Below are 55,404 nucleotides of genomic sequence, written 5' to 3'. Positions count from 1 at the left end.
TCGGCATCATGGCGACCTTGGTCTCGAACACCCCCGAGGAGATCATGAACCTCTTGTCGGTGACGACGATCCGCTCCACCCACCACTCCATGACGAAGTAGGCCAGCCTGAGCAGCACGAACAGCGAGGCGTACCAGAGGATGTTCTGGATGATCATGATCCCCGCGCTGTCCGGCAGCAGGTAGGAGATCATCATCGCGCCGGCCAGCAGAGCGCCTGCTTCGAGGAGATCCCAGAGCAGGCTGCTCCAGTGCCTGCGTACCCGGATGACCCGACGCTCCGTGGGGAGCAGGTACTCGTCGGGGTCACGTGGTGCGAACATGCCTGCGACCTCTCGCCGTGGGGGAGGAGTCGGGCGACTCAGAACAATTGTTTCACGAAGGTGATGAGCGCCTCAGCGGCCGTCTGGAGGGTGCCCAGGATGTTGTGCACGAGTTGGGCAGCCTGCTGAGGTTCCGCGATGAGGAAGAACAGGACCAAGCCGACCCCGGCGAAAGTGAGAATCTTCTTCAGATTCACGGTGATCAACTCCCGTTCGCTACCGCACCCGTTTGGCGCCAGTGAAAACCGTTGTACCGCACTCCGCGACACGTCGGGAGATTTGTACCGCACTTGGGTCAGCGTGCTGCACCGCCAACCCGGTGTGACTACGCTCGGTGATCGTGACGACCGAAAGAGGGCTTCGGATCCGCTGCGTTGGCGCGATCGTGCATGACACGAACGGGCGACTGCTGCTCGTGCGTCGCAGCAATCCCCCAGGTGAGGGACTGTGGTCGTTGCCGGGCGGCCGAGTCGAGAGCGGCGAATCCGACGAGACCGCAATTATGCGGGAACTTCTGGAGGAAACAGGACTCTCCGTGACAGTCGGGGCGTTGATCGGCAGCGTCACCCGTCCGGCGCCGCACGGGCTCTACGAGATCCACGACTACGCCTGCCAGGTGCGATCCGGCGTCCTCCGAGCGGGCGACGACGCATCGGACGCCCGCTGGGCCGACGCTGCGATCTTGGCCACACTCCCACTGGTCGAGATGCTCCACGACACCCTCAGGGCGTGGGGTCAGCTGCCCAGGGTTTGATCAACTTCGCCCGATCGGGTGACACGATCACGGCAGCCAGGTCAGCCGCTGGCCGTGCAGCGCGGTCTTGGCCAACGCCCGCGCCGACCGGACCTCGCCGTCCTCGACCCGGACCAGGCCCACCACGCCGAACGCCTGCTCGTCCGGGCCGGGCCGCAGGTCTTCCCGCCCCGGCAGGACGTGCACCAGCCCCGCCGCGTACCCCTCGTGGCTCAACCACCACACCGGGCGGTCCAGCGCGCTCAGCGCCCGGACGAACTCCTCCCCCGGCACGTACGGCAGGACGTTGCTGGTCAGCACCACCAGCGGCAGGTCGGCGGGCACGCGGTCGGCGGCCTTCCCGAGGTCCGCCACCGCATCACCGACGACGAACTCCGGCGGCGACTTCCGCTGCACGGTCGCGGCCACGCCGAACAGCCGCAGCCGCTCCGGCTGGTCCGCCCACACGCACGCTTCGAGCCACGCGTACGTGTCCTCGTCGGTCAGGTCGGCGGGCGCCCGGTCCAACCCCACCTTGGCCGCGACCTTCACCGTCTTGGGGATCTTCGGCAGTTCCGCGCCGGGCGCCGCCTCCAGCGCGCAGTGCAGCCCGAGCGCCGCCTTCGCCGGTCCGGCGACCAGCTGCCCGGCCTGCTCGGTCTGGTAGCGGTAGCCGTACTGGTCCAGCCCCAGCAGCAGACCGGCCGAGCAGCCGACCTCCAGCAGCCCGACCGGTCCCTTGACCTGCGCCAGCGCCGGGTAGAGCAGCGCGGCCCGGCGCACCTCGTTGGTCTGGGTGCTGCGACTGGAGATCAGCGCCCGCATCCGGTCCGCCCGGTCCAGCACGAAGGTGCGGAACAGCGGCCACGTGTTCTCGTCCGCGCCGTAAGTGCCGCCGAGGGACGGGTAGTAGTTCGACAGCGCGTGGTACGGCTCGGCCTGCACCAGCCGGTGCGCCGCCGCCAGGAGCAGGGTCGCGTGCGCGAACCGCTCCGGGGCGGCGGTCAGCAGACCGGCGACCTCCGGATCGTCGGCGGCGTGCGAAGCCAGGTGCTCGTAGAGCGGGGAAACGCCGTGCGCCTCCCGCTGGGCGAACCCGGCCAGTCGTTGCCGCACCAGATCCAGCGAGGTCACGTCACTCCTTGGGTTCGGGCCTGCCCGGCTGCTCGCCGCCGCGTGCGTCGCCGTAGGAGCGCTTGGGCACCATGACCTTCCGGCGGAACACGCAGACGACCGTTCCATCCTGTTTGTACCCGCGGGTCTCGACGTAGACCACGCCGCGGTCGTCCTTGGACTTCGACGGCGTCTTGTCCAGCACCTCGGTCTCACCGTAGATGGTGTCACCGTGGAAGGTCGGCTTGACGTGCTTGAGCGACTCGACCTCCAGGTTCGCGATCGCCTTGCCCGACACGTCCGGCACGGACATGCCCAGCAGCAGCGAGTACACGTAGTTGCCCACGACCACGTTCTTGCCGAAGTCGGTCGTCTCCGCCGCGTAGTGCGCGTCCATGTGCAGCGGGTGGTGGTTCATGGTCAGCAGGCAGAACAGGTGGTCGTCGTACTCGGTGACCGTCTTCCCGGGCCAGTGCTTGTAGACCGCGCCGACCTCGAACTCCTCGTAGTAACGCCCGAACTGCACGCACGCCTCCGTTGGCTGGCTGTTCCCCGTGTGATCGAAGACCCCTTCGACCGGGACGACAGTGTGAGCACCGGGGGAGTACCCTCGGCAACTGGTCTGTGAGCGACTACACCGCCGCGGACGGCTGACCCGAGGAGGTGAGGGCTACCGATGAGTAACGACCCCCATCCTGCGAGTACCTCGCGCGTCCTCATCGGGGAGCCGGCTTTCCACAGCTAGGCCCAGCGGTACCGGTCGGGGACGTGCCGTCGTCGTTCGTCGAGTCGACGCTCCCCACCTGGAGGACCCCTGTGCGCAACCTGCCTTCCCTCGGCGGCCTGAGAGGCCGTGCCCCGGAACGCCCCGCACCGCCCATCCCCATGCCGCTTTCGGCGTACGTGGTCGACTGCGGCGTCTACATCGACGGCGCACGCCTGCCGGGCCGCTGGACGCACACCGACGCGGTCGAGGAAGTGCGCAAGCGCGGCGAGGGGTTCGTCTGGATCGGGCTGCACGAGCCCGACGAGGAGCAGATCCAGGGCGTCGCGGACACGTTCGGGTTGCACGAGCTGGCCGTCGAGGACGCCGTGCACGCCCACCAGCGGCCCAAGCTGGAGCGTTACGACAACACGCTCTTCATGGTGCTCAAGACCGTGCGGTACATCCAGAACGCGTCACCGGACACGGCCAACGAGATCGTCGAGAGCGGCGAGATCATGGTGTTCCTCGGTCGGGACTTCGTGGTGACGGTGCGGCACGGCAACCACTCGGGCCTCGCGGCGGTGCGGCGCGAGCTGGAGGAGGAGACCGAGCGGCTGCGCAGCGGTCCGGCCGCGGTCCTGTACTCGATCGCCGACCACGTGGTCGACAACTACCTCGACGTCACCGACAACATCGAGGACGACATCGACCAGATGGAGGCGCTGGTCTTCCAGCCGCGCAGCCGGGTCAGCGCCGACCAGATCTACCTGATGAAGCGCGAGGTGCTGGAGCTGCGCCGGGCGGTGATGCCGCTGGCCGTGCCGCTGCGCCGGCTCGCGGAGGGCTACACGCCGCTGATCCCGGAGCAGGTGCGCTCGTACTTCCGCGACGTCGACGACCACCTCACCGAGGTGTCCGAGCGCGTGATCAACTTCGACGAGCTGCTGACCACGCTGGTCAACGCGGTGCTGGCGAAGATCACGCTGCAGCAGAACTCGGACATGCGCAAGCTCGCCGCGTGGGTGGCCATCATCTCCGTGCCGACCATGGTGGTCGGCGTGTACGGCATGAACTTCGACCACATGCCCGAGCTGCGCTGGCGCTACGGCTACCCCCTGGTGATCTCGATGATCATCGCCGTCTGCCTCACGCTGTACCGAATATTCCGTCGCAACCGCTGGCTCTGAGTCCCCCTTCCCCTTCCCGCGACGGGATGTTCCGACATGACCAGGATGTTCTCCAACCCCCGCTTCTGGGTGCTCACGTTCCTGCTCGGCTGGCTCACCACGGTGACCCTGCTGATCGCCAACGGCCACTGAGGGCTCGGAGGCGGCGCGACCCGACTCAGTTCCAGGGCTGGGTGTCCCACGAGAACGGGATGCCGTGGCCCACGCCCGTGCCCAGGCGCAGCGAGACACCCGCCGGCCACAGCTTGAGCAGGAGCTGGAACTCGTACTTGTCCGCCATGTGCGTGCGCCGCGGCTCGTAGACGAGCAGGGCGAGCGGCGCCATCCGGGTGGCGCGGGCGGCGGCGTCGGCGAGGATGGCCCGGCCCATGGCCCGGTCGGCCGGTGACGCGTACTGCCAGACCACCGAGTGCCACACGACGGTCAGCACGTCGCGCTCCGGTCGGGCCAGCTGGTCGGCCAGCCACTCCGGGCCGGTCGCCCGCTGGACCGGCACCGGGTCGAGCCGGGCCAGGTCCAGGGCGGTCTGGAGGCGGTCGAAGCGCGCCGGCTGGTCGGCCCACACGAACGACGACAGGTGCAGCCGCCCGTCCTCTGTGGACACGTCCACCGGGCTGACGTCGCAGCCGGCCCGCCGGACCAGGCGCAGGTTGTGGGCGAAGTCGACCGGTGGGCGGCCGGTCCACCTCGGGTCGAGCACGAACGGGCTGTGCCGGTCGCCGTACGTGACGCCGTCCGCCCGGTAGGCGATGCGGTGCGGCCGGAGGTTCAGGCCGCCGGACGCGCCGACCTCCAGCAGCCGGATCGCGAACGTGGCGCGGCGGTCCGCTTCGAGGGCGGCCAGGTGGGTGGCGGTCTGGAGGCCGCCGAACAGCGGTGCGCTGCGGCCCGGCTCGTTCGTCTGCACGACGGTGGACGTGACCAGGGCGTGCAGCTCGTCGGTGTGCTCGTGCAGCACCGGCAGGGCGTCCTCCCACAACGTGTCCAGGTCGGGCCTGCCGCCTGCCGTCGGGTAGTGCTTCGCGAGGGTCGGCGCCCGTCCTTCGAGGACCAGCCGGTGCAGGGCGCCCGCGAACCGGAGACCGGGCACGGTGCCGTGGCGGTCGCACTCGGCGCCCGCCATGACCCGCGCGGTGACGCCCCCGCGCGCCAGGTCTTCCGCGGCCGACACCAGCAGGGAGTGGGTGAGCGGGCTGTGGACGTGGCAGGCGCGGGACGCGTCGAGGAACAACTCGGCGAGCACACCCGTGACGGTAGCCCGATTTCCCTTGTGCGGCAGGAGGAGAAGGGTGGTTTCACCCTTCTCCGGCGAGGTGTCCCACCCGGCGGGAGCGCTTAGGCTCGGTGGATGCCGAAGGTGCTCGCGGTGTCGGACGAGGTCGTCGAGCAGCTGTGGACCGACCGGGTGCGCCGGCACGAGGTGGACCTGATCGTCGCGGCCGGTGACCTGCCGTTCGACTACCTGGAGTTCCTGGCGAGCGCGCTGGACCGGCCGTGCGTGTTCGTGCCGGGCAACCACGACGTCGACCTGACGGGATACGCCAAGGTCCGGGGCCTGTGGACCAAGGCGGGCCTCCCGGCGCGGTGGCCCGGCCCGGTGGGCGGCGTGAACGCGGACGAGCGGGTGGTGGACGTGGCCGGGCTGCGGATCGCGGGGCTCGGTGGATCGATCCGGTACAGCGGCGGGCCGAACCAGTGGACCGAGCGGCAGCAGGCACGGCGGGCGCGGCGGGTGGTGCGGGCCGCGCGGTGGCGGCGGTGGCGCGACGGGCGCGGGGTGGACGTGCTGCTCACCCACTCCCCTCCGCTGGACTGCGGTGACGAGCCCGATCCGCCGCACCGGGGCTTCGCGTGCCTGCACGACGCCGTGCGGCGACTGCGTCCGCCGTTGATGCTGCACGGGCACATCCACCCGCACGGCGCCGTGAAGGAGGACCGGATGCTCGACTCGACCCGGGTGGTGAACGTGGTGGGCTGCAAGGTGCTCGACGTCCCTCCTGGCGACCGCTCTCGCTAGCCCGTACCGGCCCGATCGGAGGAGTGCCGTGCCCCGTGACACCGGGTTCCCCAAGGCGGACGCGGAGAACGACTTCCTGCGCGCCCGCCGTCGGCAGGTGATGTCGCGGCTGGCGACGTGGCTGCGCCGGGAGCCGGACGACGTGAACATCATGCTGCCGTTCCACGAGGTGGTGGAGGCGCTGGGGATGCTCAGCGAGCGGCGGCTGGGGTTGCGGACGATCAGGCTGGACTCGATCGTCGGCAGCGTGGACCGGACCCGTGACTTCGACCGCCGGTTCCGGCCGACGTCGGCGCGCGTGCGGGAGCGGTGGCAGCGGCTGGCGCTGGCCCAGCGGCGGGGTGAGGCGGTGCCCCCGATCGAGGTGTACCGGGTCGGTGACCTGCACTTCGTCCACGACGGGCACCACCGGGTGTCGGTCGCGCACGCGTTGGGGCTGGACGTCATCGACGCGTACGTGACGGAGGTCGTCACGCGGATACCGGCGCACGGCATCCGGCACCGGGGCGACCTGATCGTGAAGGACTACCGGCGGCTGTTCCTGGAACGGGTGCCGCTGGGCGGGGAGGCGCGGGCGGCGGTCGTGCTGTCGGACCCGTGGGAGTACGCGGAGCTGGGCGAGAACGTGGAGGCGTGGGGGTTCCGGCTGATGCAGGACGAGGGCGCGTTCCTGGACCGGGCGGCGGTGGCCAAGCGGTGGTACGAGGAGGAGTACGTGCCGGTGGTGGCGATGCTGCGGCAGGCGGAGCTGGTCGGCGACCGGACGGAGACCGAGGCGTACATGTGGGTCGCGGCCGAGCGCTACCGCCTGATCCGCACGCACCGGTGGGATCAGGACGTCATCACGACGCTCCGCTCGCGCCGCTAGCGCTGGCGTTCCAGCTTGGGCAGTGGGCGGGCCTGGTCCATCACCCGGTCCGTGTAGGTGTCCAGCAGCCGTGTGGCCACCTGCTGGCCGTAGCCGAGGATGACGGCCCAGAGGAGCAGGGCGGCCTGGGAGGCCACGCCGATGAGGCCGGTCGTCACCCCGGCGCCGAGGGCGAGGATGCCGACCACCGCCAGCGCCGCACCCAGCTGCACCTTGATCAGGGCCTGGTAGCCGACCATCACGTACGGGGAGAGGCTGGGGCGTCGCCGCAGGAGCAGCACGACCGCCGACAGCACCGCGCCGAACGCCCCGAGCACCTGGACCAGCCACACGTCCGTCCCGGCCGCGCCCTTGCCCGACGGGCACACCGTCGGCAGCTTCTCCGAGCCGACGCACATCGGGATCAGACCGGGTTCGACCAGGCCGACGACGCCCAGGACGGTGTTGACCACGAACAGCACCACCGACGTCGCGATCAGCTTGTTCCGCAGGGCTCGCGAGCCGGCGTGGGCGAAGTCGGACGCGTCGAACGCGGCCCGGAGCGCGTCGACCACGAGTTCGCGTTCGATGGCCAGCGGGTACTCGCCCGGCCGCATCTCCTCCAGCGCGGCCCGTCGCGGGTCGTCGTCGGGCAGGTTCTCCGCCACGCGGGCCTTGAGGCCGGGCAGCCGCCCCAGGAACCCGTTGCCCGCCGCCACCACCGCGATCTCCGCTTCGTGCAGGGACCGCCAAGCGCGCTCGATGTGCCACCCGGACCACCACGACGCGACCGTGCGCCACCGCGACTCGGCGCGCGTGATCATGTCCTCGACCACGGCGGCCTCCTGCTCCGCCACCGCACGCCACTCCTGGCTCTCCTGGTCGAGCGGGTCCGGCGGTCCGAGGGCGGCCAGGTCGGCGCGGACGCGGTCGAGCCGCGACTGCACCACCAGCCGCCAGTCCGTGACACGAGGTGTGCGTCCACCCATGTCCAGCATCGTGACAGGCGGGTCCGACGATCCGGCGATCACCCGAAGGAGTGATCAGCTCCGTTTTGCCCTTCGAGGTCCGGGCAATCAGGTGAAACTCCGCCGGAGCAGGCGTTCCGGCTACCCTCGGGACACGTGGGTGATCACAAGCAGCGCATGCTCGCCGGGCTTCCCTACCGGGACGACGACCCCGAGCTGGTGGCCGAACGCCTCCACTGCCGCCGCCTGCTGGACCGCTTCAACGCCGCGACCGCCGACGAGGACGACGTCCGCGCGGAGGTCCTGCGGGAACTGCTGGGCGGGATCGGCGAGGGCTCCTGGGCCATGCCCCGGTTCGTCTGCGACTACGGGCACCTGATCACCATGGGGTCGAACAGCTTCCTGAACTACGACGCGATCCTGATGGACTGCGCCCCCATCACCATCGGGAACGACGTCTCCATCGGCCCGAGGGCTCAACTGCTCACCGCACTTCACCCGATCGAGGACCACGAGCGGCGCCGGCAGCGCTGGGAGACCGCCGCGCCGATCACCATCGGCGACAACGTGTGGCTGGCCGGCGGCGTCATCGTCTGCGCCGGCGTGACCATCGGCGAGAACACCGTCGTCGGCGCCGGCAGCGTGGTGACCCGGGACCTCCCCCCGCGCGTCCTGGCCGCCGGCAACCCGTGCCGCGTCATCCGGGAGCTGTAGGGGAAGTGCCGGGGCGGGCGGCACTCCCCCACCGGGGTCAGGCCGTCTGGCCGGGTTCCACCAGTTCACGCAGGCGCGGCGGCATGCGCTTCTCCAGGCCGAACGGTTCGAGGTGGGCCTGGAGGACGCCGTCGAACGCGCGCTTCACCGATGCGGTGTCCCACGTGTCGCTCTCCAGGATCGGCTGCTTGAAGTACGGGTGGCCGACCAGGTGCAGCTGCCGCCCGTTGCACCGGACGATCTGGCCCGTGATGCCGTCCGCCGCGTCGCTGAGCAGGAACAGCACCAGCGGCGCGACCTTGCCGGGGGTGCGGTCGGCGGGGATGGCCCGCAGCGAGCGCTCCGACTTCCACACCATCCGGGTGTGCGCGACCGGGCAGACCGCGTTCACCCGGATGTTCTCCCCTTCCAGGTCGAGCGCCCACGACGAGCTGAGCGACGTCACCGCGCCCTTCGTCGCCGCGTACGTGGCGAGTTTGCGCTGGCCGAGAAACGCCCCGGACGAAATGTTCACGATCGAACCGGAACCCTGCTCGCGCATCGCGCGCATCGCCGCCATTCCGGTGTACATGACGCCCAGGAGGTTGACCTCGACGACCCGTCGGATCGATTCCGGTTCGTCCTCCCAGGGCAGGGTCTCGTAGTTCAGCCCGGCGTTGTTGACCAGGCCGTCGACCCGGCCGAACTCCGACAGGCACATTCCCACGATCTTCTCGGCCTCGCTCGGATCGGCCACCGTGTGCGTGCTCGCCACCGCGCGTCCGCCGTACGTCCGGATGTGCTCGGCGACCTGTTCGGCCAGGTCAGCGTCGATGTCGTTGACCACGACCGCCGCTCCCGCCTGCGCGGCGTGCATCGCGTAGGCCTCACCGAGACCTCGCCCCGCCCCGGTGATCACGACTGCTTTGCCGTCAAGAATCCCCATCTCGCGCTCTTCTCTGTGCTCGGCGGATTCCCCTGCCCCGGCTCGTTACGGCCGGAGTCGTTCCCGCCTCCGCCCAGCGTGGGGATCGCCGACGACATCGGCGGGACAATTGCGGCGAGGTGTGCGTTTGCTGCGCTGAATGGCCTATGGAGTTCGTCCGAGCCGATGCGCTCGACTGGTCGGCAACGCCCCGAAACCCCCGTTGAAAGCACGAAGGGCCGTCCCCGACGAGTGTGAACGGCCCTTCGGCAACCCTTTCAGCCCCGATATGTGAGGTTCCGCCCGTTGCCCGGGTCGAACAGCTGCACCTTGTCCGCGTCGAACCAGATGTCGGCCGGTTCGCCCTCCACGGCGGACGACGTCGCGGAGATCCGGGCGACCAGCGACACGCCACCGCCGGGCACGTCGGCCGAGCCCGCGTCGGCGGCCAACTCGGCCAACTCGGCCGAGGTCGCCTGTTCACCGGAAAGGCTGAAGTACGCGAACTTGTCCGAGCCCATCGACTCCAACACGTCCACCTGGTTGGTGAAGGTGACCCCGTTCGAGCGAACTGTGTCGTCCACCAGGCGGGCGTCTTCGAAGTGCTCGGGCCGCAACCCCATGATCACTTCACGGGGAGCTTCGGCACCCTCCAGCAAACTCCGCACCCGGTCGGTGAGCGGGACGTCGCCGAGCGCCGACCGCAGCACGCCGTTCTCCAACGACGCGGGCACGAAGTTCATCGCGGGTGAGCCGATGAACCCGGCGACGAACAGGTTGGCCGGGTTGTCGTAGAGGAACTGCGGCGCGCCGATCTGCTGCACCGCGCCTCCCCGCATCACCACCACCCGGTCGCCCAGCGTCATCGCCTCGGTCTGGTCGTGCGTCACGTACACGGTGGTCGTCCCGAGCTGCTTCTGGAGCCGGGACACCGACGTGCGCATCTGCACGCGCAGCTTCGCGTCCAGGTTGGACAGCGGCTCGTCCATCAGGAACGCCTTGGGGCTGCGCACGATCGCCCGCCCCATCGCCACCCGCTGCCGCTGCCCACCGGACAGGTTGGACGGTTTGCGGTCCAGGTGCTGGGTCAGGTCCAGGATCTCCGCCGCGTCCCGGACCTTCTTCTCCACGGTCGTGTCGTCCACTTTGGCCAACCGCAGCGGGAAGGCCATGTTCTCCTTCACCGTCATGTGCGGGTACAGCGCGTAGGACTGGAACACCATCGCGATGTCGCGGTCCTTGGGCGCGCGCTCGTTGACCCGCTCGCCGCCGATCCGCAGCTCGCCGGCCGTGATGTCCTCCAGGCCCGCGATCATGTTCAGGGTGGTGGACTTCCCGCAGCCGGACGGGCCGACCAGGATGATGAACTCGCCGTCGGCGATCTCGATGTCCACGTCCCGCACGGCCACCGCGCCGTCGGGGTACTGCTTGGTCACGTTGTCCAGAACGATCTCGGCCATTGCTTCACCCCTTGACGGCGCCGGAGGTCAACCCGGCGACGATCCGACGCTGGAAGAACAACACGAAGAGGATGATCGGGATGGTGATCACCACCGCGGCGGCGGCGATCGACCCGGTCGGGTCCTCGAACTGCGAGCTGCCGGTGAAGAACGACAGCGCGACCGGCACCGTGCGGGACGCCTCGGTGGAGGTCAGCGAGATCGCGAACAGGAAGTCGTTCCAGCAGAAGATGAACACCAGGATGGCCGTGGTGAACACGCCCGGCGCGGCCAGCGGCGCGATGACCCGGCGGAACGCCTGACCCGGCGTCGCGCCGTCCATCTTCGCCGCCTTCTCCAGCTCCCAGGGGATCTCGCGGAAGAACGCCGACAGCGTGTAGATCGCCAGCGGCAGCGCGAACGTGATGTAGGGCAGGATCAAGCCGGGCCACGTGTCGAACAGGCCGAGCCCGCGCTCGATCTCGAACAGCGGTGAGACCAGCGAGATCTGCGGGAACATCGCGATCAGCAGCGACACCCCGATGAGCAGGCGCTTGCCGGGGAAGTCGAGCCGGGCGATCGCGTAGGCGGCCATCGTGCCGAACACGACCGCGACGGCGGTGGCGATCAGCGCGATGCCGATCGAGTTCACCAGCGCGCGGACGAACTCCGTGGTGGAGAAGATCGTCTTGTAGTTGTCGAACGTCCACTCGCGCGGGATGAAGTTGCCGTCGCCCAGGGTTTCCTTGGTCTTGAACGACAGCGACACGATCCACAGCACGGGGAACAGCGCGTACACCACGACCAGGACGTTGAGCACGGTCCAGCGCGCCTTGCGGCCCGTGGTCACGGCTCCGCCGATGCCGGCCATCAGCGCCTCCCCCCGCCGTCGCCGCCGGGAGCGGCGGTGCCGAACAGCTTCACGAACACGAACGCGATGATCGCCACCGCGATGAAGATCAGCACCGACATGGTGGAGCCGATGCCGAGGTTCAGGCCTTTGATCAGGTTGTTGTAGGTCAGCATCGACACCGACGACGTGCCCTGCGAGCCCGCGGTGAGCACGAACAGGTTGTCGAAGATGCGGAACGCGTCGAGCGTGCGGAACAGCAGCGCCACCAGGATCGCGGGCTTCATCACCGGCACCATGACCTTGGTGAACCGCTGCCACGCCGTGGCGCCGTCCATCGCGGCGGCCTTGAGCAGGTCGTCCGGCACCAGCGCCAGGCCCGCCATCAGCAGCAGCGCCATGAACGGCGTGGTCTTCCAGATCTCGGCGAGCGTCACCACCATGATCGACGGGATCTTCTCGGTCAGCACCGGGTCGCCGCCCGCGACCGTCTCGGCCAGGTAGCCGGTGCCGGGCGTCCACGCATAGCGCCACGAGAACGCGGCGACGACCGTGACGATGCCGTACGGGATCAGCGTGGACGTGCGCACGATGCCCCGGCCGACCAGCGTGCGGTGCATGATCAGGGCCAGCGCCATGCCCAGCACCAGTTCGACCGCGACGGACACCACCGTGATCAGCACCGTCACCCACATGGCGTTCCACCAGTACGGGTTGGACAGCACGGTGACGTAGTTCTCCAGGCCGACGAACTCGGTGCGGTCCGGGAACTTCAGGTCGTAGCGCTGCAGCGACAGCCAGACGGAGTAGATGATCGGCCAGCCCGCGACCGCCGCCATGATGAGGATCGCGGGCGCGCACAGCAGCAGGCCGAGTCGGCGTTCGGCCTTCTTGCCCTCGCTCAGCGCGGCTTTCGCCTTGGGCGACAGCTTCGAGTCGGCGGCGGTGGCGGTCGGGTCGGCGTCGGCGGGTTCGGCCGGTGGCCTCAGCGCGTGGCTCACGGCAGGACCCCCTTCGAGTCGAGCGCGTCCTGCAGTTCGGTGCGCAGCCGATCCGCCGTGCGTTGCGGGTCGATGTCCGCGGGCGGCGACAGGATCGTCGAGATCACCGTCGAGACGTTCTGGTACGCGGGGGTGCTCGGGCGGGCGCTCGCGCTGCGCAGCGTCTCCAGGATCGCTTCCTTCATCGGGTACGGCTCGGCCATCTCCGGGTCGTCGTAGACCGCTTCGATGGTCGGCGGCACGCCGTCCTTGATGGCGGCGAGCTTCTGGCTCTCCGCGCCGCGCAGGCACATCACCGCGTCGAACGACTGGTCCGGGTGCTCGCTGAACGCGCTGACGGCGAAGTTGATGCCGCCGACGGTGACCTTGGACTCGCTGCCGTCGATCGACGGGTAGGGCGCCCACTTGAGGTTCGGCGCGAGTTCGGGGACCTTCTGCGCGGCGGCGTAGACGTACGGCCAGTTCAACATGAAGGCCGCCTCGCCGCTCTCCATGGCCAGCCGCGCGTCGTCCTCGGCGGCGTTGGAGAACGACGGGTCGACCACGTCCGACGTGGCGAACTTCTTCAGCACCTCCAGGGCCTTGACCGCGCCGTCGTCCACCACGGCCTTGGTGCCGGTCTCGTCGAGGATCCGGCCGCCCGCGGTGTTGACCAGGGTGTTGTAGAGCACGACCAGGCCCTCGTACTGCTTGCCGGTCGCCTCGACCAGGCCAGGCTTGCCCTGTTCCTTGAGCCGCGAGGCCATCTCGATCATCTCGTCCCACGTCTTCGGCGGTGTGGGGACGAGGTCGCCGCGGTACCAGAGGAGCTGGACGTTCGTGTTGTCCGGAGCGCCGTACAGCTTGCCCTCGTAGCGGGCGGTCTCCAGCGGCGTCTCGAGGGTGCCTTCCTCGACCTCGGACTTGGCCGCGCCGGTGAACTCCCTGATCCAGCCGGCCTTGGCCAGCTCCGCGGTCCACGTGACGTCGAGCCCCAGCACGTCCATGCCGGTGTCCTCGGCGGCGAGCCGGCGGACCATCTGCTCGCGCTGGCCGTCCGCCTCGCGCGGCAGCTTGTGGTAGACGATCCGGTAGCCGTCGGCGGACGCGTTGCAGTTGTCGACGATGGTCTGGAAGTTCTCCTGCGGGTACTTGTAGACGTTGATGGTGATCCCGCCGTCACCCGAACCACAGCCCGCCAGCACGGACGTCGCGATCAGCGCGGCGCCCCCTGCGGCGGCCAACCGATGACCCTTGCCCCTCATCGGTCCTGCCTCCTTCCCGACAACGGAGGAGCCAGACCGCAGCGCCCGGCACCTCGTCGTGCCCCACCGGTCGGCCGTTAGGCCATCCGGTGGAACGAACGTAGGCCCGGTGATCAGGTGCCGCAACCACCGGAGCCCGGAAGGGCCTTACCCGATGGTGTCGAAGTTCAAACGTCAGTCTTTCTTGGCGTCCGAGGGTCGCAGGGCGAGCTGGGCGAGCAGGTCACGGCCACGCTCGGCCGAGCGGGGCTGGCACAGCACGTCGTACCGGCCGGCGACGAGCTGGCTGGCGCTCTGGAAGTCCCTCTTGCCGCGCGCCGAGCCGTAGCCGACGGCGGCGAAGATGAGGCCGAAGGCGATGCCGACGACGAGGCCCGCGACGATCGGCCCGAGGCTCGCGTCGGGGCTCGTGTTGAACAGGCTGAGCAGGACGCCGACGAACAGGCCGAACCACGCGCCGGACGCCGCGCCGGTGCCGAGCACGCGGCCCCAGGTGAGCTTGCCGGTGACGCGTTCGACGAGCATGAGGTCGACGCCGACGATCGTGACCTCCTGGACGGGGAAGTCGCCGTCGGCCAGGAAGTCGACCGCGCGCTGCGCTTCCTCGTAGGTGCTGTACGAGCCGATGGGCCAGCCGGTGGGCGGGGTGGGCAGGCGGGGCGGCACCCCGGGTCGGTTCTGGCCGGAGAAGGAACTCGTCACGGTGACCACCTCTTCGCGGTGCTGATCCACCCCATCCTGCCAACAGCGGGCGACCAGCGCGAAACGGGTTCGCGGGAAACTGACGCGAACGTGATGTGGGCGCTTGTCGCAGCACCACGCCGCAACGCTACGCCGTCGCGTCACGGCAGGCGGCGACCCGGCGGTCGAGGGCCACCGGGCAGTCCGGCGACCCGGTGGTCGCGAGCCACCAGGCAGTTCGGCGACCCGGCGGTCGCGAGCCACCGGGCAGTCCGGTGGCCCGGCGGTCGCGAGCCACCGGGCAGTTCCGGCGACCCGCGACGTGCTCCGGTTTCGCGGGTGGGTCAGCCCCGGGACTGGTAGTCGCGCAGGAGACCCCGGCTGATGATGGTCTTCTGGATCTCGCTGGTGCCCTCGCCGATGAGCAGGAACGGCGCCTCGCGCATCAGGCGCTCGATCTCGTACTCCTTCGAGTACCCGTAGCCGCCGTGGATGCGGAACGCCTCCTGCGTCACCTCGGCGCAGTACTCGGACGCGATGAGCTTCGCCATGCCCGCCTCGACGTCGTTGCGCGCGCCGGAGTCCTTCAGCCGTGCCGCGTTGACCATCATCAGGTGGGCGGCCTCGACCTTGGTCGCCATCTCGGCCAGCTTGAACGCGATGGCCTGGTGCTCGACGATCGGCTTGCCGAACGTCTTGCGCTGCTGGGCGTACTCGATGGCCAGCTCGAACGACCGCAACGCGATGCCGCACGCCCGCGCCGCCACGTTCACCCGGCCGACCTCGACACCGTCCATCATGTGCCGGAAGCCGTTCCCGGTAGTGCCGCCCAGCACCTGCTCGGCGGGGATGCGGAAGCCGTCGAACACCATCTCCGTGGTGTCGACGCCCTTGTAGCCCATCTTGTCGATCTTGCCGGGGATGGTGAGGCCGGGTGCGACCTCGCCGTAGCCCTCGGGCTTCTCCACCAGCAACGCGGTCAGGTTCCGGTGCGCCTTCTCCGCGCCCTCGTCGGTCTTCACCAGGACGGCGGTGAGGTTGGACGTGCCGCCGTTGGTCAGCCACATCTTCTGGCCGTTGACGATGAAGTCGTCGCCGTCGCGCGTCGCGCGCGTCCGGATCGCGGCCACGTCGGAGCCCAACTCCGGCTCGGACATGGAGAACGAGCCGCGCACCTCGCCGGTCGCCATCCGCGGCAGGTACGTCCGCTGCTGGTCGGGCGTGCCGTGCTGCTTGAGCATGTGCGCCACGATGAAGTGGGTGTTGATCACCCCGGACACCGACATCCAGCCGCGCGCGATCTGCTCGACCACCAGGGCGTAGGTCAGCAGGGACTCGCCGAGCCCGCCGAACTCCTCGGGGATGGTGAGCCCGAACAGGCCCATCTCCTTCATGCCCTCGACGATGTCGGTCGGGTAGGTGTCGCCGTGCTCGAGCGCCTGGGCGTGCGGGATGATCTCCTTGTCCACGAAGGTGCGAACCGTCGACAGGATCTCCTCCTGGACGTCGGTCAGTCCTGCGGTCCGGGCCAGGCGCGCCATCGCGTTTCCCTTCGTAGCTCTCGGGTTACCGGCGAGTATGGACCGGTTAACGCGCGTTCGCGTCACGAAGGTGCTCATCGCCACCCGCTGAACCGAAACAGCGGGTTAGCCTGTGCGCCCGCATCGACCGCCAGGGGGACCGAGATGTCGCAGCCGTACTACCAGCAGCCCGGCTACTACCCGCCGCCGAGGCGCACCAACAGCCTGGCGATCGCCGCGCTGATCACCGCGGTCCTGTGCGCACCGGTGGGGATCGTGCTCGGCGTCGTGGCGCGCAAGCAGATCCGGCAGACCGGCGAGGACGGCTGGGGCCTGGCGACCGCCGGTCTGGTCGTCGGCGTGGTGTTCACCGTGCTCTGGGTGCTGGCGTTCGTGCTGTGGGTCGTGCTGGCGGTGTGGCTGTACCGGGAGATCGGTGATCTGCCGGTCCCGCGCTGACCTCTCCGGTCAGGAGGCGCGCAGCTCCAGCTCGCCGCCGCAGTGCCGGCACACGTCGGCGAAGACGTGGACGTCGTGCGAGCAGGCGGGGCACGGCCGGAAGCTGCGCTCGATCAGGTCGTCGCGGCGGCGCTGGAACAACCGCCTGCGCGGGGTGCGATGTCTGGACACGCCGACCACCATGCACAGGCGGCCCCCCATGATCGCCAATCCCGACCCCGACTTGTGTGAATGCTCACCGGCGAGGCCACCGTCCGTGACCTCACCGGCACAGCGTGCCACCCTCGACGCCCGCTCCACAATGGACACAAGGCACTACTCGTGACGACGGACCGGAACGGAAGCACGAGACACGAGGCTGCAATTAGCAGCGTGGCCACACATCGTGGCCTCACTCGAAGCTGACGATCATGCGTCCACGCAGCCGCATTGAAGGATCGTCAGCCTTCCAGGCTGCGTCACGTTCGCGCGACTTCAGAACATCGCCGCAGTAGCCGACGAATCCTCGTCTTACGTTGAGAATTACTCACCTTACGCGCCTTTGTTCACGTTTTACGTCTCCTGTTACAGTGCTGGAGGAAGATAGCGAACCAAGGTGGATTTATATGGCAAACGAGCGCACCGCCCCCATCGATCACCCGGACATCCTTACAGCCATGGAGGCTGCACACCGCGAGGCAGCCGCGGTCGGCGGGAGGATCTTTCCCTGCACGGTTTTCAAGCAGGGCGACAGGACCATGGTTTCGACCGCGTTTCCGAACCAGTTCATCAAGAGACAGGTCGTCGCCGACTCTGCCATCAAGGGCAACAGCCCCAGGGACAGCCTGAACCGCCCGTTAATGCCGGACCACGCGAAGTCCATTAAAGAGTACGTCATCACCAATAAGGATGACTACATTTTGCCACCGGTCACCTTGAACGTGGACAAGCACCCATCGTTGCACGTTCAGACCAGTCCAGGGGCGCCGACCCGCCTAGGCTATCTCGTGGTGCACGACGCCACTCGCTTCTTCGTCACCGACGGCCAGCACCGCATCGCCGCGCTCGCCGGCTATCCGTCGGGCCGCTCCATCGCGGCCGGAGCCCTGGATGAAGTACCGGAGCTCCAGAACGATGCGATGGCAGTGCTGATCGTCATCGAAACCGATCGCACACGCATCCAGCAGGACTTCGCCGATGCGGCGCAAACCAAGCAGATTCCGCCTAGCCTGTTGGCCGTCTACAACACGCGCGAGCCGGTCAACAAGGTCCTTGCGGCGATCACTTCCCGGTCCAAGCTGTTCGAGGGCCGTATCGACGAAAGCTCCAAGACGCTCCCGAAGCTCTCACAGCACGTTTTCCTGCTCAACCAGGTTCGCGGCTTCGTCAAGGAGCTTCTATTCGGCGACTACGCGATGAGCGAGGACAGCCTGACCCGGCAGGCAACACAGCGTATCGGCAGTTCCGAGGCTCAGGACGAGTTCGTCCAGGAGGCACTGGCGCTGCTCGAAACCTTGACCGCGAACATGCACCCGTGGTCCACCATCGTCAGCCTGCCGCAGCGCGGTGGAGTTGCAAATCAGATCCCCGATTTCCGTGCCCAGTACGTGAACATGACCGCGACCGGGTTGAACATCATCGGCCGCATGGGGTACGAGATCGGAAAAGAACCGTCCGAGGCCGTACGGCTCGCGCGCTACGTCGATCTCGCGCAGAAGATCGACTGGCGGCGGGACGCCAAGATCTGGGAAAACAACATCATTTCAACGGACAACAAGATTTCGACCCAACGGGGTCCGGTCAACGCAGCCGCCGGCGAGGTCCGGAAGGCGCTCGGCATCTAGACGCTATGCGCCGGTCGACCAAAGTGATTTCGGTCGACCGGCACCGCGCAGTGCTTCCTACGAGTACTTCATTCCCAACCTCGGGTATCCACACCGACGACCGGCCCACCGTCGGTCGCCGCAGGAAGTCAGTCCTCCGGCGGCGACCACACGTCCGTGCGGGTCATGCCGGCGGCGCGCCCCTTGGACGAGATGACCAGGGCCATCTTGCGGGACGCCTCGTCGATCATCTCGTCGCCGAGCATCACCGCGCCGCGCTTGCCACCCGCCTCGGACGTGAAGTAGTCGTACGCGTCGAGGATGTTCTCGGCGTGGTCGTAGTCCTCCTGCTTCGGGCTGAACACCTCGTTCGCCGCGTCGATCTGACCGGGGTGCAGCACCCACTTGCCGTCGAAGCCGAGGGCCGCCGACCGACCCGCCACCCGCTTGAACCCGTCCACGTCGCGGATCTGCAGGTACGGGCCGTCGATCGCCTGCTTGTCGTGCGCACGGGCCGCCATCAGGATCTGCATCAGGATGTAGTGGTACGCGTCGCCCACGTCGTAGCCCGGCGGCTGCTCGCCCACGACCAGCGACTTCATGTTGATCGACGCCATGAAGTCGGCCGGCCCGAAGATGATCGTCTCGACGCGCGGTGACGCGGTGGCGATCGCGTTGACGTTGATCAGGCCCAGGGCGTTCTCGATCTGCGCCTCGATGCCGATCCGGCCGACCTCGTAGCCCATCGTCTTCTCGATCTGGGTCAGCAGCAGGTCCAGCGCGTGCACCTGCTCCGCCGTCTGCACCTTGGGCAGCATGATGCAGTCCAGGTTCGCCCCCGCGCCCTCCACGACCTCGGTGACGTCGCGGTACGTCCACTCGGTGGTCCAGTCGTTGACCCGGACCACCCTGGCGCGCGAGCCCCAGCCGCCCTCGTTCAACGACGCCACGATGGTCTTCCGCGCGTCCGGCTTGGCCAGCGGCGCGCACGCGTCCTCCAGGTCGAGGAACACCTGGTCCGCGGGCAGCGTGCGAGCCTTGTCGATCATCTTCTGGCTCGATCCGGGCACGGCCAGACACGAGCGACGGGGACGCTGCTGGTCGACCACTGTGAATACCTCCTCGTACCGGCCGGTAACTCCTGTTGTGCGAAGGGTGGCACGCACGCGTACCGCCCGCTATTTCGTGAGTCCCGGCTCACAGGCTCGTGGCAGGCTGAACCGGTGGAGATCGAGCAGGTGCTGGACAACGCGCTGCGCAAAGCCGCCGCGATCTGGGTCAAGCCGTCCGGTCACGAACCGAGGCTGGTGTGGGCGCTGTGGCGCGACGGCGCGGCGCTGGTGGTGGTCGGCGGCACGGAACAGGTGGTACCGGGGCTGGCGGACGGCGTCGCCTGCACGGTGACCGTCCGCTCCCCCACCACCCACTCGCACCTGGTCGACGCCCCCGCGACCGCACGCCTGACGGAACCGGACGACGACACCGCCAAAGCGCTCGAAGCGGCCCGGCTCAACACCCGACCGGTGTGGGACTCGGTCTACCGCCTGGAGTTCGCGTGATCACCGTCCCCGACGACTTCGCGCTCACCCTCGGCGAGGGCGCGCTGGCCTGGCGCACCACGCTGCCCTCCCTGGCCACGAAGTTCTGCGCCCGCTGGTCCCTCACCCCGGACGGCCCCCTGCTCAACGGCCACGTCGCCGTCGTCCTCCCGGTCCGCCGCGCCGACGGCCACCCGGCCGCGCTCAAGCTCACCTGGCTGGACACCGAGACCCGGCAGGAACCCCTGGCACTGGCGAAGTGGCGCGGCAAGGGCGTGGTGGACCTGCTGGACCACGACGACGAGCACGGCGCGCTCCTCCTCGAACGCCTCGACCACACCCGCACGCTGAACCACGCGCCGATCGAGGAGGCGCTGGCCGTCACCGGCGGGTTGCTCCGCCGACTGGGCGTCCCGGCCGGCCCGGAGTTCCGCCGGCACGTCCCGGGCGACCTGGTCGAGGAGAACGCCGCACTGGGCGGAACGGTGCCCGACGCGTTCGTCCGACTGGCCCTGGACTTGGGCCGTTCGCTCGCCGGAACCGCCGCCGACACGCTCGTCAACGAGGACCTGCACTACGAGAACGTGCTGCGCGGCGACCGCGAGCCGTGGGTGATGATCGACCCGAAACCGCTCGCCGGCGACCCCGAGTTCGGCGTGATCCCGTTGCTGTGGAACAGGTTCGGCGAGCTGGACGGCGAACGCGGCCTGCGCGACCGGTTCGCCGCGCTGTGCGACATCGCCGGCCTGGACGTCGGGCGCGCCCGTGCGTGGACGTTCTACCGCGCGGTCGACAACTGGCTGTGGGGCCTCGACGTGGGCTCGGCCGACTCGGCCGCGAGGTGCGCGGCCATCGCCCGCGCCCTGCACCCCTGACCACCCGTCCACAGTGGAACGCAGCGGCGGGCCGCCCGGCGGACTAACCTGATCACGTGGTCGCCGTGAACCGGGTCTTCGCCGCTCAACTAGCCGGGCTGCCGGTGTTCGGGCCCGACGGCGAGTCCATCGGCAAGGTCCGTGACCTGGTCATCGGCCTGCGCGTGGACCGCCAGCCGCCGCGCGTCCTCGGACTGGTGCTGGAACTGGCCACCCGCCGGCGGATCTTCGTGCCGATGCTGCGGGTCACGTCCATCGAACCGAACGCGGTCACGCTCGCCACCGGTTCCGTCAACCTGCGCCAGTTCCACCAGCGCACCAACGAGGTCCTGGTGGTCGGCGAACTGCTGGACGCCCGCGTCACGCTCGCCGACGGCCGGGCCGCGGTGCTGGTGGACGCCGCCATGGAACCCACCCGCACCCGCGACTGGCGGATGACCAGGGTCGCCGTCCGGGAGCGCACCGGGCGGCTGGCCAGGCGCGGACCGGTGCAGGTGCTGCACTGGGAGGACCTGACCGGGCTGTCGGTGACCGAGTTGGCGGGCCAGCCGCAGGGCGCTCAGCACCTGGTCGCGGTCTTCGAGACGATGCGCGCGGCCGACGTGGCCCTGGCCCTGCACAGCCTGCCGTTCAAGCGCCGCTACGAGGTGGCCGAGGCGCTGGACGACGAACGGCTCGCCGACGTGATCGAGGAGTTGGGCGAGGAGGACCAGAAGGACTTGCTGACCTACCTGGACGACGAGCGCGCCGCGGACATCCTGGAGGCGATGGACCCGGACGACGCCGCCGACCTGCTGTCCGAGCTGCCCGAAGGCGAGAAGGACCGGCTGCTGGAGCTGATGGAGCCCGAGGAGTCCGAGCCGGTCCGGCGGCTGCTGGAGTACAGCTACGACACCGCGGGCGGGCTGATGACGCCGGAGCCCGTGGTCCTTGCGCCGGACGCGACCGTGGCCGAGGCGCTGGCGCACGTGCGCAACCCCGACCTCACGCCCGCGTTGGCCAGCATGGTGTTCGTGTGCCGCGCGCCGACCGCGACGCCCACCGGGCGGTACCTGGGCTGCGTGCACATCCAGCGCCTGCTCCGGGAACCACCGTCCAGCCTGGTCGCGGGCGTGCTCGACCTCGACCTGGCCACGTTGTCGCCGAACGCCTCGCTGAGCGACGTGACCCGCTACTTCGCCGCGTACAACCTGGTCTGCGGGCCGGTCGTGGACGAGAGCGACCACCTGCTCGGCGCGGTCACCGTGGACGACGTGCTGGACCACCTGCTGCCGGCGGGCTGGCGCGAGACGGGGCTGACCCATGCCTGAGCTGCTGCCGCGCCGACGGCTCGACCAGCCGCGCACGGAAGGCCGGTTCCGGCTGTCGCTCGACCCGGAGGCGTTCGGGCGGTTCTCCGAGCGGCTGGCCCGGTTCCTCGGCACCGGGAAGTTCCTGTTCTGGCAGACGCTGCTGGTGATCGTGTGGATCACGCTGAACCTGTTCGCGGTGGCGCTGCGCTGGGACCCGTACCCGTTCATCCTGCTCAACCTGGCGTTCTCCACCCAGGCCGCGTACGCCGCGCCGCTGATCCTGCTCGCGCAGAACCGGCAGGACGACCGTGACCGGGTGTCGCTGGAGGAGGACCGGGCGCGGGCCGCGCAGACCAAGGCGGACACCGAGTACCTGGCCCGTGAGCTGGCCGCGCTGCGGATCGCCGTCGGCGAGGTGGCGACCCGCGATTACCTGCGCAGCGAGCTGGAACGCGTGTTCCGCGACCGGAAGCGCACTGGGAAAGAAGGCAAGGACTCCGGCAAGGGCGCGGCGAAGGGCACGGCGAAGGGGGACGTGCCCTCGTCCTGAGTCAGGTCGGGCCAGGTCAGGTCAGGGTCGGGCCAGGTCAGGTCAGGGTCGGGCCAGGCCTGGTCAGGCCGGCTCAGGTCAGGGCTCAGCCGTGCCGAGCCGGTCGCACGTCCGGCCGAACGACTCCAGCTCGCTGTGGTCGAAAGCCTCGGCGAAGTGCCGCGCCACGCCCGTGAGGTGCGTGCCGGACGCGGTGCGCAGCCGGTCCAGCCCCTGCGCGGTGAGCACCGCGACCACGCCGCGCCCGTCGCCGTCGGCGCGTTCACGCAGCACCAGGCCGGCGCGTTCGAGGCGGTCGACCAGCCTGGTCACACCGGAGCGGGACAGCAGCACGGCGTCCGCCAGCTCGGTCATCCGCAGTCGGTACAGCGGCGCATCGGCGAGCTGGACCAGGACGTCGTAGGCCGCGAGCGACAAGCGTTGCTCGGCGATCAGTTCGGCTTCCAGGATCCGAGTGAGCCTCGCGTGCGCCCGGAGGAAGGATCGCCACACCCCCAGCTCGGTACGGGTGGGCAACCGGGTAGATCCGGTTTCCGGCACGGATACCGATGTTACGGAAAGCACGCGAACGACTTCCCGTTGCCCCCTGAACCGAGGTGACCGACCGGTAGCTTGGAGGTGCACCGCCCTCCGTAGCATGGAGGTCCCACCACATCTCCCGAAGGCGTTCCCAGTGACTCTTCCCTCCGTTGACGACGTGCAGAAGGCGTTGGCCGGTGTGCAGGACCCGGAGATCCGGCGCCCCATCACCGACCTCGGCATGGTCAAGGGCGTCGTGGTCGGTGACGACGGGGTCGTGGACGTGGCGGTGTTCCTGACCGTCTCCGGCTGCCCGCTGCGCGACAAGATCACCGCCGACGTGACGGCCGCGGTGTCCGCGCTCGACGGTGTGACCGCTGTCCGCGTCGAGCTCGACGTGATGAGCGACGCGCAGCGCACGGAGCTGCGCAAGTCGCTGCGCGGCGGCGTCGAGGAGCCGGTGATCCCGTTCGCGCAGCCCGGTTCGCTGACCCGCGTGTACTGCGTGGCGTCGGGCAAGGGCGGCGTCGGCAAGTCGTCGGTGACGGTGAACCTGGCCGTGGCGATGGCCGCGCGCGGCCTGTCCGTCGGTGTGGTGGACGCCGACATCTACGGCCACTCGATCCCGCGGATGCTCGGCACGGACGCCAAGCCGACCCAGGTCGAGAAGATGATCATGCCGCCGCAGTCGCACGGCGTGAAGCTGATCTCCATCGGGATGTTCACGCCGGGCAACACGCCGGTCGTGTGGCGCGGCCCGATGCTGCACCGCGCGTTGCAGCAGTTCCTGGCCGACGTGTTCTGGGGCGACCTGGACGTGCTGCTGCTCGACCTTCCGCCGGGCACCGGTGACATCGCCATCTCGGTGGCGCAGCTCGTGCCGAACGCGGAGATCCTGGTCGTGACGACGCCGCAGCAGGCGGCGGCCGAGGTCGCCGAGCGCGCCGGCGCCATCGCGTTGCAGACGCGGCAGCGCGTGGCCGGCGTCATCGAGAACATGTCGTGGCTGGAGCTGCCGGACGGCTCGCGGATGGACGTGTTCGGCGCCGGTGGCGGGCAGGCCGTGGCCGACTCGCTCACCCAGGCCGTCGGCGCGGACGTGCCGCTGCTCGGCCAGGTGCCGCTCGACCCGCGGCTGCGGGAGCAGGGCGACTCGGGCACGCCGATCGTGCTGGCGCACCCCGACTCGGCCGCCGGCCAGGTGCTGACCGCCGTGGCGGGCAAGCTGTCGACCCGGTCGCGCGGGCTCGCGGGGCGGTTGCTGAACGTCACCCCCGCCGGACGCTGACACCGAGCGTTCCACCCGGCGCATTTCCCACTCCGGATGAATTACCGGAAACCGCTCATCGGACCACGATCGTTCCCAGGGGTGCGGACACCCCCGGGAACGATCAGGTTCGACGCGCGCGCAGGCACCGCACGAGTGAATGCGTTTCTGCGCGGAACACGAGAATTGCGGAATTCAGGAACCGCGTGCGACCGCGGCGACCCGAATGATCAGAACCGGCCGACCAGCGCGTTACCGGCGGCTTCCGGGTCCTCGCTGGTGTAGAACTCCTCCAGCGAGCGCCGGTACTCGTCCCTGGTGATGAATCCGTCGCCGTCGGTGTCGATGGCGGCGAACGACCGTTGGCTCTCCTCCACCGAGTGCCCGCCCGCGATCTGACCCGCCACGGCTTCTTCGGCGCTCATCTTGCCGTCGTGGTCACGGTCCCCCACGTCGAACGCCGCCATCCCGAACGGGATCGCCACGTCGTGCACGAACTGCGGGTTCAGCGCCGCCGCGACCCACTCGTCCCTGGTCACCTGGTCGTCGCCGTCGGCGTACTCGACGAGCTTGTGCCACAGCTCGTTGACCCGGTCGGTGATCTGCTGCCACTCCGGGGTGCGCGGCGGCACGGAGAACTCGACGCACCAGGACTGCGCGAGCGCGTCCAGGTCGGACTGGTTGATCACACCGTCCTGATCGGTGTCGAAGTACTCGAACAACTTCGCGAACTTGTGTTCCTGATATTGGCTGGACATCAAGGGTCCCCTTGTTGTGAACGTACGATATCGACGGAAGGCCCGGACGACGACGCCGAGCAGCGGTCGAACCTACGCATTCACATATATCCCCGTGACGCCCTCGTGCCCAGTGCCTGCCACGATCAGATGACGCGGAACCACCCCTTCGGCCGCAGCCTCACATCGCCGGAGTTGATTCGACAATGCGCACGCCACCCGAATGACCCGCGTCGGCACCGATCATTGCGAACAGCCGCAGCCCGCCTGCCCGGTGTCGGTGGTTTCGGTTGTGCTCCGCCCGCTCGTGGCCCCGGGCAGGTCCACCTTGGCCAACCACTCCGGGGCGACCTCGCCGCCCTCGCTGTACTCGTCGTTCCAGTTCCACCACTGGTAGGGCGCCTCCTGCGGGTAGCCCTCGGGCGAGTCTTCCCACTCCTCCTGCCGCCCGAGCGCGGTGATGTCGAGGTAGCTCCAGGTGTTGCCCATCGCCTCGTCGCCGCGGGCGTTGATGAAGTAGGTGCGGAACACGCGGTCGCCGTCGCGGATGAAGGCGTTCGTGCCGTGCCACTCGTCCACGCCGAAGTCGGCGTCGAAGCTGTCCGTGATCGTGTACCAGGGCATCGTCCAGCCCATCCGCTCCTTCACGCGCCGGATGTCCGGCTGCGGCGCGCGCGAGGCGAACGCGAGGCTGGTGTTGCGGGCGTGCAGGTGCGAGAGGTGGGCGACCTGGTCTGCCACCATGGAGCAGCCGCGGCACGCGTGGTCCGGCCAGCCGAACACGCCGGGCTCCAGGAAGGCGCGGTAGACGATCAACTGGCGGCGGCCCTCGAAGAGGTCGAGCAGCCGCACCTTGCCCTCGGGGCCGTCGAACTCGTACTGCTCCTCCACCTCCGTCCACGGCATCCGGCGGCGCTGCGCGGCCATCGCGTCACGGGCGCGGGTGAGCTCCTTCTCCTTCACCAGCAACCGTTCACGTGCCTCCTCCCACTCCTTCGCCGTGACGATCGGGGGCGTCTTCATCGTGGTGGGTGCTTGATCAGCCATGAGATCCTCGGGTTTCATCGGGTCGGTCCGCCGCGGGTGCGGCGGCATGCCGTTCGAGGTGGTCCTTCAACGCGTCGAGCGTGCTGTCCCAGTCGCGGGCCAGCAACGCGAGGAACTGCTGCGCGACGCGCATGGGCGCGGAGCGCACCCGGTAGCGCACCCGGCGCCGCTCCCCCTGTTCGGCCGTGACCAGGCCGGCGTCGGAGAGCAGGGCCAGGTGCTTCGCGATCGCCTGCCGGCTGATCGGCAGGCGGACCGCCAGGTCGGTAGCGGTGGCCGGTCCCGCGGCGGCCAGCGCGGCCAGGATGGAGCGCCGGGTCGGGTCCGCCAGGGCGGTGAAGACCCGTTCGGCGACCGCCTCGGTGTCGTCAGGCGGCATCGACGTAGTCGACGAGTTCACCCAGCTCGTGCGTCCACCCGGCGCTGTGCGCCTGGTACGCCTTGCCGTGGCACTCCTCGGTCAGCTGGGCGAAACCGGATTCGACGACCTTCAGGCGGGTGCCCGCGCCGACCGGTTCGAGGGTGAACTCGACGTAGGTGCGGCGGAGGTCGTCCTCGGGCATGCCGTGGATGCGCCACGTGAACGCGAACGAGGTCGGCTCCTCGACCCGTTCGACCCTCAGCGTCGCCGTGTTGCCGTCGTTCCACTCGATGTTGGCCAGCCCGCCCGGACGGAGGTCGATCTTCGCCGCCTGGTTGCCCAGCCAGGTGCCCAGGCCCTCGGCCGTGGTGAGCGCAGCCCACACGTCACGCGGGGGGCGTGCGATGTCCACGGTCCGTTCGATGCGGTCAGGAAAACCCATGCCAAGCCTCCACCAAGTAGCAACCGGTTAGTTGCCATATTATGGAAACCGGTGGGTTGCGTCAACAGGAGTGCTTGTCCGCGCGAGGAAGTGGCTCCGCGTGAGGTGGCGTCCGGGTCAGGTGGCGTCCGGGTCGAACGGCGGGCGCTCGCCCTGCTGCAACGGGCGCTCGCGGTCCACGGCGGGTTGGGGCGTGACCGGGTGGCCGTTCGGCTTGTCGGACGAGTCGTCGTCCCACAGGTGCTTGGTGATGGCGCGCTTCGGGTCGAAGTTGCGCAGCTCCCGCAGGTCCTCCAGCGGCTTGCGCAGCTGCTCGAACTCCGGCCCCATCTCCTGCTTCAGCTGCTCGCGCGCACCGGTCGCGTAGTCGCGGACCTGGCGGACGGTCTTGCCGACCCAGCTCGCCGCCGTCGGCAGCCGTTCCGGGCCGAGGATGAACAGGCCCGCGACGATGATGAGGAGGATCTCAACCCAACCGATGCTGTCGAACACCCGCGTGCCCCGCCTTCCGCGCCCTGGCCCTGACTGCCAGCGTAGCCGTCAGTCTGACCTCAGGGTGACCTGCACGGTCAGCTCCCGACCCTGCCTGGCCAGCACGACCGGCACCGTCTCGCCGATTTCATGGTCCCTTACCGCGACGGTCAACTCCGCGGCGTTGCGCACCATCCGGTCGCCGACGCGGGTGATCACGTCGCCCTCCTCGATGCCCGCCGCGTCGGCCGCGCCGCCCTCCGGGACGTTCTGCACCTGCGCGCCCTCCGCCGTCTCCGCCGACGCCGACCGCACGTTGATGTTCATGTCCGCGTGCTTCACCTGGCCGTCGCGGATGAGGGCCTGCGACACCTTGCGCGCGTAGTTGCCGGAGATGGCGAAGCCGAGGCCGACGGAACCGCCGGTCTCGGTCCGGATCGACGAGTTGATGCCCACCAGCGCGCCCGACGAGTCGACCAGCGCGCCGCCCGAGTTGCCGGGGTTGATGGCCGCGTCGGTCTGGATCGCGTCGTAGGTGATCTGCGGTCCGCCGTTGTCGCCCGCCGCCGTCACGGGGCGGTGCAGGGCGCTGACGATGCCCTCGGTCACCGTGTTCGACAGGGACAGCGGCGAGCCGATGGCCAGCACGGTGTCGCCGACGGCCAACGCGTCCGAGTCGCCGAACTGGAGCACGGTCGGGTTGTCCACCTCGACCTTGATCACCGCGAGGTCGGTCTTCGAGTCGCGGCCGACGACCTGCGCCACGGCCCGCTTGCCGTCGGTGAAGACGACGGTCAGCTTCGCGGACGTGTCCTGCACGGCCGGCGCGACGACGTGGTCGTTGGTCAGCACGTAGCCTTCGCCGTCGATCACCACGCCGGAGCCGACGCCGGCCACGTTCGAGCCCTTGAACTCGATCGACACGACGCTGGGCGTGACCCGCTGGGCGATGTCGGCGACCGACCCGACCGGGCGCTCCTTGCCCGGCTTGACCTCGGCGAGCGTGACGCCGCCGTCGGTGAGCGGGTTGCCGACGCGGCCCAGCAGCCAGCCGACCACGCCGCCGCCCGCGCCGATCAGCAGCGCGGCCACCATCAGCAGGACCAGGGCCATCGGCTTGACGCGTCGACCGAAGAGGAGTTCGGGGATGCTGAGCTGCGGACCGGCCGGCAACGCGGTCTTGGGTCCGGTGTCGGGCTGCTCGGTGACCGCGGGCGGGCCGATGACGGCCGACGCACCGGGATCGCGCCACGCGTCACCTGCCGGTTTGCCCTCCCAGAAGACTGGCTCGACCTCGGGCTCGCCGTCCAGGTCGATCGGCGGGCGCTGCAAGCGGGTGCCCGCGTCGCCCTGGGGGCGACCGAAGGCCGTGGACAGCGCTTCCGGCGGCGGTGGGGCGAACCGGACGGCGCCGTTGCCGTTGGGGCTCGGCCGGTCGGCGGAGAACGCGCCCGGGACGCCCTGCGGCCGGCCGAACACGGCCGCTTGGCCGGAGTCGACCGGTGGGCGGTTGAGCGGGCGGGGTGCGAGCCTGCGGTGCGCCCCGTCGTCAACGCCCGACCGGGGGACCCCGTTGCCCTGCTCTGGCTCGCTCATCGCTCCCCGCACGTCGTCACGCCATGGTTGTCCGGGGTCAATCGTGCATGGTGACCGGTGAAGTCGCCGTCAGCGGGCTTGGTCGACCGGTTCACCAGCCGGTTCGGGCCAGTCGGTTCAAGCCAGTCGGTTCAGGTCGGCAGGCCGCTCGGGTCGGGTCGGCTGGCCCGGGTCCGGTCGGCCGGTTCGGGTCAGCCGGTTCGGGTCAGCCGGTTCGGGTCAGCCGGTTCGGGTCAGCCGGTTCGGGTCAGCCGGTTCGGGTCCGGTCGGCCGGTTCGAGGCGGCCGGCTCGAGGCGGCCGGCTCGGGTCAGCGGCCGAGGCCGGTGTCCGCCACGGGCCGCAGCACGCCCATCTGCTCGTGGCTGGTGCCCGCCAGCGACGGCGCGACGGCCGGCGTCGGCGGCGTGGTGTTGCCCTGCGCGGGCGGCGGCGTGGTGTCCTCGCTGCCGGGTGCGACGAGGGCGAGGGCGCCGAGCATGAGGCCGGAGACGACGACACCCGCACCCTGGCGGGCCCGCCTACCTCCGAAGCGGCTTCCGCCGCCCGTTCCGAAAGGGCGGCTTTGCCCCAACACGGGACCGCCTCCGAACGGGACCCGGTCAGGCCGCTGCACGGTGACCAGCTGGCCGTCCTCCGTGACCGCGAGGCCGTCCGGCGCGCTGGGCAGCTCCACTTCCTGCGGGATCGCGCCCAGCCTGGCCAGCAGGCCGGCGGGGGCGCACGGCGCGTCGGCGGCGCGCACCGCGGAACGGGCCTGCTGCTGCGAGTACGCCTCGGCGGCGCAGAACGGGCAGCGCGCGAGGTGCGCGGACGCCCGTGAGTGCGCCGAGGCGGACAGCTCGCCGTCGACGAAGGCGACGACCGCGTCGGGCAGCAGGTGCTGCTCGGGCAGTTGCCAACCTCGCAGGTCGGTCATGCAGAGTCCTCCCGGACGAGACCCCGACGGCGTTCGAGTGCGACCCGCAGGGCCTGGCGGCCCCGGTGGATCCTGCTCCTCACGGTACCGAGTTTGACGCCGAGAGTGGCGCCGATCTCCTCGTAGGAGAGACCTTCCACGTCACACAGCACCACGGCGGCGCGGAACTCGGGCGGCAGCTCGTCGAGCGCGGCCTGGAGCTCCGGGTCGAGGTGCGTGTCGTCGTAGACCTCCTCCGGGGTCGGGTCGTCACCCGGGATGCGGTCGGTCTCGTCCGGCAGGGCCTCCATGCGCACGCGGGAGCGGCGGCGGGCCATGTCGAGGAACAGGTTCGTGGTGATGCGGTGCAGCCAGCCCTCGAACGTGCCGGGCTTGTACGACGCGAGGGACCGGAACACCCGGATGAACGTCTCCTGGGTGAGGTCCTCGGCGTCGTGCTGGTTGCCGGTGAGGCGGTAGGCCAGCCGGTACACCCGGTCGGCGTGTTCGCGCACGACTTCATCCCACGAGGGCGGGATCCACTCCACGTCGTCGATGGGCGCGGTCGGTGCGACGGTCGGCTGCTTTGGCATCGGGCGGTTAAGCACCTCCACTGGGCTGGCTGCCCTGCTGCACGGGTTCAACGTCCGGCCGGGCCGGTGTGTTCCCGCTGTCCTGCTGGTCCTGCGATGGCCCCAGCCTGACGGGTTCTCTTATAACCATCGTGAGAGTCGGCTGAGAGCAGCCTGAGAATCCCGGTCGTCCGCGAGATTCACCCGAATTGCCGCCGGCGGCGTTAGCCTTCGTGCTGTGGATGCGCCGACGCGCGAGTACGTGGAGCGCTACCTGCCCGAGGACGCCGTGGTCACGGCCGCCAGGGCTCGTGGCGTCGAGTTGGGGTGCGTGCCGATCGGGTCCGGCGGCGGGGCGGCGTTGCGGTTCCTCGCCGCGGCGTTGCAGGCCAAGGCCGTGGTCGAGATCGGCACCGGTGCCGGTGTCGGCGCGTTGTACCTGCTCAGCGGCATGCCCGCGGTCGGGGTGCTGACCTCCATCGACGTGGAGCCGGAGCACCAGCGGGTGGCGCGGCTGGCGTTCGCGGAGGCGGGGATCGCGGTGTCGCGCACCCGGCTGATCATGGGCCGGGCGCTGGAGGTGCTGCCCCGGTTGACCGACGGCGCGTACGACCTGGTGTTCGTGGACGCGGCCAAGTCCGAGTACCCGAAGTACCTGGAGGAGAGCGTGCGGCTGCTGCGTCCGGGCGGGGTGCTCGCGTTCGACAACGTGCTGTGGCACGGGCGGGTGGTCGACCCGGCGCACCGGGACCCGGACACGGTGGCGATGCGTGAGGTGGCGCGGGCGGTGCGGGACGACGACCGGCTGGTGCCCGTGATCCTGCCCCTGGGTGACGGCCTGCTCGTGGCCGCGAAGATCGGCTGACCGCCCGGGTCCGACCAGGTCCGGCTCTGCTGTCCTGCGGCTCGGGTCGTTCCCGAGTCCGGCCGTTCCGGTCGGCCGACACGCCCGGACCGGGATTCCGGTTCCGACCCCGCGCCGACCGCCAGAAACCCACCGCAGAAGCCCCGACCTCCGACCCCGCAGGCGCGCGGCCCCACGCCCACGCCAGCAGCGCAGGTCACCGCCACCCGGTGCCAGTCAGGGCCACCCGGTGCCAGTCAGGGCCACCCGGTGCCAGTCAGGGCACCCAGCGCAGGTCACCCCCACGCGGTGCCGGTCAGGACGGTGTCAGGGCACCCAGCGCGACCCAGTGCCGCTCAGTGCGCCGTGACGCCCTTCCCGAGCACGGTCACGCCCCCGGTCGACACGGTGTAGCGCTGCCGGTCCGTCGCCGGGTCCACCCCGATCAGCGCACCGTCGGGCACCACCACGTTCTTGTCCAGGATCGCCCGCCGCACCACCGCGCCGCGCCCGATCCGCACACCCGGCAGCAGCACGCTCCCCTGCACCACCGACCCGGACTCCACCACCACGTCCGAGCTGATCACCGACCCGTGGATCGTGCCGGAGATGATCGACCCCGGCCCCACCATCGAGTCCTCCGCGCTACCGCCCGCGATGAACTTCGCCGGCGGCAGCGGCGGGGTCGCCGTCCGGATCGGCCACGCCTGGTTGTAGAGGTTGAACACCGGCTGCACCGACACCAGGTCCATGTGCGCCTCGTAGTACGCGTCGATCGTCCCCACGTCGCGCCAGTAGCCGCGGTCCCGGTCGGTCTCCCCCGGCACCTGGTTGTCGGCGAAGTCGTAGACGTGCGCGCGCTCCTGGTCGACGAGCATCGGGATGATGTCGCCGCCCATGTCGTGGTCCGAGTCGGGATTGGCCGCGTCCGCCCGCAACGCCTCCAGCAGCGCCTCCGTGGTGAACACGTAGTTGCCCATCGACGCGAACGTGACGTCCGGGTCACCCGGCACGTGCGGCGGGTCCGACGGCTTCTCCAGGAACCGGGTGATCAGCCCGGACTCGTCGGAGTCGATGCACCCGAACGCCTTGGCCTCCGCCCGCGGCACCCGGATGCCCGCGACGGTGACGCCCGCGCCGGTCCGGACGTGCTGGTCCACCATCTGGCCCGGGTCCATCCGGTAGACGTGGTCGGCGCCGAAGACGATCACGTGCTCCGGCCGCTCGTCGTTGACGAGGTTCAGCGACTGGAAGATCGCGTCCGCGCTGCCGGTGTACCAGCGCGGCCCGAGCCGCTGCTGCGCCGGCACCGGCGTGACGTACTGGCCGAGCACATTGGACAGCCGCCACGTGGTCGAGATGTGCCGGTCCAGGGAATGGGATTTGTACTGGGTGAGCACGCAGAGCTTCACGAAACCCGCGTTCACCAGGTTGGACAGCACGAAGTCCACCAACCGGTAGTTACCGCCGAAGGGCACCGCCGGCTTTGCCCGGTCGGCGGTCAACGGCCACAACCGTTTGCCTTCGCCACCGGCGAGGACAATTCCTAGAACATGCGGTTGCCCTTTCACAGCAGCGACCCTAACCGGGTGAGCACCGGCCCACCAACGGCGAAGTAAGACGAACTTCCCGCGTTCACCCGGCTGCCCCCGCGCCGGGGTTACGGTGAGCGGCGTGCGAATTGGACTGCTGACAAGGGAGTACCCGCCGGAGGTCTACGGCGGGGCGGGCGTGCACGTCGGTTTCCTGGTGCCGAGACTGCGCGAACTGGTCGACGTGGACGTGCACGCGTTCGGCGGACCGCGCGCGGACGCCACGGCGCACAACCCGGCGCACGGGCTGGAACAGGCGAACGCCGCGCTGGCGACCCTGTCGGTCGACCTGGAGATGGCCGCCGCGCTGGGTGGGGTGCAGCTCGCGCACTCGCACACCTGGTACGCCAACATGGCCGGTCACCTGGCCAAACTGCTGCACGGCATCCCGCACGTGGTGACCGCGCACTCGCTGGAGCCGCGCCGTCCGTGGAAGGCCGAGCAGCTGGGCGGCGGCTACCGGATCTCGTCGTGGGTGGAGCGGACCGCGTACGAGGCGGCCGACGCGGTGATCGCGGTGAGCCAGGGGATGCGGGCCGACGTGCTGGACTGCTACCCGGCGCTGGACCCGGCGCGGGTGCACGTGGTGCGGAACGGGATCGACACGACGGCCTACCACCCGGTGTCCGAGACCGACGCGCTGCTGCGGCACGGGATCGACCCGGACCGGCCGATCGTGACGTTCGTGGGGCGGATCACCAGGCAGAAGGGCGTCGGGCACCTGGTCGCCGCCGCGCACCGGATCTCGCCGGACGCGCAGATCGTGCTGTGCGCGGGCGCGCCGGACACGCCGGAGATCGCGGAGGAGACGCGGCTCGCGGTGGCGGAGCTGGCGGCGGCGCGGCCGGGCGTGTTCTGGATCCGGGAGATGCTCCAGCCGGCCGAGGTGCGGCAGATCCTGAGCCGGTCGACGGTGTTCGTGTGCCCTTCGGTGTACGAGCCGCTGGGGATCGTGAACCTGGAGGCCATGGCGTGCGGGACGGCCGTGGTGGCGTCCGACGTCGGCGGCATCCCGGAGGTCGTGGACCACGGGCGGACCGGGCTGCTGGTGCACTACGACGAGCAGGACGTGGAGGCGTACCGGGTCGCGTTGGCCGATGCCGTGAACGAGGTGCTGGGCTCCCCGGAGCGTGCGGCGGCGTTCGGCGCGGCCGGGCGGCAGCGGGCGGTCGAGGAGTTCTCGTGGGCGACGGTGGCCGAGCAGACCGTGGCCGTGTACCGCGCTGCACTGGGACAGTGACCCGGCGCTGGTGACCCGGCCCGGGCAACTCCCGTCCGCGACTCCCATCAACTGTGATACCCGTCACACTCACCGGTGACAACCCCACGGGTCGGCCATCGCATGTAACCAGTAAGAGCAACTACTGGGGGGCTTCATGCGGTGGCTGGTGCTCCTGCTCGTGTTGGTGGCCGGTGGGTGCGCCACGCCCGCGTTCAGCGCTGAGCAGGTCGGGTTGACCATGGACGGAAGCGCGGTGTTGGACGCGCCCGGCTTGCAGGCGCGGGCCGAGGCCGAGCTGAGCTACACGTTGTCGTTCGGGTACGTCGCCCGCACCGGCACGGACTCGGTGAGCTGCTGGTTCGCCCGGACAGGACCGGCGTTCGAGGTCGACACCCGGTTGTGGTGCGGCCCCGTGCAGGTGCCGGGCACGGCCGCCGCCACGGACTGGGTGCCCGTGCCGTTGAAGGAGGTCGAGCGGACCGGGGCCGGCATCCGGCTGGAAGTGCAGCCGCCGCAGGTACCTTCGCAGGGCTCGCGGAGCACGCCGGTGGGGAAGCTGGTGCGCACCGACGGGCGCGAGACGACGGCGGACCAGGGCGTCGGCAATGCCGGGCCCGACTTCCTGGCCGTGCTGCCGGACGAGGGGCAGGCGCTCGACCCGGCGTCCGCGATGGTGCGGGACGACCAGCTCGAACTCCAGGTGACGGGGTACTCGTCGCCCGAGGTGTGGCCGACGCCGGAAGGCGATCTGCGGGCCGAGCACGGTGTGGCGCTGCGGGTGATGCGGCTGCGCGTGATGCGGCACGGCGAGGTCGACTCGGCGTTCCAGCAGACGCCGTGGCACCGCTGGCTGCCCCAGCCGCCGGAGCCCTCGCTGGACGTGCCGGGGCGGCGGCACCCGTTACCGGCGGACCGGCTGCCGGACGACGGGACCGTGCTGATCGTCTACACGGTGCCGGTCGCGGGCGGGCAGGAAGCGCTGGTGCTCGACACCGTGGGGGCGAAGTCGCTGGAACAGCGGATCGCGGTGCCGTCCGGGCAGGTGATCGGTGATGCGCCCGCCGTGCTGCGGCGCGCACCCGGGCCGGAGGCGATGTCCGCGTCGGTGCCCGTGTCCGTGGGTTCGCCCGAGCAGTCCGGGTCGGTCGAGGTGGTCCGGGCCCGGTTGGGTCGGCAGCGGCCGGTGTGGTCCAGCGGGCAGTACGAACTGGCCACGGCCGAACCCGGGATGGCGCTGCTGGAGCTGCGCTTCAAGTCGCACGAGGTGCCGAGCGTCCTCGGGTCGTGGCAGACGGCCGGGCTGCTGACCGTGGTGCTGCCCGACGGGACGACGGCGCGGCAGGTCGGTGCCCGCTACAGCGGTGAGACGTTCCCGGTAGCCGGGGTGTACGAGGTGCCGGAGGGCGTGCGGTCGGTGACGTTCTCGGTGACGGCCGGGACGGTGACGTTGCCGCAGCTCGGCACGGTCGCGGTCACCGGTGGCACCGGCGTGGAGGTGCCCCTCGACTTCTGAGCGCCCTCCGCCTGCTGGACCCGGTGCGCGGTGACGGCCGCCGCTGCCGCCAGCGCCAGCCACGCCGTGACCAGGACGATCAGGCCGGGCCAGCCGTGCGCCTGGTACGCGGCGCTGCCCGCCGTGCCGCCGGTGCTGCTGCCGACGTAGAACGCGAACAGGTAGACGCCCGACGCCTGTCCCCGCACGTGCTCCGGCGCCCGCGCCCCGACCCAGCCGCTCGCCACCGCGTGCGCGGCGAAGAAGCCGCCGGTGAACAGGGTGAGCCCGACGGCGATGGCGGCCAGGTTGTCGGGGAGGGTGATCGCGGCGCCCGTGGCGGCGACGGCCAGGCCTGCGAGCGTGATGCGGGCACGCCCGTGCCGGTCGGCCAGGCGGCCCGCCGTGGCCGACGTGCCACCCGCCGCGTACGCGAGGTAGGCCAGCGCGGCGATGCCGGTGGACAGGCCCAGGTCGGTGGTGAGGCGGAAGCCGATGACGTTGAAGACGGAGATGAACGCCGCCACCGCGAGGATCGCGATCACGTACTGGCAGAGCAGGACCCGGTCGGTGAGGGCGCCCTTGAGCGCGCTCGGCCGACGTTCGGTGTCGCGGCCCTTCGGGAGGAGGAGGGCGGCGGTGATCGCGCAGGCGGCGCCGAACGCACCGGCGATGGCCAGGGCGGTGCGCCACGACGTGCCGTCGGTGGTGAGGCCGGTGATGAGCCGCCCGAGCATGCCGCCCGCGCTGTTGCCCGCGACCAACGCGCCGATGGCCGCGCCGACCTGCGTTCGGTTCGCCTCCTGGGCGAGGAATGCCATGGCCGTGGCCGGGATGCCCGCCGTGGCGATGCCTTGCAGGGCTCGGGCGGCGAGGAGGGTTTCGTAGGTGGGGGTGAGCGGCAGGAGCAGGCCGAGGGCGGCGGCGGTGAGGACCGACCAGACGATCACCCGGCGTCGGCCGACGCGGTCGGCGAGCGCGGCCATCGGGATGACGGCGAGGGCGAGGGCGCCGGTGGCGGCGCTGACGGTCAACGAGGCTTCCGCCGGGGTGAGGCTGAAGTCGTTCGCGATGTCGGGCAGGACCGACTGCGGTGCGTAGAGCAGGGCGAACGTGGCCAGGCCGGTCGCCGCGACGGACGTGGTGAGGCGGCTGGGCATTCGGCGGCTGGGCACGTCTACGACGCTAATCCATGCGTCCAATACGGTGGTTTGCGACTATTGATGCCGTGATGGATGAATTGGTGCCCAGGTTGGCCGTGCTGCGGGCGTTGGCGGCGGACGAGCACGTGACGCACGCCGCCGAGGCCGTCGGGGTGCCGCAGCCCACCGTCAGCCGGTGGCTGGCCGCGCTGGGAACGTCACTCGGGGCTCCGGTGGTGGTGCGATCCGGTCGGCGGGTTCGCCTGACCAGGGCGGGTCGGATCCTGTGCGAGGCAGCGGACCGCGCACTGGCCACCCTGGAAGCCGGCCACCGGGCCGCAGCCGAGGAGGTGTCGCCGGAACGCGGCCAGGTGGCACTGGGCTTCCTGCACCTCCTGGGCAGGTCGGTCGTCCCGGCCCTGGTGAGCGGCTTCCGCGAGTCCCACCCCTCAGTGCGATTCCGCCTGGTGCAGAACTCGCGCCAGGACATCCTCAACCACCTGGTGGACGGCGTGGTGGACCTGGCCCTGGTCTCGCCGCCGCCCGCAGGCGCCACGTTCGCCGACGGCACGTTCGACCACGCCGTGGTGCGCGAGGAGGAGCTGGTGTTGGTGGTCCCACCGGGCCACCGCCTGGCGGGGCGCGCGTCGGTGCGGGTGGCCGAGCTGGCGGGCGAGGAATTCGTCGGCCTGGAACCGGGCTACGGCCTGCGGCAGATCACCGACGACCTGTGCGCCCAAGCCGGCTTCACCCCCACCCTGGCCTTCGAAGGCCAAGAAACCGAAACCGTCCGCGGCCTGGTCGCGGCGGGCCTGGGCGTCGCACTACTCCCGCACGCCGATTCCCCGTCCGGCCTCCCCGAAATCCCCCTGAACCCCCGCGCAGCCCGCGAAATCGCCCTCGTCTGGCAGGCCGACACACCCCTCCCTCCAGCCGTCCAAGCCTTCCGCGACCACGCGCTACGCGCCTGACCACCCACCCCACCCACAACCCACCCACCACAGCGCCCTGCCAACGCCGCCACCTCCCGACCAAAGCCCGGCCCGCAACCAGGCCGCCCACCCCGCCGCACGTACGTCGATGCGCGGACCGACACCTGCCGTCCCCGCACGCGACCAGCGCGCGGCCGGCTGCGCCCGAAAGGCTGCGGGCCGGACGGGTGGCGGCTGGCAGTCACGACGTGGCCAGCGATCACGAGCGGTGCGGCGGGTCGCGATGGCCGGCGGGTGCGGTCTGCGGTCGCGGGCGTGGCGGCCACGGGTGGCCGGCGGCCACCCGTGGCCGGAGGTCGGCGCGGCCGGCGGTCGGGGGTGGTTTGGCTGTCGCGGGGTCGGAGTGACCGGGTGGTCGGGGTGGCTGGGCGGTCGGGGGGTGGTTTGGCGGGTTGCGGTTCCTCGATCAACCGAGGGGCGGTAACGGTGTTTCCGTACATTTTCGGGCCATGATCACCCAATCGTGTTCGCCGGAGCCCCCGCGTACGTCTCCGCCAGTTCGATCAACGTCCGGGCGGCGAAGCCGGTGGCGCCGGCCACCACCTCGTCGTACACCTTGTCCGCCCTCGCCGGCCCGGCGATGTCCAAGTGTGCCCACGGAACGTTCCCCGTGAACTCGCGCAAGAACAGCGCGGCCGTGATGCCGCCCGGCCCCGGCGGGCACTGCCGGATGTCCGCGATGTCGCTCCGCACGTCCTCCGCCAAGTCCTCCAACAGCGGCATCCGCCACCACCGCTCACCGACTTCCGCACCGGCCTCGGCCACGCGGGTCGCCAGGTCGTCGTCCGTCGCGAACAGGCCACCGGTCCGCAGGCCCAGCGTCACCTTCATGGCACCGGTCAGCGTGGCGACGTCCACCAGGACGTCCGGCTCCAGGTTGCGCACGGCATAGGCGAGGGCGTCCGCGAGGACCAGCCGGCCCTCGGCGTCCGTGTTCGTCACCTCGGTGGTGATCCCACCGTATTGGGTGATCACGTCACCCGGCCGGTACGCCGTGCCGGACACGTGGTTCTCGGCGGCGGGCACGAGGCCTGTCACCCGAACGGGCAGGCCCTGCTTGGCGATACCGACCAGGGCCGCGATCACCGCCGCGCCGCCGGACATGTCCGTGCGCATCAGGTGCATGCCGTCGGCCGGCTTGATCGAGATACCGCCGGTGTCGAACGTGATCCCCTTGCCGACCAGCACCAGGTGCGGCTGCCCGACGCCCGTACCGGGCCACGTCAGCTCGATGAACCTGGGCGGCCGGGCGGAACCGCCGCCGACTGCCAGCACACCGCCGAACCGCTGCTCGGCCAGCCACTTCTCGTCCCGGACGTCGACCTGGAGCCCCGGCACCGCGCGCCCGGCCTTCACCGCCGCCGCGGCCAGCCACGACGGGTCCTTCACGTTTGACGGCATGTTCGCCAGGTCACGGCTGAACGACGTCGCCGCCGCGAGCGTGTTCGCCTTCCGCACGACGTCCGCGAACGCCGGAGCCGCGGCCACCAAGCGCAACGACTTCACCCGCTTGGGCGGTTCCTCCCCGGTCACCTTGAACCGGTACCCGCCCACCGCCGCACCCAGCGTGAACGCCGCCACCGCCACCGCGGTCACGTCCTCCGGCAGCCGCACGTCGAACGTCGTCCCACCGGTCCGCTCCGCGTCCGCGTTCAGCGCCCGCACCAGCGACGCGCCGGCCTTGCGCCAGTCACCCGGCGCGCCGTCGCCCACGCCGACCACCCACGCCGACCCCTGCCTGGACGTCGCCCCCGCCTTGCCGCTCACCTCGTCCAGGTCCACGTCCAGGTCCGCCGCACCCGGCCCGAGCCGGACCGGGTCACCGGCGAACGCGACGAGCACCGCGGGCACACCTCGCCGGAGGGTGTCGGCCACCTCGACGGTGACCAGCGGGGTGGGCAGGGGTGCTCGCACGGAAGACCTCCGAAGGGTGGAACAAGGGCTAAAAGAGATCAAAAAAAGCCGGAAAAAGGCCGATAAACAGGTGTTTAGCCCGGTTAAGCACCGGCACCGGGCGACCGGGCGCGTCGCGACGTAGCGATGCCCCGGTTCCGCAGTGGAAACCGGGGCCTCGACGCTTTCTCGGTCCGGCTGGTCAGCCGGCGGCTGCCTTGAGGGCATCGCCCAGGGCGTTGGCCTCATCCGCCGACATCTCGACGACGAGGCGCCCACCACCCTCGAGCGGAACGCGCATCACGATGCCACGCCCCTCCTTGGTCACCTCGAGGGGACCGTCGCCGGTCCGGGGCTTCATGGCCGCCATCGCGTGCTCCCTCCGTCAACATCTTCCCCGTCCGACCAGGGCCGGATACGGGACCCATTCTCCCCTATGCGGACTCGGCAGCGAAACCGAACCGATCTTTCCGGCCCGTCGAGGGGCAGTTGGCGATCTTCACGAAGCCACCGACGACCACCAGGATCACCGTGCGCCAACGACTTTCGGACCCACTGCCGATCGTCACCCGGTCGTGACCCTTCACGGCTCTGTGGCGTGTCGCGGGGTCGCCCTGACAGACTCGACTCTCGTGCGAGCCCGTTCCGCGCTCTTCGACGTCTACGGCGGCCACCTCCGCGAGCGGGGTGGTGCCGCGACGATCGCCGCGCTCGTCCGGTTGCTGGAGCCGCTGGACTTCGCCGCGCCCGCCGTGCGCACCGCCGTGTCGCGCACGGTCCGGCAGGGCTGGCTCGAACCCGTCCGCCTGCCGGACGGCCCCGGCTACGCGATGACACCTCGCGCGGAACGGCGGCTGGACGAGGCCGCGGCCCGCATCTACCGCACCCGGCCGTCCACCTGGGACGGTCGGTGGCACGTGGTGGTGCTGGAGGAGCTGCCCGCCCGTGAGGCGCGGGACCGGCTCGCTTCCTCGCTGCAACTGCTCGGCTACGGCGCGCTCGGCCCCGTGACGTGGATCGCGCCGCGCCCGTCGCCCGAGCTGGCGGACGAGCTGGCCGGCGAGGGCGTGCGGGCGAGCACGTTCCACGGCGAGCACGAGGGCGACCCGGCGGAGCTGGCCGGACGCGCGTGGGACCTGGCGACGCTGGGTCGGGACTACGCCCGGTTCGTGGCCGAGTGGGAGCCGGTCGTGTCCGCTGTGGACGGTACGTCGCCGGCGGAGGCGTTCGCGGCGTCGCAGCGGTTCCTGCACGCCTGGCGCAAGTTCCTGTTCCGCGATCCCGGCCTGCCGCGCGAGCTGCTGCCCGCCGACTGGCCGGGCACCGACGCGGCGGCGTGCTTCGACCGGCACACCAACCGCCTGGCGCCCGCGGTGGCCAAGTTCGTCGACGACAGCCTCACCCAGCACTGACCGGAGGTCCCCACGTGTCCGAACTCCTCATCGACGACGCTGACGGCGTTCGCACCTTCACGCTCAACCGGCCCGAGTCGTTCAACTCGTTCACGGTGGCGCTGAAGGAGCGGTTCCTGGAGGCCGCGGTCGAGGCCGCCGAGGCCGACTCGGTGCGCGCGGTGGTCATCACCGGCGCCGGGAAGGCGTTCTGCGCAGGCCAGGACCTGAAGGAGCACATCGGCCTGCTGGAGGCGGGCGACCCGGCGCCGCTGAACACCGTGGAGAAGCACTACAACCCGCTGATCAAGGCGATCGTGGCGATGCCGAAGCCGGTCATCGCGGCGGTGAACGGCATGGCGGCGGGCGCGGGGGCGTCGCTGGCGTTCGCGAGCGACCTGCGGGTCGCCGGTGCGGGCGCCAAGTTCCTGATGGCGTTCGCGAACGTGGGCCTGACGGCCGATTCGGGCGCCTCGTGGACGCTGCCGCGCCTGATCGGGCACGGCCGGGCGATGGAGATGATGCTGCTCGCGCAGCCGGTCGGCGCCGAGGAGGCGTTGCGGATCGGCATGGTGGGCCAGGTCGTGCCGGACGGCGAGGTGCTGTCCACGGCGCAGGCGCTGGCCCGCAAGCTGGCCGCCGGGCCGACCACCGCCTACGCCAAGATCAAGGAGGCGATGGCGTTCACCGGCGCGTTGGAGGCGGCGCTGGAGGTGGAGGCCCGCACGCAGGCCGAGGCGGGCGCCACGGCGGACCACCGGGAGGCGGTCGCCGCGTTCGTGGCCAAGCGGAAGCCCGACTTCACCGGGCGGTAGGCGCGGCGCGGAAGCAGGCCGCGATGTGGTCGTCGACCATGCCGGTGGCCTGCATCAGCGCGTAGCAGGTGGTGGGGCCGAGGAACACGAAGCCGCGGCGCTTCAGCTCCTTGGCCATCGCCTTCGACTCCGGTGTCACGGCGGGCACGTCGGCGAACGTGGCGGGTCGTTCGTGGCGCTCGGGCGCGAACGACCACAGCAGGTCGTCCAGCGGCACGTCGAGCTTCCCGATCACGCGGGCGTTGTTGATCGTCGCGTTGATCTTGGCCCGGTTGCGGACGATGCCCGCGTCCGCCATCAGCCGGTCGAAGTCGTCGGACCCGAACTCCGCCACCACCTCGGGCGCGAAGCCCGCGAACGCGGTCCGGAAGTTCTCCCGCTTGCGCAGGATCGTGATCCAGGACAGGCCGGACTGGAACGACTCGAGCGACATGCGCTCGAACATGGCCGTGTCGCCGTGCAGCTCGACGCCCCACTCGGTGTCGTGGTACTCGACGTAGTCGGGGGTGCTCTCGCCCCACGGGCAGCGGACGGGCTCGGTCATGCGGAGTACTCCCGGGCGAAGGCGGCGAAACGGCGCAGCGACCACAGCACGCCCGGCGCGAAGGCCAGGTTGAGCGGCAGCGCGATGTCCTCGGACCAGACGAGTTCGCTGCGCGCGTCGCCGCGGGGAACGACGCGGAACTCGCCGGTGCCGCGCACGAGCCGGCCGGTGTGCTCGACGGCGCAGCGCGTCGGCGGCTCCCACGCGGTGATGCGCATGGTGTCGGTGAAGCCGAGCGGGCCGATGCCGGTGAACGCCTCGAGCCCGCTCCCCTCGCTCGCGCCGTCACCGCTGGTGACGCGGACGGTGGTGCCGAGCATCCACTCGCCCTGCCGCGCCCAGTCGGTGAGCGCGGCCCAGGTGGTCGCCGCCGGTGCCTCGACGTCGACGCGCAGGTCAAGCCGGGTCATGCTCGGGCTCTCGTTCCGCCACGCGGTCGACCGGACGTCCGGGCTCGTGTCCGGGCTCTGACTCGACGCCCGGCTTGGCGTCCGGCGTGGCGTCCGGCTCATCGCCCCGCTTGGCCCGCGGTTCGACGCCCAGGGCGTCCTCCAGCTCGTCGACCCGGCCGCGCAGCCGCTCGACCTCGTCGGCCAGGCGGTCGATCACCCAGTCGACCTCGGTCATCTTGTAGCCGCGCAGGACCTGCTGGAACTTCACGTCGCGCACGTCGTCGGGGGTCACGTCGTCGGCCGGGAGCCTGGTCGGCGACGCGCCGGGCGGCAGCGGTGCCAGTTCCTCGCCGCGCCCGAACACCAGCGCGGCCAGCAGGAACACCACGGCCGCCACGAGAGCCATGACGACTATGTAGATGAGCGCTGAGGTCACGACACGATCGTGACACATCCCCCCGTCACACCGACGAGAACACCACGCACCGGCGGGCGAGTACGGCCGGTCGGAGCACCAGGACGAACGACATCTGGCACGCACGCCGAGCTGGTCGAAGCTCCCGGCCACTACCGCGACCGCTGGAGCACCGAACGCATGGCGGGCCGGTCGTCCGCCGGCACGTCGACCGCCGACGGCAGCCACTCGCCGTCGAACGGCACGAACTGCGTCAACGTGGACGACGCCACCGGCACACCGCACCGCCGCAGCGCCGTGCCCATGATCTGAGCCGCCATCGGTCCGAGCTGGCGCAGGTCCCGGTTGCGGTGCTTGCGCACACCCAGGTTGACCTGCGCGATCCCGGCCAGCCCGTATCGGGTGTGCGCGTCGAGCAGCAACCCGATCTCCACGCCGTAACCGGGCGCGAACGGCACCGACTCCAGGAACTCGCGCGTGCCCGCGTACTCCCCGCCCAGCGGCTGCACGACGCCGGCCAGCTCCGGCCGCAACGCGTTGAGCAGCGGACGGGCCGTCAGCTCGGTGACCCGGCCGCCGCCGGTGCTCTCCAGCCGCAACGGCCGCCGGTAGAAGCCCTTCACCAGGTGCACGTCCCGGGTCAGCAGCGGGCCGAGCAGCGCGGGCACGAACTCCGGGTCAGGGTCCACCAGGTCGGAGTCCAGGAACACCACCAGGTCACCGGACGTGGCCGCGAGCGAGCGCCACAGCACCTCGCCCTTACCGGGCCGCGGTTCCAGCTCGGGCAGCACGTCCGTCCGGTGCACCACCCGCGCGCCCGCTTCCGCGGCACGCGCCACCGTGCCGTCCGCGGACCCCGAGTCCACCACGACGAGCTCGTCCACCAGACCACCCAGCAGCGGGCGCACGACGCCGACGACGTCACCGACCGTCGCCTCTTCGTCCAACGCGGGCAGCACCACGCTGACGGTCCGACTCCCCTTGCGCGCCACCAGCTCCGGCACCGTCCACTGCGGACTCTGCCACGTGTTGGACGCGAACCAGTCCGGCATCAGGCCAACGCCCTCAGCACCCGTGCCGGCGGACGCGTGCCCGCGATGCTCGCCACCATCTCCACCACCCGGCGGGTCTGCCGCACCTGGTGCGCCCGGAACACCTTCGCGCCGGACCAGGCGGCCACCGACGTCGCGGCCAGCGTGCCGTCCACCCGGTCACCCACCTCCGCGCCGAGCGTCTCGCCGACGAAATCCTTGTTGGACAACGCCATCAGCACCGGCCACCCGGTCGCCACCAGCTCGTCCAGCCGCCGCAGCAGCTCCAGCCCGTGCCAGGTGTTCTTGCCGAAGTCGTGGGTCGGGTCGATCAGGACACCCGCCGCCGGCACGCCCAGCGCCACCATCCGCTCGGCCCGCTCGACCAGTTCCGCCGCCACGGACGCCACCACGTCGGCGTAGTGGACGCGGTGCGGATCGGTGCGCGGTTCCAGGCCGCCGGTGTGCGAGCAGACGATGCCCACGCCGAACTCGGCCGCCACTTCGGCGAGCGCCGGGTCCGCGCCCGCCCACGTGTCGTTGATCAGGTCCGCGCCCACCTCGCACACGGCACGGCCCACCTCGTGCCGCCATGTGTCGACGCTGATCACCAGGTCCGGGTGCCGCTCGCGGACGGCCGCGACGAACGGCACGACCCGACGTGCTTCCTCGGCGGCGTCGACCACTTCGCCCTTGGAGCCCGCCTTGACCCCGCCGATGTCGACGATGTCCGCGCCGTCGGCGACCGCGCGGTCCACCGCGGCCATGGCGGCCTCGTCCTCGAACGTGGCGCCGCGGTCGTAGAAGGAGTCGCGCGTCCGGTTGACGATGGCCATCACCAGCGCGCGATCCCCGGCGACCTCTCGTGACCCGAACCGCATGACCGCATCGTGCCACGTGCCCACTGCCGGTGAGCTGTGTCACAGACCCCTGCTACTCGCGAGTACGGTTCGTGTTTACTCGCCGGTAACACCCTGCGTGATCCAGGTCACGGTCAAGGAGGACCTCGTGCGCCGATCACTTCCCCTGCTCCTCGCCGCCCTGCTGGCGGTGGTGCTGACACCGCCCGCACAGGCCGCACCCGGTTTCGCGGTGGCCTACGAAACCATCCCCGGCCAGGGCGGCACCCCGCTCAAGGCACTCGTCGTCACACCGACCGGACGCGGCAGCGGACCGTTCCCGCTGATCGTGCTGCCGTCGAGCTGGGGCGTGAACAACATCGAGTACGTCGGCGCGGCGGCCAAGCTCGCCTACGAGTCCGGCTACTCGGTGATCAGCTACACGTCGCGCGGGTTCCACGACTCGGCGGGCGAGATCGACGTGGCCGGGCCGGACACCGTGGCCGACGTCAGCCGGGTGATCGACTGGGGCCTGGCGCGGGCCGCCGGTGATCCCGCCCGGATCGGCGTCGGCGGCATCTCGTACGGCGCGGGCCAGTCCCTGCTCGCCGCCGCGGCCGACCCGCGGATCAAGGCCGTGACGGCGCTCAGCACGTGGACCGACCTCGGCCGGTCGCTCTACCCGAACGAGACGGTCAGCGCGCAGGCCGTCGAACTGCTGCTGGCCGCCGGTCACCTGACCGGACGTCCCGGGCCGGTGCTGCGCGAAGCGGAGGCCGCCTACCGGGAGCACCGGTTCGCCGACGTGCTGCCGATCTCGCCGCCGCGGTCGCCCGCCACGCACGTGTCGTCGATCAAGGCCGCGGTGATGATCGGCAACGCGTGGAACGACGGGCTGTTCCCGCCGAGCCAGATCACCGACTTCTTCGGCGCGCTGAGCACGTCGAAGCGGCTCATGCTCTCGCCCGGTGACCACGCCACCGCCGAGCTGTTCGGCGCGGCCGGGCTGCCGAACGAGATCTGGACGTCCGTCGGGCGCTGGTTCGACCACCACCTCAAGGGCGTGGACAACGGCATCAACCGCGAGAACCCCGTGCAGGTCAAGCCGAACAACGGCGGCGCCTGGCGCTCGTACCCGTCGTGGGCCGCGGCCACCGCGCGGACCGACACGGTCGCGTTGACGGCGGACCGGATCGGCGCCGGGTGGCCGACCATCGCCGAGAGCGGCACGGTCATCGTGTCGGGTGCGTTGCAGGGCTTCCTGGACATCCCGGTCGGCGTCTCGACCCCGCTGATCGACCGAGGGGCCGCCGCGGTGTGGCGCGGGCCGGTCCAGTGGACGTCCACCACGGTCAGCGGCACACCTCGTGCCCACCTGACGGTCACGCCGAGCGCCGCCAAGACCACTTTGTACGCGTACCTGTACGAGGTGAACGTGTTCGGGTTGGGTGCGTTGATCACGCACAAGCCGGTGACGCTCACCGGAACCGGCACCAGGGCGGTGGACCTGGACCTGGAACCGGCGGTGTGGAACGTGTCGGCGGGCAACCGGCTGGTGCTCGTCGTGGACACGGTGGACGCGCGCTACGGCAGTTCCAGCACGCTCGGCTCGTCGGTGGCGTTCGGCGCGGACTCGTGGCTGAAGGTGCCGCTCGGCTGACCGGCCCTTGGGTTTGGTGAAGTCGTTCGAGCTGTTCAGGTCCTGAGGGGCGGGGCGGGTGCACCGACAATTTCCAGGCACTCGCCCCACGCCTGTGGACAACCCCGACCTGTCCACATAGCTGACAGCAGCTGTCAGGACTTGCTGCGAGGATCACCGACATGGAATCGAAGTCGACGTTCAAGATCACGCGGTGGGACCAGGCGGTCTACGACGAGGCGGAACCGCAGCTGGCCCGCGTCCTCGTGGACAAGGCGTACAGCGGCGTCATGGAGGGCACGAGCACCGCCGAGCTGACCACGTGCCAACCGTCGGAAGGCTCGGCGGGCTACGTGGGCACCGAGCGGTTCGTGGGCACCGTCGACGGCAAGTCCGGGACGTTCGTGCTCCAGCACGGCGCCGTCATGTCGGCGGCCGGCGCCGAGTTCTGGGGCCACGTCGTGCCGGGGTCGGGCACCGGCGAGCTGGCCGGCATCTCCGGCACGGCCCGGCTGGAGCACGAACTCATCACCCTGGACCACGAACTGCTCACCGGGGACCACGACCTTGGCTGACCGGGAACGGGTGATCGCCTACCGGGTCGCCGCGCACCAGTTCGACCGGACCGCCGCCGACGCGTCCGCCCTGCGCGTGTTCGACCTCGGCCTCCAGGACTCGGAACGGTCCGCGGTGCCCGCGCTGGCCGCCCGGCTCGACCGCGTGCCCGACCTGACCGCCTTCACCCTCACGTGGACCGTGCGGGGCGCACCCCACTGGCACCGCGCCGACGACGTGCCCGGACTGGCCGCCAGGCTGTGGCCGTTGACCGACGCCGACGCCGTGGCCCGGATGAACCGCCCACCCGTGGACGACGGCCGCGCGGCGCTGCGCGAAGTCGCGTCCGCACTGCGCGAAGTGGTCACGGAGCCGATGACGAAAGGCGAGGCGTCGTCCCGCCTCACGTCGGAGGTGCGTCCCGAGGTCACCGGCTGGTGCCGGGGCTGCGACGCCACGCACGTCCTCGACCCGATCTTCCGCCTCGCCGTGCTGCCCGCCGGCCTGCGGTTCGACCCGGCCGAGAAGACGGTGACGTTCGTGCCGCTGGAGGACCGGCGGGACGTCCCCGACGCCTCACACGGCTTCGACGCGCTGATCGCCGACTACCTCAGGCTGCACGGCCCCGCCGGGCCGTCGGAGGTCGCGAACTACTTCGGCGCGCCCGTCCGCGACGTCAAGGACGTGTGGCCGGACGACCTGGTCGCCATCTCCAAGCGCGCGTGGCTGCCCGCCGACCGGATCGAGGCGTTCGAGAACCCGCCACAGCCCGAGGTGGTCCGGCTCCTCCCGCCGCTCGACCCGTACCTCAACGCCCGCGACCGCGACCTGCTGGTGCCGGACAAGGCGCACCAGAAGGAGGTGTGGCGCATCCTCGGCCGACGCGGCGCGCTGCTCGTGGACGGCGAGGTGCTCGGCACCTGGCAGGCCAAGGCGACCGCCGACCGGCTGGACGTGAAGCTCTCGCCGTTCGTGCCGCTGGACGTCGACATGTTCGCCGAGGAAGCCGATCGCCTGGCCACCGCCCGCGGCCTCGGGGAGGCCCGTGTCAGCTAACCGGCACAAGCGTCCAGCGCGACCTCGACGTCGTCCGTGACCACCAGCAGGTCGAGCGCGGCGCGGGACACGAACCCGCGGCCGTGCAGCTCGGTCAGCCAGTCGAGCAGCCCGCGGTAGTGGCCGTCCACGTCCAGCAGCACCACCGGCTTGGCGTGCATGGCCAACGCCCGCGCCGTCCACACCTCGAACAGCTCCTCGCAGGTGCCGATCCCGCCCGGCAGGGCCAGGAACGCGTCGCCGTGCGCCTCCATCAACGCCTTGCGGTCGCGCATCGTCTCGACCACCAGCAGTTCGTCGGCGTCGGAGTCGGCCAGTTCGCGGTCCACCAGGCCGCGCGGGATGACGCCGGTCGTGCGGGCGCCGCCCTCACGGGCAGCTCGCGCGACCTCGCCCATCATGGACGTCCGACCGCCGCCCCACGTCAGCCCCCAGCCGCGGGCCGCGATCCGCGCGCCCACGTCCGCCGCCAACTGCAAGTAGCTGTCCGGGACCGTCCGCAGCGATCCGCAGTACACCGTCACCGTGGTCAATGTGCGTCCGCCCAGGCCTTGTGCGCGTCGTTCACCACGCGCACCGCGTCGTCGATGTCGTCGGTCAGGTACAGCAGGTCCAGGTCCTTCTCGCCGACCTTGCCGCCGGTCAGCACCGAGTCGCGCACCCAGTCGTACAGGCCCTGCCAGTACGACTTGCCGAACAGCACGACCGGGAACTTGGTGACCTTCTTCGTCTGCACCAGGGTCAGCGCCTCGAACAGCTCGTCCAGCGTGCCGAACCCGCCCGGCAGGCAGATGAACGCCTGCGAGTACTTGATGAACATGGTCTTGCGCACGAAGAAGTAGCGGAAGTTCACGCCCAGGTCGACCCACGGGTTCAGGCCCTGCTCGAACGGCAGCTCGATGCCGAGGCCGACGGAGAACCCGCCCGCCTCCGAGCAGCCCCGGTTGACCGCCTCCATCGCGCCCGGACCGCCGCCGGTGATCACCGCGAACCCGGCCTCGGCCAGCGCGGCGCCCAGCTTGCGGCCCGTCTCGTACTCGGGGTGGTCGCGGCCGGTGCGGGCGGAACCGAACACGGTCACCGCGCTCGGCACCTCGGCCAGCGCGCCGAAACCCTCGACGAACTCCGCCTGGATGCGCAGCACGCGCCACGGGTCCGTGTGCACCCAGTCGCTCGGGCCGCGCGAGTCCAGCAGCCGCTGATCCGTGGTGGTCAGCTCATCACGGCGTTCGCGACGCAGGACGACCGGTCCGCGCTGCTTCTCCTTGGGGTGTTCGTCCACGTCGTTCTCCGTCATTGCCGGGAGTCTAGAGGGAGGACGCCGGCCGGCTCAGGAAGCGGCGCAGCACGTCCACGCACTGCCGGATCTGGTGCACCGGGACGTTCTCCTGCTGCGTGTGCGCGAGCAGCGGGTCACCGGGGCCGTAGTTGACGGCGGGCATGCCGAGGGCGGCGAACCGGGCCACGTCCGTCCAGCCGAGCTTCGCGACCGGTGTGCCGCCGGCGGCTTCGACCAGCTCGCGGGTGGTCGGCGCGCCGAGACCGGGCAGGGCGCCCGCGGACACGTCGGTGACCGTGACGTCGTAGCCCTCGAACAGCTCGCGCAGGTGCTGCTCGGCCTGCGCCGGCGTGCGGTCGGGTGCGAACCGGTGGTTGACCTGGAGCACCGCCTCGTCCGGCACGACGTTGCCCGCGACGCCGCCGCTGACCCGCACCGCCAGCATGCCCTCGCGGTAGAGGCAGCCGTCGATCTCGACCTGGCGCGCCTCGTAGGCCTCCAGGCGGCGCAGGGCTTCGCCCAGGGCGTGGATCGCGTTCACGCCCATCCACGCGCGGGCCGGGTGGGCGCGGACGCCCTTCGTGCGGACGTCGACGCGCATCGTGCCCTGGCAGCCGGCCTCGATCACGCCGTTCGACGGCTCGCACACGATCGCGAGGTCGCCCTTCAGCCACTCCGGCATCTCGCGCTCGATGCGACCGAGGCCGTTGCGGACCGCGTCGACCTCTTCGCAGTCGTAGAAGATGAAGGTGAGGTCGTGGCGCGGGTCCTGGACGGTGGCGGCGAGGTGCAGCATCACCGCGTCACCGCCCTTCATGTCGACCGTGCCGCAGCCGTGCAGGATGCCGTTCTCCAGCCGGGACGGCATGTTGTCGTTGATCGGCACGGTGTCCAGGTGGCCCGCCAGCACCACGCGGGACGGGCGGCCGAGGTTCGTGCGGGCCAGGACGGTGTTGCCGGACCGGGTGACTTCGAGCGCGGTCTGCTCCTCAAGGGACCGCTCCACGAGGTCGGCGATGCGGGCTTCGTCGCCGGAAACGCTCGGCACGTCGACGAGCGCGGCGGTCAGCTCGACGGAATCGGAGGCGAGGTGGAAGGTGTCGGCCACCCGGCGCACGTTACCGTTGGCACCCGTGAGCACCACAAACCCCACCGGCGCGTACGGCGTCGGACTCGCCACCGTCACCCCCACCGGCGCCGTCCTGGACACGTGGTTCCCGTCCCCGTCGCTCGGTACCGCCGAGCCCGGCGTGACGCGGCTGTCGTCCGCCGAGGTCTCGGCCGAGGTCGGTGAGGCCGCCGCCAAGCAGCTCGGTGCGGACGTCGAGCGTGACGTCGAGGTCGTGGGCGTCCGGGTCGGCATCGGCTCGCTCGCCGACGCGCCCGCGTCCACCTACGACGTGTGGCTGCGGCTGCACCTGCTGTCGTCGCGGCTGGTCCGGCCGCACGGCGCGAACCTGGACGGCCTGTTCGGGCTGCTGAACAACGTGGTGTGGACGAACTTCGGGCCGTGCGCGGTCGACGGGTTCGAGCAGACGCGGCTGCGCCTGCGCACCCGTGGCCAGGTCAGCGTGTACGGCGTGGACAAGTTCCCCCGGATGGTGGACTACGTCGTGCCGTCCGGGGTGCGGATCGCGGACGCGGACCGGGTGCGGATGGGCGCGCACCTGGCGTCCGGCACGACCGTGATGCACGAGGGTTTCGTGAACTTCAACGCCGGGACGCTCGGCTCGTCCATGGTGGAGGGCCGGATCTCGGCCGGTGTGGTCGTCGGCGACGGCTCGGACGTCGGCGGCGGCGCGTCGATCATGGGCACGCTGTCCGGTGGCGGCAAGCAGGTCGTGTCCGTCGGCGAGCGCTGCCTGATCGGCGCGAACGGCGGCGTCGGCATCTCGTTGGGCGACGACTGCGTGGTGGAGGCGGGCCTCTACATCACCGCGGGCACCAAGGTGACCGGCGCGGACGGCTCGGTCGTCAAGGCGGGGCAGCTGTCCGGCATGTCGAACCTGCTGTTCCTCCGCGACTCGACCACCGGCGTGGTCAAGGTCCTCCCCCGCAAGGGCTCCGGCGTCGAGCTGAACGCCGCCCTCCACGCCAACGACTGACCTGAGCGTTGAATTCGGGGGCCGCGAACGTAGGACTCACCCGCCGCGAACGTAGGACTCACGCGTTCTGAACGTAGGACTCACGCGACGTCCGCGTGAGTCCTACGTTCGCGTTGCGTGAGTCCTACGTTCCGGACACGCGTGTCCTACGTTCGGAACGGGTGAGTTCAACGCTCAGGACGCGTGCGGTGGGTCGGGATCAAGCGAGCAGGCGGTCGACGGCGGTGGCGATCCGGTCGTCCGTCGCGGTGAGGGCGATGCGGACGTGCCGGTCGCCGGTCGGGCCGTAGAACGTGCCCGGAGCTGCGAGGACGCCGCGTTCCGCGAGCCACGAGACGGTGTCCCAGGCGGGCTCGCCGTCCCGGGTCGACCACAGGTACAGGCCGGCCTCGGAGTGGTCCACCGTGAACCCGGCCTTGGTCAACGCGGGCAGCAGCACGTCGCGCCTCGCCCGGTACCGCTCACGCTGCTCCGCCACGTGCGCGTCGTCGTTCAACGCCGCCGTCATCGCCGCCTGCACCGGCCGCGGCACGATCATGCCCGCGTGCTTGCGCACCTCCAGCAACGACGCCACCAGCGCCGGGTCACCGGTCACGAACCCCGCGCGGTACCCGGCCAGGTTGGACGACTTCGACAGCGAGTGCACCGCCAGCACCCCGTCCAGCGAACCGCCGTTCACCGCGGGCAGCAGCACGGACACCGGGTCCGCCGTCCACGACAGCGCCAGGTAGCACTCGTCGGACGCGACGACCGCCCCCACCGCGCGCGCATCGGCCAGGGCCTGCGCCAACCGCGCGGCGTCCAGCACCCGACCGGTCGGGTTGGACGGCGAGTTCAGCCACACCAACCCGGTACCGGCCGGCGGCGGTTCACCGTCGGCCAGCCGCACGGGGGTGGCACCGGCCAGCCGCGCGCCCACCTCGTAGGTCGGGTACGACAACGCCGGGATGGCCACCACGTCGCCCGGCCCCAGGCCCAGCAACGTCGGCAGCCACGCCACCAGCTCCTTCGACCCGATGGTCGGCAGCACCGACACCGGGTCCAACGGCGGCACGCCGTGTCGCCGCGTCAACGCGCCCACCACGGCCTCGCGCAACTCCGCGACGCCGTGCGTGGTCGGGTAGCCGGGCTGGTCGGCGACCGTGCCGAGGGCGTGCCGGATCAGCTCCGGGACCGGGTCCACGGGCGTGCCGATGGACAGGTCGACCACGCCGCCGGGGTGCGTGCGCGCCTTGGCGGCGTGGTCGGCCAGTGAATCCCAGGGGAAATCCGGGAGCCTCCTACCCGAGGCGCCCGCACCCGACAGGCCCGAGGTCACTCGTGGGACGCCTGCGGCGGGAGAGCCTTCACGAACGCGGGGTCCGCGCTGACCTTGCCGACCTTGGAGGCGCCACCGGGGGAGCCGAGCTCGTTGAAGAAGTCCACATTCGCCGTCGTGTACTCCTTCCACTCGTCCGGCACGTCGTCCTCGTAGTAGATGGCCTCGACGGGGCACACCGGCTCGCAAGCACCGCAGTCGACGCACTCGTCCGGGTGGATGTAGAGCATCCGGTCGCCTTCGTAGATGCAGTCGACGGGGCACTCTTCGATGCACGCCTTGTCGAGCAAGTCCACGCACGGCTGGGCGATCACATAGGTCATTGCGCTCTCCTGCTCTTGTTCTGGTCCACACCGCGCAAGCCGGAGAATACGCGGCGGGGTCGTCGGCCCGACGCTCAGGCCGGCCTTTCGTCAGCGTGCTCCACCTCACAGACCGACCCCCGGCCGGCGCGGTGCAGGATGCGTGGGTGGAGCACATCACCGACCTGGAACGACGGTGCGCGGACGCCTGGCCGGCACTCGTGGACCGACCGCTCGGGCAGTGGCGGCTGCGGGCCGCGGGCGGCTTCACCGGACGTGCCAACAGCGCCCTGACCACCGGCGACCCGGGTCTTCCGACCGCCGACGCGCTGGCCGAGGTGATCAGCTTCGCGACCGCCAACGGGATCAGGCCGGCGGCTCACGTGGTGGTCGGCACGCCCGTCGAGAACGGGGTCGCGGAGGCCGGCTGGCGAGTGGACCTGGAGCACCCCGGCGGGGTCGAGTCGCTCGTCATGACCGGCCGGGTCGAGGGGCTCACCACTGCGCCGAATGGGTACGCCACTCCGAAGTCCGCAGATGTGACCGTCTCGGACGTCCCGCCTCCCGGATGGTGGGAGCTGGCCGCGCAGGCGGACCCCACCCCGGCCCAGCGGCACGTGCTGACGTCCGGGCGGACGGTCGGGTTCGGCGCCGTCACGCTGGACGGGGAGGTGCTGGCCGCCGTGCGCGGCGCCGTCGTCGGCGACCTGCTCCACGTGGCACGGCTAGCGGTGCGGCCGGGGGCGCGCCGCCTGGGCCTGGCCCGCGTGCTGATGGCCGAGTTGGCGGACTGGGGCCGCGACAGGGGCGCGACGACGTGCGCGTTGCAGGTGGCCGAGCACAACAAGCCCGCGATCACGCTCTACGAGTCGCTGGGCTGCGTCGAGCACCACCGCTACCGCTACTGGGTGCCGAACCACTCGTAGGCGGCCGTGCGGACCCGCTTCAACGCCGACCGCTCACCGAAGTAGTCGCCCACCACGCCCACGACGGGCAGCATCCCGAGCGCCTGGTGGTAGAACCGGCCCTGTGGCCGCTTGTCCAGCTCGTCCTCCAGCTTCCAGAGGACCTTGGCGAGCTTCCACACCGTCGCCCCGATGGCCCGGAACGTGGACCGCTGCCGCAGTTCCCCGATCAGCTCGGCGGTCTGCTCGTCCTCCTGGGGGTCGACCGCGCGCCCGTCGACGGAACGCTGGAACAGCACGTGCGCGAGCAGCCGCACCCGGTCCTCGGTCGACGTGAACCCGTGCTCGCCGGCGATCGCGGACAGCAGCAGCCCCTGCCCCGCAGCGCCCAGCGCGGACTGGATCGGCAGCCGGTCGGCCAGCACTCCGCCGACGCCGGGCAGCGCGGCCAGCAGCGACACCAGCCGGCCCACCCGGTTGAGCCAGAACTCGTCCCGCTGCTCCACGTCCATGCGCGCCCACGCGGCCGTGCCGGGCACCTTCACGGCGGCCAGCTGGTCCCACAGCTTGTCCACGAGCCCGCGGTCCGCATCCCGCTCCACCTCGCGGTCGCGCAGGCCGAGCAGGTTCACGTCCCGGAGCGTGTCGAGCAGCGGCCCGGTCGCGCGGACGAACGGCCGCAGCGCCCGCACCACGTCCCGGTCAGTGATCGTCTCGGGCACCGGCCTGCCTCCCCATGTGCGCGCCGACGGCGATGGCGCTGGGCAGCGTCCCGCTGGCGAACAGCACCAGGGTGCGCCAGTCGTTGAGCAGCACCACGTCGCCGCCCGGGCCGAACAGCCCGAACAGGAGCAACGTAGCGATCCACACCAGCAGCGGCGAGACGGCGGCGAGCATGCGGTGCGCGTGCCTCGACGCGGCGAGCACCAGCATGGGGGTGGTCACGATCGCGAGCACCACGGTGACCGGGA

61 protein-coding genes and 1 pseudogene (2 of these 62 running past the window's edge) are annotated in these 55,404 nt (G+C 70.7%); 22 read left to right on the top strand and 40 right to left on the bottom strand.

The window, feature by feature from the left end; all coding sequences use genetic code 11:
* Positions 1-322: the 5' portion of a PH domain-containing protein gene (locus OQ02_RS20595; RefSeq protein ID WP_033440127.1), read on the bottom strand. It extends 245 nt beyond the left edge of the window; the window shows 322 of its 567 coding nt (coding positions 1-322); it begins with the start codon at positions 320-322; its stop codon lies beyond the left edge, outside the window.
* A gap of 38 nt (positions 323-360) precedes the next feature.
* Positions 361-519 carry a hypothetical protein gene (locus OQ02_RS44855; protein WP_197043411.1) on the bottom strand — a complete coding sequence of 53 codons (159 nt, stop codon included), beginning with the start codon at positions 517-519 and terminating at the stop codon, positions 361-363.
* Positions 520-662: 143 nt separating this feature from the next.
* Here OQ02_RS44855 and OQ02_RS20590 point away from each other — a divergent pair, with 143 nt between their 5' ends.
* Complete coding sequence (locus OQ02_RS20590; protein ID WP_033440180.1) at positions 663-1,076, top strand: NUDIX hydrolase; 414 nt, start codon at positions 663-665, stop codon at positions 1,074-1,076.
* Positions 1,077-1,103: 27 nt separating this feature from the next.
* Here the strand turns inward: OQ02_RS20590 and OQ02_RS20585 are convergent, their stop codons facing one another.
* Together OQ02_RS20585 and OQ02_RS20580 are read right to left on the bottom strand one after the other, a co-directional pair.
* Positions 1,104-2,189, bottom strand: coding sequence for a DUF2332 domain-containing protein (locus OQ02_RS20585; protein WP_033440126.1), 1,086 nt, complete (start codon positions 2,187-2,189; stop codon positions 1,104-1,106).
* A 1-nt stretch (position 2,190) separates the two neighbouring features.
* Positions 2,191-2,694 (bottom strand): MaoC family dehydratase, encoded by a 504-nt coding sequence (locus tag OQ02_RS20580; RefSeq protein WP_033440125.1) that lies wholly within the window; start codon positions 2,692-2,694, stop codon positions 2,191-2,193.
* 290 nt (positions 2,695-2,984) lie between these two features.
* Here OQ02_RS20580 and corA point away from each other — a divergent pair, with 290 nt between their 5' ends.
* Entirely contained in the window at positions 2,985-4,061 is a 1,077-nt protein-coding gene (gene corA, locus OQ02_RS20575) for a magnesium/cobalt transporter CorA (RefSeq protein WP_033440124.1), read from the top strand.
* A 157-nt stretch (positions 4,062-4,218) separates the two neighbouring features.
* Here corA and OQ02_RS20570 read toward each other — a convergent pair whose 3' ends face one another.
* Positions 4,219-5,304 (bottom strand): DUF2332 domain-containing protein, encoded by a 1,086-nt coding sequence (locus OQ02_RS20570; RefSeq protein WP_033440123.1) that lies wholly within the window; start codon positions 5,302-5,304, stop codon positions 4,219-4,221.
* Between the two features lie 105 nt (positions 5,305-5,409).
* Here OQ02_RS20570 and OQ02_RS20565 point away from each other — a divergent pair, with 105 nt between their 5' ends.
* Both OQ02_RS20565 and OQ02_RS20560 read left to right on the top strand, forming a co-directional pair.
* Positions 5,410-6,078 (top strand): metallophosphoesterase family protein, encoded by a 669-nt coding sequence (locus tag OQ02_RS20565; protein ID WP_033440122.1) that lies wholly within the window; start codon positions 5,410-5,412, stop codon positions 6,076-6,078.
* 28 nt (positions 6,079-6,106) lie between these two features.
* Positions 6,107-6,946: a hypothetical protein gene (locus tag OQ02_RS20560; RefSeq protein ID WP_033440121.1), complete on the top strand. Its 840-nt coding sequence runs from the start codon at positions 6,107-6,109 to the stop codon at positions 6,944-6,946.
* Here OQ02_RS20560 and OQ02_RS20555 read toward each other — a convergent pair.
* The gene (locus OQ02_RS20555; protein WP_033440179.1) at positions 6,943-7,914 is read right to left on the bottom strand and encodes a hypothetical protein; all 972 of its coding nucleotides are present in this window, start codon (positions 7,912-7,914) and stop codon (positions 6,943-6,945) included. The genes OQ02_RS20560 and OQ02_RS20555 overlap by 4 nt on opposite strands.
* Before the next feature lie 135 nt (positions 7,915-8,049).
* Between OQ02_RS20555 and OQ02_RS20550 the strand changes: the two genes are divergently transcribed.
* Positions 8,050-8,607: a sugar O-acetyltransferase gene (locus OQ02_RS20550; RefSeq protein WP_033440120.1), complete on the top strand. Its 558-nt coding sequence runs from the start codon at positions 8,050-8,052 to the stop codon at positions 8,605-8,607.
* Positions 8,608-8,644: 37 nt separating this feature from the next.
* On the opposite strand, the gene OQ02_RS20545 is transcribed toward OQ02_RS20550, so the two are convergent.
* The 7 genes from OQ02_RS20545 to OQ02_RS20515 form a co-directional block, all read right to left on the bottom strand.
* On the bottom strand, positions 8,645-9,532 hold the full coding sequence (locus OQ02_RS20545) for an SDR family NAD(P)-dependent oxidoreductase (protein ID WP_033440119.1): 888 nt from the start codon (positions 9,530-9,532) through the stop codon (positions 8,645-8,647).
* A gap of 257 nt (positions 9,533-9,789) precedes the next feature.
* Positions 9,790-10,971, bottom strand: a complete 1,182-nt coding sequence (locus OQ02_RS20540; RefSeq protein WP_033440118.1) for an ABC transporter ATP-binding protein — start codon at positions 10,969-10,971, stop codon at positions 9,790-9,792.
* 4 nt (positions 10,972-10,975) lie between these two features.
* On the bottom strand, positions 10,976-11,821 hold the full coding sequence (locus OQ02_RS20535; RefSeq protein ID WP_033440117.1) for a carbohydrate ABC transporter permease: 846 nt from the start codon (positions 11,819-11,821) through the stop codon (positions 10,976-10,978).
* The gene (locus OQ02_RS20530) at positions 11,821-12,729 is read right to left on the bottom strand and encodes a carbohydrate ABC transporter permease (RefSeq protein ID WP_231500136.1); all 909 of its coding nucleotides are present in this window, start codon (positions 12,727-12,729) and stop codon (positions 11,821-11,823) included. Before OQ02_RS20530 ends, OQ02_RS20535 begins: the two co-directional genes overlap by 1 nt.
* Positions 12,730-12,797: 68 nt before the next feature.
* Positions 12,798-14,045: an ABC transporter substrate-binding protein gene (locus OQ02_RS20525; protein ID WP_033440115.1), complete on the bottom strand. Its 1,248-nt coding sequence runs from the start codon at positions 14,043-14,045 to the stop codon at positions 12,798-12,800.
* Positions 14,046-14,219: 174 nt separating this feature from the next.
* Positions 14,220-14,747: a general stress protein gene (locus OQ02_RS20520; protein ID WP_033440178.1), complete on the bottom strand. Its 528-nt coding sequence runs from the start codon at positions 14,745-14,747 to the stop codon at positions 14,220-14,222.
* 323 nt (positions 14,748-15,070) lie between these two features.
* A complete protein-coding gene (locus OQ02_RS20515; RefSeq protein WP_033440114.1) occupies positions 15,071-16,267 on the bottom strand; it encodes an acyl-CoA dehydrogenase family protein in 1,197 nt (398 codons plus the stop codon).
* Positions 16,268-16,411: 144 nt separating this feature from the next.
* Here OQ02_RS20515 and OQ02_RS20510 point away from each other — a divergent pair, with 144 nt between their 5' ends.
* Positions 16,412-16,705: a DUF4190 domain-containing protein gene (locus OQ02_RS20510; RefSeq protein ID WP_051772574.1), complete on the top strand. Its 294-nt coding sequence runs from the start codon at positions 16,412-16,414 to the stop codon at positions 16,703-16,705.
* Between the two features lie 9 nt (positions 16,706-16,714).
* Here OQ02_RS20510 and OQ02_RS43895 read toward each other — a convergent pair whose 3' ends face one another.
* The gene (locus tag OQ02_RS43895) at positions 16,715-16,876 is read right to left on the bottom strand and encodes a hypothetical protein (RefSeq protein WP_156077169.1); all 162 of its coding nucleotides are present in this window, start codon (positions 16,874-16,876) and stop codon (positions 16,715-16,717) included.
* Positions 16,877-17,310: 434 nt separating this feature from the next.
* Between OQ02_RS43895 and OQ02_RS20500 the strand changes: the two genes are divergently transcribed.
* On the top strand, positions 17,311-18,528 hold the full coding sequence (locus OQ02_RS20500) for a DNA sulfur modification protein DndB (protein WP_033440176.1): 1,218 nt from the start codon (positions 17,311-17,313) through the stop codon (positions 18,526-18,528).
* A gap of 128 nt (positions 18,529-18,656) precedes the next feature.
* Here the strand turns inward: OQ02_RS20500 and OQ02_RS20495 are convergent, their stop codons facing one another.
* Positions 18,657-19,616, bottom strand: a complete 960-nt coding sequence (locus OQ02_RS20495; RefSeq protein ID WP_033440112.1) for an HpcH/HpaI aldolase/citrate lyase family protein — start codon at positions 19,614-19,616, stop codon at positions 18,657-18,659.
* 114 nt (positions 19,617-19,730) lie between these two features.
* Between OQ02_RS20495 and OQ02_RS41110 the strand changes: the two genes are divergently transcribed.
* The 4 genes from OQ02_RS41110 to OQ02_RS20475 are packed head-to-tail and all read left to right on the top strand — an operon-like array spanning position 19,731 to position 22,762.
* Positions 19,731-20,066, top strand: coding sequence for a hypothetical protein (locus OQ02_RS41110; RefSeq protein WP_231500130.1), 336 nt, complete (start codon positions 19,731-19,733; stop codon positions 20,064-20,066).
* Positions 20,063-20,920, top strand: a complete 858-nt coding sequence (locus tag OQ02_RS20485; RefSeq protein WP_033440111.1) for an aminoglycoside phosphotransferase family protein — start codon at positions 20,063-20,065, stop codon at positions 20,918-20,920. The genes OQ02_RS41110 and OQ02_RS20485 overlap by 4 nt, the downstream gene beginning before the upstream one ends.
* Positions 20,921-20,976: 56 nt before the next feature.
* The gene (locus OQ02_RS20480) at positions 20,977-22,230 is read left to right on the top strand and encodes a magnesium transporter MgtE N-terminal domain-containing protein (RefSeq protein WP_033440110.1); all 1,254 of its coding nucleotides are present in this window, start codon (positions 20,977-20,979) and stop codon (positions 22,228-22,230) included.
* Positions 22,223-22,762: a DUF1003 domain-containing protein gene (locus OQ02_RS20475; RefSeq protein ID WP_033440109.1), complete on the top strand. Its 540-nt coding sequence runs from the start codon at positions 22,223-22,225 to the stop codon at positions 22,760-22,762. The genes OQ02_RS20480 and OQ02_RS20475 overlap by 8 nt, the downstream gene beginning before the upstream one ends.
* A 78-nt stretch (positions 22,763-22,840) precedes the next feature.
* Here OQ02_RS20475 and OQ02_RS20470 read toward each other — a convergent pair whose 3' ends face one another.
* Positions 22,841-23,302 carry a MarR family transcriptional regulator gene (locus OQ02_RS20470; RefSeq protein WP_033440108.1) on the bottom strand — a complete coding sequence of 154 codons (462 nt, stop codon included), beginning with the start codon at positions 23,300-23,302 and terminating at the stop codon, positions 22,841-22,843.
* 133 nt (positions 23,303-23,435) lie between these two features.
* On the opposite strand from OQ02_RS20470, the gene OQ02_RS20465 reads away from it, so the two are divergent.
* Entirely contained in the window at positions 23,436-24,569 is a 1,134-nt protein-coding gene (locus OQ02_RS20465; RefSeq protein WP_033440107.1) for a P-loop NTPase, read from the top strand.
* 209 nt (positions 24,570-24,778) lie between these two features.
* On the opposite strand, the gene OQ02_RS20460 is transcribed toward OQ02_RS20465, so the two are convergent.
* The 8 genes from OQ02_RS20460 to sigE all read right to left on the bottom strand — a co-directional run bounded on the left by OQ02_RS20460 (position 24,779) and on the right by sigE (position 30,691).
* Positions 24,779-25,306 carry an EF-hand domain-containing protein gene (locus OQ02_RS20460; protein ID WP_033440106.1) on the bottom strand — a complete coding sequence of 176 codons (528 nt, stop codon included), beginning with the start codon at positions 25,304-25,306 and terminating at the stop codon, positions 24,779-24,781.
* 222 nt (positions 25,307-25,528) lie between these two features.
* On the bottom strand, positions 25,529-26,332 hold the full coding sequence (locus tag OQ02_RS20455) for a DUF899 domain-containing protein (RefSeq protein WP_442973662.1): 804 nt from the start codon (positions 26,330-26,332) through the stop codon (positions 25,529-25,531).
* The gene (locus OQ02_RS20450; protein ID WP_033440105.1) at positions 26,325-26,711 is read right to left on the bottom strand and encodes an ArsR/SmtB family transcription factor; all 387 of its coding nucleotides are present in this window, start codon (positions 26,709-26,711) and stop codon (positions 26,325-26,327) included. Before OQ02_RS20450 ends, OQ02_RS20455 begins: the two co-directional genes overlap by 8 nt.
* A complete protein-coding gene (locus OQ02_RS20445; protein ID WP_033440104.1) occupies positions 26,701-27,135 on the bottom strand; it encodes an SRPBCC domain-containing protein in 435 nt (144 codons plus the stop codon). The genes OQ02_RS20450 and OQ02_RS20445 overlap by 11 nt, the downstream gene beginning before the upstream one ends.
* Before the next feature lie 117 nt (positions 27,136-27,252).
* On the bottom strand, positions 27,253-27,627 hold the full coding sequence (gene tatB, locus OQ02_RS20440) for a Sec-independent protein translocase protein TatB (RefSeq protein ID WP_033440103.1): 375 nt from the start codon (positions 27,625-27,627) through the stop codon (positions 27,253-27,255).
* Between the two features lie 48 nt (positions 27,628-27,675).
* On the bottom strand, positions 27,676-29,202 hold the full coding sequence (locus OQ02_RS20435; RefSeq protein WP_033440102.1) for a S1C family serine protease: 1,527 nt from the start codon (positions 29,200-29,202) through the stop codon (positions 27,676-27,678).
* A gap of 308 nt (positions 29,203-29,510) precedes the next feature.
* Positions 29,511-30,119: an anti-sigma factor gene (locus OQ02_RS20430; RefSeq protein ID WP_051772572.1), complete on the bottom strand. Its 609-nt coding sequence runs from the start codon at positions 30,117-30,119 to the stop codon at positions 29,511-29,513.
* Complete coding sequence (gene sigE / locus OQ02_RS20425) at positions 30,116-30,691, bottom strand: RNA polymerase sigma factor SigE (protein WP_033440101.1); 576 nt, start codon at positions 30,689-30,691, stop codon at positions 30,116-30,118. The genes OQ02_RS20430 and sigE overlap by 4 nt, the downstream gene beginning before the upstream one ends.
* A 217-nt stretch (positions 30,692-30,908) precedes the next feature.
* Here sigE and OQ02_RS20420 point away from each other — a divergent pair, with 217 nt between their 5' ends.
* Positions 30,909-31,535: an O-methyltransferase gene (locus OQ02_RS20420; RefSeq protein WP_033440100.1), complete on the top strand. Its 627-nt coding sequence runs from the start codon at positions 30,909-30,911 to the stop codon at positions 31,533-31,535.
* Between the two features lie 335 nt (positions 31,536-31,870).
* Here the strand turns inward: OQ02_RS20420 and glgC are convergent, their stop codons facing one another.
* Positions 31,871-33,085 (bottom strand): glucose-1-phosphate adenylyltransferase, encoded by a 1,215-nt coding sequence (gene glgC / locus OQ02_RS20415; RefSeq protein ID WP_033440099.1) that lies wholly within the window; start codon positions 33,083-33,085, stop codon positions 31,871-31,873.
* A gap of 103 nt (positions 33,086-33,188) precedes the next feature.
* On the opposite strand from glgC, the gene glgA reads away from it, so the two are divergent.
* Complete coding sequence (gene glgA, locus OQ02_RS20410) at positions 33,189-34,346, top strand: glycogen synthase (protein ID WP_033440172.1); 1,158 nt, start codon at positions 33,189-33,191, stop codon at positions 34,344-34,346.
* Between the two features lie 1,335 nt (positions 34,347-35,681).
* Here glgA and OQ02_RS42530 read toward each other — a convergent pair.
* Positions 35,682-36,995, bottom strand: coding sequence for an MFS transporter (locus tag OQ02_RS42530; protein ID WP_331281542.1), 1,314 nt, complete (start codon positions 36,993-36,995; stop codon positions 35,682-35,684).
* A gap of 17 nt (positions 36,996-37,012) precedes the next feature.
* On the opposite strand from OQ02_RS42530, the gene OQ02_RS20390 reads away from it, so the two are divergent.
* Positions 37,013-37,933, top strand: coding sequence for a LysR family transcriptional regulator (locus OQ02_RS20390; protein ID WP_033440095.1), 921 nt, complete (start codon positions 37,013-37,015; stop codon positions 37,931-37,933).
* Positions 37,934-38,407: 474 nt separating this feature from the next.
* Here OQ02_RS20390 and OQ02_RS20385 read toward each other — a convergent pair whose 3' ends face one another.
* Both OQ02_RS20385 and OQ02_RS42525 read right to left on the bottom strand, forming a co-directional pair.
* A complete protein-coding gene (locus OQ02_RS20385; protein ID WP_033440094.1) occupies positions 38,408-39,868 on the bottom strand; it encodes a leucyl aminopeptidase family protein in 1,461 nt (486 codons plus the stop codon).
* 181 nt (positions 39,869-40,049) lie between these two features.
* On the bottom strand, positions 40,050-40,217 hold the full coding sequence (locus tag OQ02_RS42525; RefSeq protein WP_012783412.1) for a DUF3117 domain-containing protein: 168 nt from the start codon (positions 40,215-40,217) through the stop codon (positions 40,050-40,052).
* Between the two features lie 262 nt (positions 40,218-40,479).
* Between OQ02_RS42525 and OQ02_RS20380 the strand changes: the two genes are divergently transcribed.
* Positions 40,480-41,259 carry a PaaX family transcriptional regulator gene (locus OQ02_RS20380; RefSeq protein ID WP_033440093.1) on the top strand — a complete coding sequence of 260 codons (780 nt, stop codon included), beginning with the start codon at positions 40,480-40,482 and terminating at the stop codon, positions 41,257-41,259.
* Positions 41,260-41,273: 14 nt separating this feature from the next.
* Positions 41,274-42,053 carry an enoyl-CoA hydratase-related protein gene (locus OQ02_RS20375; RefSeq protein WP_033440092.1) on the top strand — a complete coding sequence of 260 codons (780 nt, stop codon included), beginning with the start codon at positions 41,274-41,276 and terminating at the stop codon, positions 42,051-42,053.
* On the opposite strand, the gene OQ02_RS20370 is transcribed toward OQ02_RS20375, so the two are convergent.
* The 5 genes and pseudogenes from OQ02_RS20370 to folP all read right to left on the bottom strand — a co-directional run bounded on the left by OQ02_RS20370 (position 42,040) and on the right by folP (position 45,316).
* Positions 42,040-42,597 carry a DNA-3-methyladenine glycosylase I gene (locus tag OQ02_RS20370; RefSeq protein WP_033440091.1) on the bottom strand — a complete coding sequence of 186 codons (558 nt, stop codon included), beginning with the start codon at positions 42,595-42,597 and terminating at the stop codon, positions 42,040-42,042. The genes OQ02_RS20375 and OQ02_RS20370 overlap by 14 nt on opposite strands.
* Positions 42,594-43,007 carry an SRPBCC family protein gene (locus tag OQ02_RS20365; protein WP_033440090.1) on the bottom strand — a complete coding sequence of 138 codons (414 nt, stop codon included), beginning with the start codon at positions 43,005-43,007 and terminating at the stop codon, positions 42,594-42,596. Before OQ02_RS20365 ends, OQ02_RS20370 begins: the two co-directional genes overlap by 4 nt.
* Before the next feature lie 139 nt (positions 43,008-43,146).
* Positions 43,147-43,425, bottom strand: a pseudogene (locus OQ02_RS45905) (DivIVA domain-containing protein); the annotation flags it as partial.
* A gap of 131 nt (positions 43,426-43,556) precedes the next feature.
* Complete coding sequence (locus tag OQ02_RS20355; protein WP_051772571.1) at positions 43,557-44,456, bottom strand: glucosyl-3-phosphoglycerate synthase; 900 nt, start codon at positions 44,454-44,456, stop codon at positions 43,557-43,559.
* Positions 44,456-45,316, bottom strand: coding sequence for a dihydropteroate synthase (gene folP, locus OQ02_RS20350; RefSeq protein WP_033440089.1), 861 nt, complete (start codon positions 45,314-45,316; stop codon positions 44,456-44,458). The genes OQ02_RS20355 and folP overlap by 1 nt, the downstream gene beginning before the upstream one ends.
* Positions 45,317-45,443: 127 nt before the next feature.
* Between folP and OQ02_RS20345 the strand changes: the two genes are divergently transcribed.
* From OQ02_RS20345 to OQ02_RS20335, 3 genes are all read left to right on the top strand, one after another.
* Complete coding sequence (locus OQ02_RS20345; RefSeq protein ID WP_033440169.1) at positions 45,444-46,934, top strand: CocE/NonD family hydrolase; 1,491 nt, start codon at positions 45,444-45,446, stop codon at positions 46,932-46,934.
* 161 nt (positions 46,935-47,095) lie between these two features.
* Positions 47,096-47,488, top strand: a complete 393-nt coding sequence (locus OQ02_RS20340; protein ID WP_033440088.1) for a DUF3224 domain-containing protein — start codon at positions 47,096-47,098, stop codon at positions 47,486-47,488.
* A complete protein-coding gene (locus tag OQ02_RS20335) occupies positions 47,481-48,524 on the top strand; it encodes a DNA glycosylase AlkZ-like family protein (RefSeq protein ID WP_033440087.1) in 1,044 nt (347 codons plus the stop codon). The genes OQ02_RS20340 and OQ02_RS20335 overlap by 8 nt, the downstream gene beginning before the upstream one ends.
* Here OQ02_RS20335 and OQ02_RS20330 read toward each other — a convergent pair.
* Genes OQ02_RS20330 through dapE form a run of 3 tightly spaced genes read right to left on the bottom strand, consistent with a single transcriptional unit; the run spans position 48,521 to position 50,911 of the window.
* Positions 48,521-49,048 (bottom strand): TIGR00730 family Rossman fold protein, encoded by a 528-nt coding sequence (locus OQ02_RS20330; RefSeq protein WP_231500129.1) that lies wholly within the window; start codon positions 49,046-49,048, stop codon positions 48,521-48,523. The two genes, OQ02_RS20335 and OQ02_RS20330, sit on opposite strands and share 4 nt — an antisense overlap.
* 5 nt (positions 49,049-49,053) lie before the next feature.
* On the bottom strand, positions 49,054-49,821 hold the full coding sequence (locus OQ02_RS20325) for a TIGR00730 family Rossman fold protein (protein WP_033440086.1): 768 nt from the start codon (positions 49,819-49,821) through the stop codon (positions 49,054-49,056).
* 10 nt (positions 49,822-49,831) lie between these two features.
* Complete coding sequence (gene dapE, locus OQ02_RS20320; protein ID WP_033440085.1) at positions 49,832-50,911, bottom strand: succinyl-diaminopimelate desuccinylase; 1,080 nt, start codon at positions 50,909-50,911, stop codon at positions 49,832-49,834.
* A gap of 25 nt (positions 50,912-50,936) precedes the next feature.
* On the opposite strand from dapE, the gene dapD reads away from it, so the two are divergent.
* On the top strand, positions 50,937-51,908 hold the full coding sequence (dapD, locus tag OQ02_RS43890) for a 2,3,4,5-tetrahydropyridine-2,6-dicarboxylate N-succinyltransferase (protein WP_033440084.1): 972 nt from the start codon (positions 50,937-50,939) through the stop codon (positions 51,906-51,908).
* A gap of 199 nt (positions 51,909-52,107) precedes the next feature.
* Here the strand turns inward: dapD and dapC are convergent, their stop codons facing one another.
* Positions 52,108-53,226, bottom strand: coding sequence for a succinyldiaminopimelate transaminase (dapC, locus tag OQ02_RS20310; RefSeq protein ID WP_051772570.1), 1,119 nt, complete (start codon positions 53,224-53,226; stop codon positions 52,108-52,110).
* A complete protein-coding gene (fdxA, locus tag OQ02_RS20305) occupies positions 53,223-53,549 on the bottom strand; it encodes a ferredoxin (protein WP_033440083.1) in 327 nt (108 codons plus the stop codon). Before fdxA ends, dapC begins: the two co-directional genes overlap by 4 nt.
* A 146-nt stretch (positions 53,550-53,695) precedes the next feature.
* On the opposite strand from fdxA, the gene OQ02_RS20300 reads away from it, so the two are divergent.
* A complete protein-coding gene (locus OQ02_RS20300; protein WP_033440082.1) occupies positions 53,696-54,454 on the top strand; it encodes a GNAT family N-acetyltransferase in 759 nt (252 codons plus the stop codon).
* Here the strand turns inward: OQ02_RS20300 and OQ02_RS20295 are convergent.
* Positions 54,430-55,155 carry a hypothetical protein gene (locus OQ02_RS20295; protein ID WP_033440081.1) on the bottom strand — a complete coding sequence of 242 codons (726 nt, stop codon included), beginning with the start codon at positions 55,153-55,155 and terminating at the stop codon, positions 54,430-54,432. The genes OQ02_RS20300 and OQ02_RS20295 overlap by 25 nt on opposite strands.
* Positions 55,136-55,404, bottom strand: the 3' portion of a protein-coding gene (locus OQ02_RS20290; RefSeq protein ID WP_033440080.1) for a hypothetical protein. 124 nt of this gene lie beyond the right edge of the window; 269 of the gene's 393 nt are visible here — the last part of the coding sequence; its start codon lies beyond the right edge, outside the window; the stop codon is at positions 55,136-55,138. The genes OQ02_RS20295 and OQ02_RS20290 overlap by 20 nt, the downstream gene beginning before the upstream one ends.

Source organism: Saccharothrix sp. NRRL B-16314, assembly GCF_000716595.1.
Taxonomy (GTDB): domain Bacteria; phylum Actinomycetota; class Actinomycetes; order Mycobacteriales; family Pseudonocardiaceae; genus Actinosynnema.
The sequence above is the reverse complement of the archived record's forward strand: the minus strand, read 5'-3'. Positions and strand labels throughout refer to the sequence as shown.

Coding starts and splice junctions, on each gene's coding strand:
- OQ02_RS20565 (WP_033440122.1), top strand. CDS start 5,410: ATGCCGAAGGTGCTCGCGGTGTCGGACGAGGTCGTCGAGCAGCTGTGG.
- OQ02_RS20555 (WP_033440179.1), bottom strand. CDS start 7,914: ATGGGTGGACGCACACCTCGTGTCACGGACTGGCGGCTGGTGGTGCAG.
- OQ02_RS20545 (WP_033440119.1), bottom strand. CDS start 9,532: ATGGGGATTCTTGACGGCAAAGCAGTCGTGATCACCGGGGCGGGGCGA.
- OQ02_RS20540 (WP_033440118.1), bottom strand. CDS start 10,971: ATGGCCGAGATCGTTCTGGACAACGTGACCAAGCAGTACCCCGACGGC.
- OQ02_RS20535 (WP_033440117.1), bottom strand. CDS start 11,821: ATGGCCGGCATCGGCGGAGCCGTGACCACGGGCCGCAAGGCGCGCTGG.
- OQ02_RS20525 (WP_033440115.1), bottom strand. CDS start 14,045: ATGAGGGGCAAGGGTCATCGGTTGGCCGCCGCAGGGGGCGCCGCGCTG.
- OQ02_RS20515 (WP_033440114.1), bottom strand. CDS start 16,267: ATGGCGCGCCTGGCCCGGACCGCAGGACTGACCGACGTCCAGGAGGAG.
- OQ02_RS20510 (WP_051772574.1), top strand. CDS start 16,412: ATGTCGCAGCCGTACTACCAGCAGCCCGGCTACTACCCGCCGCCGAGG.
- OQ02_RS20500 (WP_033440176.1), top strand. CDS start 17,311: ATGGCAAACGAGCGCACCGCCCCCATCGATCACCCGGACATCCTTACA.
- OQ02_RS20475 (WP_033440109.1), top strand. CDS start 22,223: ATGCCTGAGCTGCTGCCGCGCCGACGGCTCGACCAGCCGCGCACGGAA.
- OQ02_RS20460 (WP_033440106.1), bottom strand. CDS start 25,306: ATGTCCAGCCAATATCAGGAACACAAGTTCGCGAAGTTGTTCGAGTAC.
- OQ02_RS20455 (WP_442973662.1), bottom strand. CDS start 26,332: ATGGCTGATCAAGCACCCACCACGATGAAGACGCCCCCGATCGTCACG.
- OQ02_RS20450 (WP_033440105.1), bottom strand. CDS start 26,711: ATGCCGCCTGACGACACCGAGGCGGTCGCCGAACGGGTCTTCACCGCC.
- OQ02_RS20445 (WP_033440104.1), bottom strand. CDS start 27,135: ATGGGTTTTCCTGACCGCATCGAACGGACCGTGGACATCGCACGCCCC.
- OQ02_RS20435 (WP_033440102.1), bottom strand. CDS start 29,202: ATGAGCGAGCCAGAGCAGGGCAACGGGGTCCCCCGGTCGGGCGTTGAC.
- OQ02_RS20430 (WP_051772572.1), bottom strand. CDS start 30,119: ATGACCGACCTGCGAGGTTGGCAACTGCCCGAGCAGCACCTGCTGCCC.
- sigE (WP_033440101.1), bottom strand. CDS start 30,691: ATGCCAAAGCAGCCGACCGTCGCACCGACCGCGCCCATCGACGACGTG.
- OQ02_RS20390 (WP_033440095.1), top strand. CDS start 37,013: ATGCGTCCAATACGGTGGTTTGCGACTATTGATGCCGTGATGGATGAA.
- OQ02_RS42525 (WP_012783412.1), bottom strand. CDS start 40,217: ATGGCGGCCATGAAGCCCCGGACCGGCGACGGTCCCCTCGAGGTGACC.
- OQ02_RS20370 (WP_033440091.1), bottom strand. CDS start 42,597: ATGACCGAGCCCGTCCGCTGCCCGTGGGGCGAGAGCACCCCCGACTAC.
- OQ02_RS20365 (WP_033440090.1), bottom strand. CDS start 43,007: ATGACCCGGCTTGACCTGCGCGTCGACGTCGAGGCACCGGCGGCGACC.
- OQ02_RS20355 (WP_051772571.1), bottom strand. CDS start 44,456: ATGCCGGACTGGTTCGCGTCCAACACGTGGCAGAGTCCGCAGTGGACG.
- folP (WP_033440089.1), bottom strand. CDS start 45,316: ATGCGGTTCGGGTCACGAGAGGTCGCCGGGGATCGCGCGCTGGTGATG.
- OQ02_RS20340 (WP_033440088.1), top strand. CDS start 47,096: ATGGAATCGAAGTCGACGTTCAAGATCACGCGGTGGGACCAGGCGGTC.
- OQ02_RS20325 (WP_033440086.1), bottom strand. CDS start 49,821: ATGACGGAGAACGACGTGGACGAACACCCCAAGGAGAAGCAGCGCGGA.
- fdxA (WP_033440083.1), bottom strand. CDS start 53,549: ATGACCTATGTGATCGCCCAGCCGTGCGTGGACTTGCTCGACAAGGCG.